This is a genomic window from Acinetobacter sp. 243_ASPC (assembly GCF_001054715.1).
In the GTDB taxonomy this organism is placed as follows: Bacteria; Pseudomonadota; Gammaproteobacteria; order Pseudomonadales; family Moraxellaceae; genus Acinetobacter; species Acinetobacter soli.
In genome coordinates this window covers 1-57671 of the sequence record NZ_JVOR01000010.1, presented here as the reverse complement: position 1 = coordinate 57671, position 57671 = coordinate 1, and the positions used below count along the sequence as shown (strand labels likewise).

Annotated in this window: 57 protein-coding genes (1 of these 57 running past the window's edge); 28 read left to right on the top strand and 29 right to left on the bottom strand. The window is 42.0% G+C overall.

The window, feature by feature from the left end:
- The 5 genes in view from ADA42_RS01400 to tviB are tightly spaced (at most 30 nt apart) and all read right to left on the bottom strand, a layout consistent with a single transcriptional unit that may run on beyond the window.
- Positions 1 to 578, bottom strand: partial view of a glycosyltransferase gene (locus ADA42_RS01400; protein ID WP_048763194.1) — the 5' portion only. 505 nt of this gene lie to the left of the window's left edge; 578 of the gene's 1083 nt are visible here — the first part of the coding sequence; the start codon lies at positions 576 to 578; its stop codon lies off the left edge, out of view.
- 12 nt (positions 579 to 590) lie between these two features.
- Positions 591 to 1691: a glycosyltransferase gene (locus ADA42_RS01395; protein WP_048763192.1), complete on the bottom strand. Its 1101-nt coding sequence runs from the start codon at positions 1689 to 1691 to the stop codon at positions 591 to 593.
- Positions 1688 to 2983 (bottom strand): lipid II flippase MurJ, encoded by a 1296-nt coding sequence (locus ADA42_RS01390; RefSeq protein ID WP_048763190.1) that lies wholly within the window; start codon positions 2981 to 2983, stop codon positions 1688 to 1690. Before ADA42_RS01390 ends, ADA42_RS01395 begins: the two co-directional genes overlap by 4 nt.
- A 5-nt stretch (positions 2984 to 2988) precedes the next feature.
- Complete coding sequence (locus ADA42_RS01385) at positions 2989 to 4014, bottom strand: NAD-dependent epimerase/dehydratase family protein (RefSeq protein WP_048763188.1); 1026 nt, start codon at positions 4012 to 4014, stop codon at positions 2989 to 2991.
- A gap of 30 nt (positions 4015 to 4044) precedes the next feature.
- Positions 4045 to 5325: a Vi polysaccharide biosynthesis UDP-N-acetylglucosamine C-6 dehydrogenase TviB gene (gene tviB, locus ADA42_RS01380; protein ID WP_048763186.1), complete on the bottom strand. Its 1281-nt coding sequence runs from the start codon at positions 5323 to 5325 to the stop codon at positions 4045 to 4047.
- A gap of 276 nt (positions 5326 to 5601) precedes the next feature.
- On the opposite strand from tviB, the gene ADA42_RS01375 reads away from it, so the two are divergent.
- Together ADA42_RS01375 and ADA42_RS01370 are read left to right on the top strand one after the other, a co-directional pair.
- Positions 5602 to 5985 (top strand): HEAT repeat domain-containing protein, encoded by a 384-nt coding sequence (locus ADA42_RS01375; RefSeq protein WP_048763185.1) that lies wholly within the window; start codon positions 5602 to 5604, stop codon positions 5983 to 5985.
- A gap of 160 nt (positions 5986 to 6145) precedes the next feature.
- Positions 6146 to 7564, top strand: coding sequence for a mannose-1-phosphate guanylyltransferase/mannose-6-phosphate isomerase (locus ADA42_RS01370; protein WP_048763184.1), 1419 nt, complete (start codon positions 6146 to 6148; stop codon positions 7562 to 7564).
- Positions 7565 to 7618: 54 nt separating this feature from the next.
- Here the strand turns inward: ADA42_RS01370 and ADA42_RS01365 are convergent, their stop codons facing one another.
- On the bottom strand, positions 7619 to 8764 hold the full coding sequence (locus ADA42_RS01365) for a glycosyltransferase family 4 protein (protein ID WP_048763182.1): 1146 nt from the start codon (positions 8762 to 8764) through the stop codon (positions 7619 to 7621).
- A gap of 130 nt (positions 8765 to 8894) precedes the next feature.
- Here ADA42_RS01365 and ADA42_RS01360 point away from each other — a divergent pair, with 130 nt between their 5' ends.
- Together ADA42_RS01360 and ADA42_RS18320 are read left to right on the top strand one after the other, a co-directional pair.
- Entirely contained in the window at positions 8895 to 9905 is a 1011-nt protein-coding gene (locus tag ADA42_RS01360; protein ID WP_048763180.1) for a glycosyltransferase family 4 protein, read from the top strand.
- A 2-nt stretch (positions 9906 to 9907) separates the two neighbouring features.
- Positions 9908 to 11167, top strand: a complete 1260-nt coding sequence (locus ADA42_RS18320; protein ID WP_151676198.1) for an O-antigen ligase family protein — start codon at positions 9908 to 9910, stop codon at positions 11165 to 11167.
- Between the two features lie 657 nt (positions 11168 to 11824).
- On the opposite strand, the gene ADA42_RS01340 is transcribed toward ADA42_RS18320, so the two are convergent.
- From ADA42_RS01340 to rfbB, 8 genes are all read right to left on the bottom strand, one after another.
- Positions 11825 to 12685 carry a glycosyl transferase gene (locus tag ADA42_RS01340; RefSeq protein ID WP_151676197.1) on the bottom strand — a complete coding sequence of 287 codons (861 nt, stop codon included), beginning with the start codon at positions 12683 to 12685 and terminating at the stop codon, positions 11825 to 11827.
- Positions 12686 to 12697: 12 nt separating this feature from the next.
- The gene (locus ADA42_RS01335; RefSeq protein ID WP_048763172.1) at positions 12698 to 13771 is read right to left on the bottom strand and encodes a glycosyltransferase; all 1074 of its coding nucleotides are present in this window, start codon (positions 13769 to 13771) and stop codon (positions 12698 to 12700) included.
- The gene (locus tag ADA42_RS01330) at positions 13772 to 14695 is read right to left on the bottom strand and encodes a capsular polysaccharide synthesis protein (RefSeq protein ID WP_151676196.1); all 924 of its coding nucleotides are present in this window, start codon (positions 14693 to 14695) and stop codon (positions 13772 to 13774) included.
- On the bottom strand, positions 14695 to 15984 hold the full coding sequence (locus ADA42_RS01325) for a flippase (protein ID WP_081407801.1): 1290 nt from the start codon (positions 15982 to 15984) through the stop codon (positions 14695 to 14697). Before ADA42_RS01325 ends, ADA42_RS01330 begins: the two co-directional genes overlap by 1 nt.
- A 3-nt stretch (positions 15985 to 15987) precedes the next feature.
- A complete protein-coding gene (gene rfbC / locus ADA42_RS01320) occupies positions 15988 to 16554 on the bottom strand; it encodes a dTDP-4-dehydrorhamnose 3,5-epimerase (RefSeq protein WP_048763168.1) in 567 nt (188 codons plus the stop codon).
- Positions 16555 to 16621: 67 nt separating this feature from the next.
- Entirely contained in the window at positions 16622 to 17512 is an 891-nt protein-coding gene (gene rfbA, locus ADA42_RS01315) for a glucose-1-phosphate thymidylyltransferase RfbA (RefSeq protein ID WP_004941783.1), read from the bottom strand.
- Positions 17509 to 18417, bottom strand: a complete 909-nt coding sequence (gene rfbD, locus ADA42_RS01310) for a dTDP-4-dehydrorhamnose reductase (protein ID WP_048763167.1) — start codon at positions 18415 to 18417, stop codon at positions 17509 to 17511. The genes rfbA and rfbD overlap by 4 nt, the downstream gene beginning before the upstream one ends.
- Positions 18418 to 18430: 13 nt before the next feature.
- Positions 18431 to 19513, bottom strand: a complete 1083-nt coding sequence (gene rfbB, locus ADA42_RS01305; protein ID WP_048763165.1) for a dTDP-glucose 4,6-dehydratase — start codon at positions 19511 to 19513, stop codon at positions 18431 to 18433.
- A 465-nt stretch (positions 19514 to 19978) separates the two neighbouring features.
- Between rfbB and ADA42_RS01300 the strand changes: the two genes are divergently transcribed.
- The 5 genes from ADA42_RS01300 (at position 19979) to ADA42_RS01280 (ending at position 25374) form a co-directional block, all read left to right on the top strand.
- Positions 19979 to 21082, top strand: coding sequence for a polysaccharide biosynthesis/export family protein (locus ADA42_RS01300; protein WP_048763164.1), 1104 nt, complete (start codon positions 19979 to 19981; stop codon positions 21080 to 21082).
- Between the two features lies 1 nt (position 21083).
- Complete coding sequence (locus tag ADA42_RS01295) at positions 21084 to 21512, top strand: low molecular weight protein-tyrosine-phosphatase (protein ID WP_048763162.1); 429 nt, start codon at positions 21084 to 21086, stop codon at positions 21510 to 21512.
- Between the two features lie 23 nt (positions 21513 to 21535).
- Positions 21536 to 23728 carry a polysaccharide biosynthesis tyrosine autokinase gene (locus ADA42_RS01290; protein WP_048763160.1) on the top strand — a complete coding sequence of 731 codons (2193 nt, stop codon included), beginning with the start codon at positions 21536 to 21538 and terminating at the stop codon, positions 23726 to 23728.
- Positions 23729 to 23909: 181 nt separating this feature from the next.
- Complete coding sequence (locus ADA42_RS01285) at positions 23910 to 24617, top strand: FKBP-type peptidyl-prolyl cis-trans isomerase (RefSeq protein WP_004941793.1); 708 nt, start codon at positions 23910 to 23912, stop codon at positions 24615 to 24617.
- 64 nt (positions 24618 to 24681) lie between these two features.
- Positions 24682 to 25374, top strand: coding sequence for an FKBP-type peptidyl-prolyl cis-trans isomerase (locus ADA42_RS01280; RefSeq protein ID WP_048763157.1), 693 nt, complete (start codon positions 24682 to 24684; stop codon positions 25372 to 25374).
- 100 nt (positions 25375 to 25474) lie between these two features.
- On the opposite strand, the gene murJ is transcribed toward ADA42_RS01280, so the two are convergent.
- Entirely contained in the window at positions 25475 to 27022 is a 1548-nt protein-coding gene (gene murJ / locus ADA42_RS01275) for a murein biosynthesis integral membrane protein MurJ (RefSeq protein ID WP_048763155.1), read from the bottom strand.
- Between the two features lie 52 nt (positions 27023 to 27074).
- Positions 27075 to 27665: a 1,6-anhydro-N-acetylmuramyl-L-alanine amidase AmpD gene (ampD, locus tag ADA42_RS01270; protein ID WP_048763153.1), complete on the bottom strand. Its 591-nt coding sequence runs from the start codon at positions 27663 to 27665 to the stop codon at positions 27075 to 27077.
- A gap of 177 nt (positions 27666 to 27842) precedes the next feature.
- Here ampD and nadC point away from each other — a divergent pair, with 177 nt between their 5' ends.
- The gene (nadC, locus tag ADA42_RS01265) at positions 27843 to 28688 is read left to right on the top strand and encodes a carboxylating nicotinate-nucleotide diphosphorylase (RefSeq protein ID WP_048763152.1); all 846 of its coding nucleotides are present in this window, start codon (positions 27843 to 27845) and stop codon (positions 28686 to 28688) included.
- Here nadC and ADA42_RS01260 read toward each other — a convergent pair.
- From ADA42_RS01260 to ADA42_RS01245, 4 genes are all read right to left on the bottom strand, one after another.
- Positions 28685 to 28867 (bottom strand): hypothetical protein, encoded by a 183-nt coding sequence (locus tag ADA42_RS01260; RefSeq protein WP_004941799.1) that lies wholly within the window; start codon positions 28865 to 28867, stop codon positions 28685 to 28687. The two genes, nadC and ADA42_RS01260, sit on opposite strands and share 4 nt — an antisense overlap.
- 244 nt (positions 28868 to 29111) lie before the next feature.
- On the bottom strand, positions 29112 to 29828 hold the full coding sequence (rph, locus tag ADA42_RS01255) for a ribonuclease PH (protein WP_004941812.1): 717 nt from the start codon (positions 29826 to 29828) through the stop codon (positions 29112 to 29114).
- A gap of 111 nt (positions 29829 to 29939) precedes the next feature.
- On the bottom strand, positions 29940 to 31094 hold the full coding sequence (locus ADA42_RS01250; protein ID WP_048763150.1) for a fatty acid desaturase family protein: 1155 nt from the start codon (positions 31092 to 31094) through the stop codon (positions 29940 to 29942).
- Between the two features lie 32 nt (positions 31095 to 31126).
- Positions 31127 to 32149, bottom strand: a complete 1023-nt coding sequence (locus ADA42_RS01245; RefSeq protein WP_048763148.1) for a flavin reductase family protein — start codon at positions 32147 to 32149, stop codon at positions 31127 to 31129.
- Positions 32150 to 32340: 191 nt separating this feature from the next.
- Between ADA42_RS01245 and ADA42_RS01240 the strand changes: the two genes are divergently transcribed.
- Together ADA42_RS01240 and ADA42_RS01235 are read left to right on the top strand one after the other, a co-directional pair.
- The gene (locus ADA42_RS01240; protein WP_004941819.1) at positions 32341 to 32976 is read left to right on the top strand and encodes a TetR family transcriptional regulator; all 636 of its coding nucleotides are present in this window, start codon (positions 32341 to 32343) and stop codon (positions 32974 to 32976) included.
- A gap of 129 nt (positions 32977 to 33105) precedes the next feature.
- Positions 33106 to 33741 carry a TetR/AcrR family transcriptional regulator gene (locus ADA42_RS01235; protein ID WP_048763146.1) on the top strand — a complete coding sequence of 212 codons (636 nt, stop codon included), beginning with the start codon at positions 33106 to 33108 and terminating at the stop codon, positions 33739 to 33741.
- A gap of 79 nt (positions 33742 to 33820) precedes the next feature.
- On the opposite strand, the gene ADA42_RS01230 is transcribed toward ADA42_RS01235, so the two are convergent.
- Positions 33821 to 34441: a thiol:disulfide interchange protein DsbA/DsbL gene (locus ADA42_RS01230; protein ID WP_004941825.1), complete on the bottom strand. Its 621-nt coding sequence runs from the start codon at positions 34439 to 34441 to the stop codon at positions 33821 to 33823.
- A 179-nt stretch (positions 34442 to 34620) separates the two neighbouring features.
- Between ADA42_RS01230 and ubiG the strand changes: the two genes are divergently transcribed.
- The 11 genes from ubiG to ADA42_RS01175 all read left to right on the top strand — a co-directional run bounded on the left by ubiG (position 34621) and on the right by ADA42_RS01175 (position 44684).
- Positions 34621 to 35331 carry a bifunctional 2-polyprenyl-6-hydroxyphenol methylase/3-demethylubiquinol 3-O-methyltransferase UbiG gene (gene ubiG / locus ADA42_RS01225; protein WP_004941828.1) on the top strand — a complete coding sequence of 237 codons (711 nt, stop codon included), beginning with the start codon at positions 34621 to 34623 and terminating at the stop codon, positions 35329 to 35331.
- Positions 35331 to 36041: an HAD family hydrolase gene (locus ADA42_RS01220; RefSeq protein WP_171249901.1), complete on the top strand. Its 711-nt coding sequence runs from the start codon at positions 35331 to 35333 to the stop codon at positions 36039 to 36041. Before ubiG ends, ADA42_RS01220 begins: the two co-directional genes overlap by 1 nt.
- Before the next feature lie 31 nt (positions 36042 to 36072).
- The gene (locus ADA42_RS01215; protein ID WP_004941833.1) at positions 36073 to 36819 is read left to right on the top strand and encodes a YciK family oxidoreductase; all 747 of its coding nucleotides are present in this window, start codon (positions 36073 to 36075) and stop codon (positions 36817 to 36819) included.
- Positions 36820 to 37127: 308 nt separating this feature from the next.
- Positions 37128 to 37529: an RcnB family protein gene (locus tag ADA42_RS01210; protein WP_004944447.1), complete on the top strand. Its 402-nt coding sequence runs from the start codon at positions 37128 to 37130 to the stop codon at positions 37527 to 37529.
- Between the two features lie 182 nt (positions 37530 to 37711).
- Positions 37712 to 38017 carry an RcnB family protein gene (locus ADA42_RS01205; protein WP_048763144.1) on the top strand — a complete coding sequence of 102 codons (306 nt, stop codon included), beginning with the start codon at positions 37712 to 37714 and terminating at the stop codon, positions 38015 to 38017.
- A gap of 109 nt (positions 38018 to 38126) precedes the next feature.
- Positions 38127 to 39479, top strand: a complete 1353-nt coding sequence (gene argA, locus ADA42_RS01200; protein WP_048763142.1) for an amino-acid N-acetyltransferase — start codon at positions 38127 to 38129, stop codon at positions 39477 to 39479.
- 401 nt (positions 39480 to 39880) lie between these two features.
- Complete coding sequence (locus ADA42_RS01195) at positions 39881 to 40855, top strand: sulfonate ABC transporter substrate-binding protein (RefSeq protein WP_048763141.1); 975 nt, start codon at positions 39881 to 39883, stop codon at positions 40853 to 40855.
- A gap of 17 nt (positions 40856 to 40872) precedes the next feature.
- Positions 40873 to 41868 (top strand): aliphatic sulfonate ABC transporter substrate-binding protein, encoded by a 996-nt coding sequence (locus tag ADA42_RS01190; protein ID WP_048763139.1) that lies wholly within the window; start codon positions 40873 to 40875, stop codon positions 41866 to 41868.
- A gap of 27 nt (positions 41869 to 41895) precedes the next feature.
- Entirely contained in the window at positions 41896 to 43080 is a 1185-nt protein-coding gene (ssuD, locus tag ADA42_RS01185) for an FMNH2-dependent alkanesulfonate monooxygenase (RefSeq protein WP_048763138.1), read from the top strand.
- Positions 43077 to 43877: an aliphatic sulfonate ABC transporter permease SsuC gene (gene ssuC / locus ADA42_RS01180; RefSeq protein WP_004941853.1), complete on the top strand. Its 801-nt coding sequence runs from the start codon at positions 43077 to 43079 to the stop codon at positions 43875 to 43877. The genes ssuD and ssuC overlap by 4 nt, the downstream gene beginning before the upstream one ends.
- 12 nt (positions 43878 to 43889) lie before the next feature.
- Positions 43890 to 44684 carry an ABC transporter ATP-binding protein gene (locus ADA42_RS01175; protein WP_048763136.1) on the top strand — a complete coding sequence of 265 codons (795 nt, stop codon included), beginning with the start codon at positions 43890 to 43892 and terminating at the stop codon, positions 44682 to 44684.
- A gap of 62 nt (positions 44685 to 44746) precedes the next feature.
- Here ADA42_RS01175 and rutG read toward each other — a convergent pair whose 3' ends face one another.
- The 5 genes from rutG to rutA form a co-directional block, all read right to left on the bottom strand.
- The gene (gene rutG, locus ADA42_RS01170; RefSeq protein WP_004944467.1) at positions 44747 to 46111 is read right to left on the bottom strand and encodes a pyrimidine utilization transport protein G; all 1365 of its coding nucleotides are present in this window, start codon (positions 46109 to 46111) and stop codon (positions 44747 to 44749) included.
- A gap of 27 nt (positions 46112 to 46138) precedes the next feature.
- Complete coding sequence (gene rutF, locus ADA42_RS01165) at positions 46139 to 46705, bottom strand: NADH-dependent FMN reductase RutF (RefSeq protein ID WP_048763135.1); 567 nt, start codon at positions 46703 to 46705, stop codon at positions 46139 to 46141.
- A gap of 69 nt (positions 46706 to 46774) precedes the next feature.
- Positions 46775 to 47161, bottom strand: coding sequence for a pyrimidine utilization protein C (gene rutC, locus ADA42_RS01160; RefSeq protein WP_004944472.1), 387 nt, complete (start codon positions 47159 to 47161; stop codon positions 46775 to 46777).
- Positions 47162 to 47172: 11 nt separating this feature from the next.
- Positions 47173 to 47907: a pyrimidine utilization protein B gene (gene rutB, locus ADA42_RS01155; protein WP_004944474.1), complete on the bottom strand. Its 735-nt coding sequence runs from the start codon at positions 47905 to 47907 to the stop codon at positions 47173 to 47175.
- Positions 47904 to 49013, bottom strand: a complete 1110-nt coding sequence (gene rutA, locus ADA42_RS01150; protein WP_048763133.1) for a pyrimidine utilization protein A — start codon at positions 49011 to 49013, stop codon at positions 47904 to 47906. Before rutA ends, rutB begins: the two co-directional genes overlap by 4 nt.
- A 449-nt stretch (positions 49014 to 49462) precedes the next feature.
- Here rutA and ADA42_RS01145 point away from each other — a divergent pair, with 449 nt between their 5' ends.
- Positions 49463 to 50077, top strand: coding sequence for a TetR/AcrR family transcriptional regulator (locus ADA42_RS01145; protein ID WP_004941873.1), 615 nt, complete (start codon positions 49463 to 49465; stop codon positions 50075 to 50077).
- 1 nt (position 50078) lies between these two features.
- Here the strand turns inward: ADA42_RS01145 and rutD are convergent, their stop codons facing one another.
- Positions 50079 to 50894, bottom strand: a complete 816-nt coding sequence (gene rutD, locus ADA42_RS01140) for a pyrimidine utilization protein D (RefSeq protein WP_048763132.1) — start codon at positions 50892 to 50894, stop codon at positions 50079 to 50081.
- Positions 50895 to 51311: 417 nt separating this feature from the next.
- Here rutD and ribF point away from each other — a divergent pair, with 417 nt between their 5' ends.
- The 4 genes from ribF (at position 51312) to ADA42_RS01120 (ending at position 56222) form a co-directional block, all read left to right on the top strand.
- A complete protein-coding gene (gene ribF / locus ADA42_RS01135) occupies positions 51312 to 52313 on the top strand; it encodes a riboflavin biosynthesis protein RibF (protein ID WP_048763131.1) in 1002 nt (333 codons plus the stop codon).
- A gap of 64 nt (positions 52314 to 52377) precedes the next feature.
- On the top strand, positions 52378 to 55215 hold the full coding sequence (gene ileS / locus ADA42_RS01130) for an isoleucine--tRNA ligase (protein ID WP_048763129.1): 2838 nt from the start codon (positions 52378 to 52380) through the stop codon (positions 55213 to 55215).
- Positions 55208 to 55747, top strand: a complete 540-nt coding sequence (gene lspA / locus ADA42_RS01125; protein ID WP_004941885.1) for a signal peptidase II — start codon at positions 55208 to 55210, stop codon at positions 55745 to 55747. The genes ileS and lspA overlap by 8 nt, the downstream gene beginning before the upstream one ends.
- The gene (locus tag ADA42_RS01120; RefSeq protein WP_004941888.1) at positions 55740 to 56222 is read left to right on the top strand and encodes an FKBP-type peptidyl-prolyl cis-trans isomerase; all 483 of its coding nucleotides are present in this window, start codon (positions 55740 to 55742) and stop codon (positions 56220 to 56222) included. The genes lspA and ADA42_RS01120 overlap by 8 nt, the downstream gene beginning before the upstream one ends.
- A 255-nt stretch (positions 56223 to 56477) precedes the next feature.
- Here ADA42_RS01120 and ADA42_RS01115 read toward each other — a convergent pair whose 3' ends face one another.
- Positions 56478 to 56789, bottom strand: a complete 312-nt coding sequence (locus ADA42_RS01115; RefSeq protein ID WP_048763127.1) for an ankyrin repeat domain-containing protein — start codon at positions 56787 to 56789, stop codon at positions 56478 to 56480.
- Between the two features lie 33 nt (positions 56790 to 56822).
- Entirely contained in the window at positions 56823 to 57497 is a 675-nt protein-coding gene (locus ADA42_RS01110; RefSeq protein ID WP_048763125.1) for a hypothetical protein, read from the bottom strand.
- Positions 57498 to 57671: the final 174 nt, after the last annotated feature.

Sequence of the window (57671 nt, the reverse complement as noted above, 5' to 3'; positions counted from 1 at the left end):
TAGCGTCCGGCAAATCCAATCACCATCGGCGTGTGGCGCTCGGCTTGAGTATGAAAGTCTTGCAGTGTAACTCCGTTGGGAATCACACAGCCGCGCGCCGAGTGAAACCCAAATTGTTGATGCTGCTGAGCCGCAGCATGCGCACAATATACAATGGCCTCTGGCCGAGCCGAAAGACGACGACTCAGCAGTAAAGCCAGTTTGGTGCTGCGTGACTCATCTTTGAGCGCAGCCAAGGAGTGATGAATTCCCCATACAACGGGGGGATGCGACGCCCCACCCAAACAGACCAGCGAAACCAGCACATTGGCATGATACATCCAGCACTGGATCACCGCTGGCTGAAGCGCTTTGATCTGCCGGCGCAACTGTAGCAGACAAGACAAAGTATTGATGCCGTTCCAGTGCAATGCCTTCACCGATGCACAACGATCTAGCGCAGCCTGATAAGTATCATTGACCCGCATCAGCGCAATCACATGATGTTCGTGCTCGGGCTGTGCCTGAATCAGACGCGAGAGCATGCTCTCTGCGCCACCCAGCGCAGAAAAGTTTGTAATAACATGCAACACCTTCATGCGCTGCCGCTCCTAAATCAGGGCCAGATAGGCCTGTGTAATGGCATCCAAGCCATAGACCTGTTCTGGATGTTGAGCGCGATCTGTCTGAATATCGCCCTGTAAAACCTTAAATAGTGCATCACTCAGTGCCGCCTGATCCTGATTGGGCACCAAAACACCATAGCGCCCCTGCTCCAGAATTTCACGTGGCCCACTCGGACAATCGGTCGACACAATATTGAGCTTTAAAGCCAATGCCTGAATCAGCGCACCGGGTAATCCTTCCCATTTTGAGCTCATCACATACACATCGGCCTTGGCCATGTATGCAAATGGATTGGCACGAAAGCCCGGCAGTGCCACATATTGTTGAAGCCCTAGCGTATGAATCAGGCTCTCTAACTCAGCGCGCTGCTCACCTTCGCCCAAAATGAAGAGATGTGCCGGCGTGCGCTGGATCAGCTGGGCAAACGCATGCAGCAACAGCGGATAATTTTTGGCTTCGGTTAATCGCCCAGCCGCCACAATCACAGGTATGCTACGCTCGGGCTGAAACCAAGGCTCTTCAACTGCTTCTTGGGCCAGTTGGTATAGCTCCGGCGTAATCACGGGATCGTAAATCACGTGTGTTTTCGGCAAGGCAGTACCCAAATACTGCTGCATATCGTCGGCTACGCCTTGCGATACAGGAACCAAAACATCACAGCGCTGATACACCCATCGCATCGCGCTTTGTAATAGCCACTTTTTTAGGCCAGTACGATGTTTTAAATTCACACTGGCTGTACTGGTTTCGCGGCAAATCAGGCGAGTTTTGATACCCGATAACTGTTTTGCCCAATACACCATAATATTGGTGTGGGTCATGGTGCTAATCAGCGCATCGGGCTGTACCTGCTTGAGCCATGCCACCAATGGCCGCGTCATGTACTTCACCTGACCACAGGCCAAATCGACCAAATGCACAGCAGGAGACAACTCGGCTTTGAGTTTGGATTTTTCGCCTGCAAGATTGACCGCAATGACGTAAGTTTCCAGTCCGGCATTGACAAAACCATTGGCCAGCAATACTGCGGTACGTTCAGCACCGCCGCCGCCCAAAGTCGGAATGATCAAGGCTACTTTTTTCATTGCGGACGTTTCCTATACAGCACAATGTGCGTGAGTAAATACACAGCCGATACCAGATACACCAGCATCAGGGCCCAGCCTAGGCTTTCTATGCCCTTGCCTAAATACACAATCCAGTAGGCACCCGACAAAAAAAACAAGATGAGTGAAATGAGATTGCCGAGCACAAAAATACGCGAAATCCGTAACGATACCACAAGCCTCGACAGCAACACACACGGCACATAAAACGGAATATACAGCAGCAAATACTTTAAAATATAGGCCACCTGTACCGTGCTTTCGGCATTAAAGCGACCACGCTCGAACACCAGCGCGACAATAGGCTCTACAAAAAAATACAGCGGCAACAGCAACAGCGCAAACACCACAAAGCTCAAAGCCGCCAGCTTCAATCCTTCGCGAATTCCGTGGGCAGAGTCTTTTACAATCTGCTCCGCAATATGCGGGAACAACACCGAATTGATGATAATGCCGACCAGCATCAGGCCCGTAGACACCAGTTTGGTGGCATAGTTCAAACTTGCCACCTGCCCATCGCCTAAATAACCCGCCAGATAATTTGAAATGACCGGTAATAAGCCCAAAATTGCCGATGAAAACACAATCCAGAAAAAATCTTGAATCAATGGTCGATGCTTGTAAAAAAGTGCGCTACGCGGGCGCTGCCACTGAAATGCGATCTGCCGCCGTAAGGTCAGATACTGCCCCGTCAAACGTAGCCCAAAGCCCAAATACCAGCCGCAGGTGAGCAACAGTGCCGCAGGAATCTGCTGAATGCTGAGTAGCACAATGGTGCCCAAAGGAATAAATAGCGAAAATAGATTGTTGATCAGGCTGCGTTTTTCGGCATTTAGAATGCTGTCAAAATAAGAGGTCAGACCTTGTACCACAATCATAGGCGCAAGCAGCAGGCCTATGGTGATGATTTGCTGATTTTTTTCGGGTGTGGCATGCAAAAAAAATGGCTGTAACAGCACACTATATGCCACGCACACCCCGCTGAGCAACACTAAAAACAGCAGGTTCATCCCCATCATTTCGGAGAAGAACAGCGCTTGTGCCTGCTCAGCCTTGGCCTGTAAATAGGCAGGCATAATGGTGGCATTAATGGATGAACCGTATAAACTGACCAGATACAGCGGAACGCTTAAGGCCAGATAAAACACGTCAATCTGACTGGATACCCCAAAGTGATAGGCCACCAGCATTTCTTTGACAAAGCCTAATGCACTAACAGCCAGACCAATTAAAAGTACCAGTGCAGACGACGACAGAAGCTTTTTATACATTGAAATCAGGTTAAATCCTGCACATACCACTGCATGGCCTGTTCGATACCCTGTGCAAATTTATGTGTCGGTACATAACCCAGTAAGTGACTAATTTTGGAGATATCCGCTTGAGAGTGCCTTACATCTCCTGCACGGAACTCCCGATGTACCGCATCTTTTGCGTATTGCACCTGATTACTCGCAAGTGCATTACGAATTGCCTCAAACAACTGATTGAGCGTGGTACGGTCACCAACTGCCACGTTGTACACCTGATTCTTGGCCGCTTCTGATGAGGTAGTTGCAGCCAACAGATTGGCTTGTACCGTATTTTCAATAAAGCAGAAATCGCGACTGGTTTCGCCATCACCGTTGATAAATACGTCTTGGCCCTGAATCATGGCTGCAGTCCATTTTGGAATAACCGCCGCATAGGCACCATTTGGATCTTGGCGCTGACCAAAGACGTTAAAATAACGTAGGCCGATACACTGAAAACCATAACTACGTGCAAAGACATCGGCATAGATTTCATTGACATACTTGGTAACCGCATAGGGTGAAAGCGGCTTGCCAATATTGTCTTCAACTTTAGGTAATGCGGGGTGATCACCGTAGGTAGAGCTACTGGCAGCATAGGTAAAGCTTTTCACCTGCGCATCTCGAGCCGCGACCAGCATATTTAAAAAGCCGCCAATATTGACACTATTGGTGGTAATCGGATCGTCTAATGAACGTGGTACAGAACCGAGTGCAGCCTGATGCAACACGTAATCGACGCCCGCACATGCCGCATGACAGGTGTGCAGATCGCAAATATCACCTTCAATAAAATGAAAATTCGCCCATTGTTCAGCGCTGACCAAGCCTTGAACTTCATCTAAATTGTGCTGATGCCCTGTGGCAAAGTTATCTAGCCCCACCACACGCTGATTTAATTTCAGCAAGGTTTCGAGCAGATTTGAACCAATAAAACCTGCAACCCCTGTCACCAACCATGTGCTGGGTGTCGCTTTGAGCGACGTACACAGATCTTGATAAGCCGTCATGATGATCTCTCCACTTAACCGCACTACAACTTACAAACGGATATCCGACTGCGCGTGATCCAGTACATATTTTAAATCGTAGACCACATGATTGGCGCGTCCTAATGCATGAATCGCTTCACTGCCCATCGCTTTAAACTGATCATGGGCGACCGCTAAAATAATCGCATCGTAACGACCTTGCTCAGGCTGGGCCACCAGATCAATCGCGTATTCATGACGCGTTTCTTCAGCATCTGCCCACGGGTCGTAAATATCGACCTGCATATTGAAGTCTTTTAGTTCTGTCACGATATCGACAATTTTGGTATTACGAATATCGGGACAGTTTTCTTTAAAGGTCAGGCCTAAAATCAGTACCTTGGCATCTTCAATCTGGATGCGCTTTTTGTTCATTGTTTTGATGAGCTGATTGGCCACATACATGCTCATGTTGTCGTTTAAACGACGGCCTGCCAGTATAATTTCAGGGTGATACCCAATGGCCTGTGCCTTGTGGGTCAGGTAATACGGATCGACCCCGATACAGTGGCCCCCAACCAAGCCCGGACGAAACGGTAAAAAGTTCCATTTGGTGCCCGCGGCCTTAAGTACCGCTTCGGTGTCGATGCCCATTTTATTAAAAATAATCGCTAATTCATTAATCAGGGCAATATTGACATCACGCTGGGTATTTTCAATGACCTTGGCTGCCTCAGCCACCTTGATACTTGGTGCCTTATGGGTGCCAGCTTCAATAATCAACTGATACACCGCATCGACATAATCTGCAATTTCAGGGGTAGAACCCGCCGTGATTTTTAAAATATTGGTCACACGGTGCGCTTTATCGCCAGGATTGATACGCTCGGGGCTATAACCCGCAAAAAAATCCTGATTAAAGCTTAAACCCGACACTTGCTCTAAAATCGGCACGCAGACCTCTTCGGTTGCGCCTGGAAATACCGTCGACTCATACACCACCACATCGCCTTTTTTAAGTGCGCGACCAATGGTCTGTGACGCTTTGATGAGCGGTGTGAGATCTGGTTGTTTAAACTGGTCAATCGGGGTGGGTACAGTCACAATAAAGAAATTGCAATCTTGCAAATCTGAGACATCACACGAATAGTGCAAATGCTTGGCCTGTTGCAGCTCGTCTGCACTGACCTCAAGCGTATGGTCTTGCCCCTGCTGTAGCTCGCTGATGCGTTTTTGATGGATATCAAACCCGACTACAGCAACATGCTTGCCAAACTCGACGGCCAGCGGTAAGCCCACATAGCCCAAACCAATGATAGCAATACGAAGATTTTGAAGATCTAGAGGCATGCAAGACGACATAAACGTTGATTATTCTGTGAATAGATGCAGTTATTCTACAACATTCTCCATGCCGGAATGTGTCATTTTTTTCGTTATACTTTTATTAGAGATTTTTAATAATAACAAGAAATATAAAGCAGAATTTACAATTGCGAAGCAAAGCACTTTTTTGTAAATCTACGTAAATTTAATCACAATTAACATCAAAATATTTTTAAAAATTAATATCTTAACAATGTTAATATATGTAAAATAAAAATCAATAAAGTATAGGATTACTTTATGATTATAGAGGGTTTCGCATTGAAAGCTGAATTTGAGTTTTTGGTAAAATTGACACAGTCCAATTCTCTGGATGTGAGATTAGCTGCAATCGGTGCAATAGCCAAAACCACCGAGCATAAAGCATTTGTAATTAGTACCTTATCTAACATCATCAAATTTGGTAGTGCAAAAGAAAAATGCGCAGCAATTCAGGCACTCGGTGAACTAGGAAGCCAAGATGCGATACGCATTTTGGTGGATGAAATACAAACCCCAAATAACCACTCTATTAAAAAATTAGCTATAACTGCTTTGGGTGAGGCGATAAAAAAGATGGAGTTAAATGAATTACAAGAGGACAAAACAGGCCATGAACAAAAACTAAGATTAAGGGTTATGTAGGTATTACTTGCCTAATCAATTGTAAGATCAGAGTAAGTATTACTTACGACAAACCACTAAGTGGTACCTCATATTATTAGAATAATAAGATTCCTAAACAGCAATAATTCGTGTATATGTATGCGTGTATTTAGGTACATATATCAATTATAGGTTTAACATGACAACTAAAATCTTACCTGTCATTATGGCAGGTGGTAGCGGCACCCGCTTATGGCCTTTGTCACGCGCACAATATCCGAAACAATTTTTAAAACTTTCTCCAGATGGCTACACGTTATTACAAGCCACCCTTTTACGTTTAAAAAATCTTGATTGTGCAGACCCAATTCTGATCTGTAACGAAGAGCATCGCTTCTTGGCCGCAGAGCAAATGCGCGAAATTGGCATAACCGCCAAAATTATTTTGGAGCCTGAAGGTAAAAATACAGCGCCCGCGATTACGCTGGCAGCACTCTACCAGACCCAACAAGCAAAAGACTCAGATACCATCATGCTGGTGTTGGCAGCAGATCATGTAATTACCGAGCAAGCGCAATTTGAGCACAGTATTATGCAAGCAATAGAACTTGCAGAACATGACAAACTGGTTACCTTTGGTATTGTGCCTACACATGCCGAGACCGGTTATGGCTATATCGAAAAAGGGAATGCAGCGCTCAATGGCTTTCAGGTACAGCGCTTTGTAGAGAAGCCCGATGCAGCCACAGCCGAGCAATACTTAGAAAGCCAGAAATTTCTCTGGAACAGCGGCATGTTTATGTTTAAAGCCGATGTTTATTTAAACGAACTGCAAAAGTATGCGCAAGATATCTACAACTCGTGCGTTGTTTCTATACAAGACACCAAAGCAGATCTAGATTTTATCCGGATTGATAAAGACGCCTTTAAACAGTGTCGTTCTGAATCGATTGACTATGCTGTGATGGAGCAAACCCAAGATGCAGTGGTGGTGCCACTCGATGCCAACTGGAACGATGTCGGCTCTTGGTCTGCGCTTTGGGATATTCAAAATAAAGACGATCAAGGTAATGTGATTCAGGGTGATGTAATTACTGTAAAAAGCCAAAATAACTATGTCTTTAGCGAAAGCCGTTTGGTGAGCTTACTTGGCGTTGACAATCTGGTCGTGATTGAAACCAAAGATGCCATACTGGTTGCAGACAAATCTAAAGTACAAGACATTAAAAAGATTGTTGAAACTATTAAAGAACAAGGGCGTACCGAGCATTTCTGTCACCGTGAAGTGTACAGACCATGGGGCAAATACGACAGTATCGACCATGCAGAACGCTATCAGGTAAAAAGAATTACAGTGAAACCTGGCCAGAAACTTTCGATCCAGATGCACCATCATCGCTCTGAACATTGGATTGTGGTGAATGGCACCGCTAAAATTCATAAAGGAAAAGAGTCATTTCTACTCACAGAAAATCAGTCGACTTATATCCCTTTAGGCGAGATTCACGCGCTTGAAAATCCAGGTAAAGTTCAGCTTGAACTAATTGAAGTGCAATCGGGTTCTTATTTGGGCGAAGACGATATTGTAAGATTTGAAGATCTTTACGGTCGTTGTTAAACAACAGTTAACCTATTCAAGCCGCGCGAAATGCTCGGCTTGAATAATTTTAAACTATTGCATCGATTCTTTTTTGGCAACCCATTTCTGCTGAACATACTGCTCAATTTCAGTGTGAAAGCGCTGATTGGAAAACTTTAAAGCCTGATTACGGCAGTTTTCTGGCAAAAATAAATCACAATTCCGCTCAAAATCTTCAACTGCCGTAATCACACTTGAGACTTCCTGCTTATCAAAAAAAGCGCCCGTTGGATTTGCAGAGTGAATCGAATTGATGGTTTCTAATGCCCCACCTTTACCAAAAGCAATCACGGGTGTGCCGCATGCTTGAGACTCAACAGGTGTAATACCAAAATCTTCTTCCGCTGCAAATACAAAGGCTTTAGCACGCTGCATGTGATCTTGCATCACGCTGTTCGGTTGATACCCTAAAATTTCGATATTAGATGTCGCTTTAGACTTGATTTTTTGCATATCTGGGCCATCCCCAATCACGACCAATCTTTTATTTGGCATATGGGAAAAAGCTTCAACAATTAGATCAATTTTTTTATAAGGCACCATACGTGAAGCGGTAAAGTAAAAATCATCTTTGTTTTCACGTAGTGTAAAGCGATCTGTATCTACAGGTGGATAAATCACATCTGCTTCGCGGCCATATACCTTATGAATACGACGCGCAATAAATTTAGAGTTTGCAACAAAGTGATCTACCCCATTGGCGGTGCGGTAGTCCCACATCCGAATTTTGTGTAATAACCAACGTACAATAATGGCTTTTATGCCCTTGGTGAGCCCCAACTCACGTAAATACTGATGCTGTAAGTCCCATGCATAGCGTATAGGCGAGTGAACATAGCTAATGTGCAGTTGGTCTGGCCCCGTAAGCACACCTTTGGCTACTGCATGGCTACTCGATAAAATCACATCGTAGGCAGAGACATCTAACTGCTCAATGGCTAAAGGCATAAATGGAAGATAATTGCGGTATTTTGTTTCAGCTTTAGGAAATTTTTGAATAAATGTTGTTTGGGCGTGTTTACCTAAAAAATGCTGTCGACTTTCATCGCTTAAAAAATCAATCACAGCAAATAGGTCTGATTTTGGGAAAACTTTTAATATTTCAGTCATTACGCGCTCAGCACCCGCATAGGTGACAAGCCAATCTGCAACTAAAGCTGTTTTTGGTTCTGTTATCATAGGAAGCTCTTACTCATCCATAATTTTGTAAAAAAATTGAATTTTTGAAGTTAGCAAGTATATACCATTTATATTCCGATAGGATTTCATTATAATTCGAGGTAATTAAAATCTCGTTTAATAAAATTGTATGTTAAATCAACAAAATAAAGTAATTTTCGATACACGTTGGTTTGGAGAGCATGGTATCGGGCGTTTTGCGACAGAAGTTTATGACGAAGATTTCTTTCAGCCAATAAAATTAAAAGGCAACCCTGTATCAATTTTTGATGTTATTAAGCTTACTATATATTTGTTTTTTAATAAAAATTTCTTTTTTTCACCAGGTTTTAATGCACCTTTTTTCTTTTTACATCGAACAGCAATTACTATCCATGATCTCAACCATATAGATGTAGATGCCAATACATCCTTTTTAAAGAAACTCTATTACAACATTGTTCTTAAACGGGCATGTAGAAAAGCTGCACTGATATTTACCGTCTCTGAGTTTTCAAAAGGCAGAATTGTAGACTGGTCGGGTATCAATCCAGATAAGGTGAAAGTGGTATATAACGGTGTATCGAGTGCTTTTCATCAAGATGTGCAGCCCTACCTACCGGGTTTTCCGTATATTTTTATAGTGGGTAATCGAAAGCTACATAAAAATGAAGACCGAGCTTTAAGAGCTTTTGCACAGGCAGATATAGATAAAAATATCCATGTATTATTTTCGGGTAAACCTTCTGATCAATTAGTAAATACAGCGAAAGAGCTTCAAATTGAAGATCGAGTTAAGTTTCTCGGGCGATTAAGTGAAGATGAGCTGGCATCTACCTACAAAGGCGCACTCTGCCTACTTTTTCCATCACTTTATGAAGGTTTTGGGCTTCCTGTAATTGAAGCGATGGCATGTGGAACACCTGTGATTACGTCGAATACAACTTCTTTGGTAGAAATTTCGGGTGATTTATGTGAATTAGTAAATCCAAATGATTACCATCAGATTAGTATTTCCTTAAATAATTTATTAGAGAATCAAGTTTCTAAAAAAATTCATAAAGAGAATATCAATAATCATCTAAGATTATTTACTTGGAATAAAACCAGAAAAGATATAAAAGAATCTATTCAAGAAAAATTATCAGAGAAAGGGTTGTAATTTTGAGTAGTCTTCAGAAAAGTGACATTTTGTTAAGTAAATATATCTTATTAATTATATCTTTTTATTTGATTTTTGGTAATTTTGGAAGAATTGGTGTTAACTTCAATATCACTGAGATTATCATTTTCTTTATAGCCCCATTATTCTTTTTATTTAAAAAGATACCAACAAAAATGTTTTTCTCTGCATTAACTTTATCTACATTTTTGATAATCTCTCTAATAATAGGAGTTTTTAAATCAGATATTATAATTGAATATATCCAGTATAATATTAGACTCATATTTCAAATAATTACTGGTTTTTGTTTTGGTGTATCTTTATGGCTATATGAACTAAAAAATAATAGTTTCGAAAAGCTTATTACTTACTATATCAATATATACATAATATTATGTATTATATCATTATTTATACTGTTGATATTTCCAGATTCGGTAGTCTTGTGGAATTTATTACTAGGAATTGGATATAATTTAACCAGTCCTGATCCGCACTATATGAGAGTTGTTTCTACATATTTCGATCCAAACTTTTTTGGAAATATAATTTTACTTCCTTTTATATTATCATTTGTAAATATAATTAATAACTTTTCAAGAAGCAACCTAATTAAATTCGGTATATTATTTTTATCAATTCTATTAACATTTTCAAGATCATCAATTGCAGCAACTTTATTATGCTTGCTGACAATGATTTTACTATATTTATTTATATCAATGAAAAATAGAAGAATATATAAATCCACGTTTATTATTTTTATAGCTTTTATATGCTCAACAATTAGTATTTTATCATCAGATTTTGTTATAAATCGATTAGCTGATCGTATTTCAAGTACATCAGTTAGTGATGGATCAACCTTGGCACGATTAGAATCCTTCTCAATTGGTCAAGAACTTTTTTTAAGAGAGCCATTATTAGGATATGGGTATAATTTTTCAATAGATTTACAAAAACAATTGCGAGGAAATATCGCATTAGATTCAAGCTTACAAGTGATATTAATAAGTTTTGGGTTGATTGGATCAATGATATTATTTATATTATTTATTACATATATAATAAATCTAATAGTGAAATATAAAAATGCCTTTCAATATGAAAAACTAATTACTTTTTCATTTGTACTTTATTTAATTATTTCCATACTTTTTTTATCAAATTTCAATCAACTAATCTTTTACCCATTCTGGATAATTCCAGTAATAGGAGTTGGAACTTTCCTATCAATTAGACATGTAAACAAGAAATAGTTTAAATTTAAACCAAATAGTATTAGCTATTTAAGAGCTTATTTGAGTTGATTTTTGTATCGTGGAATATGTATAGATCCAAAAATATTTAGTTTAGATTTTTATTATTAGTTAAAATATTTTTCGATACGATTCCAAAGTTCAGATGCAATTAATAATTAATTTTACCTTAAACGCTTAGATAAATTTAGTTATTATTGCATCTATTTTATCTTATAATTTTAGTAGATACGCTCTAATTGATGTGAATGGAATAAGGTGTTAATTTGATATTTTTCTTTGTAGATAAGATACATATAGTTTAAATTATAAATTTTACTAAAGTCAGTATAAAAAAATCTTGTTAAGCTCAATTGTTTTTATTGCAATTTATATAACAATCTAAGAACAAAAAAATTTATTTTTTTAAGTGATTAAATTACAACATCTTAAAGATCAAATTTTGTTCTATGTAAGATGAAGAAAAAGTTACTGACTATTATTACATGTTACTAGAAATTAATATCTATCAAATCAAATAATATCAAAAATTATTTACTATCTTCATCATAATTTACAAATAATAACACTAAAAACTCTACTAAAGATTTGATGTAATCAATGAAAAATTAATATAACACTGAGTTAAAACAATTAAAAAGAGAAATTCAATAAATCTTATTGATTACTTTTAGGATGACAACCTTTAATAAAAATTTTTGTAGAAATTAAGATATTTTTAAATTTAAATTTAAATAAATTTTTCAACAAATACTTAAAAAATCTAGCAAACAAGATAAAATAATTTTCAGAGTAATGTCTAATCATTAATATATCTGCATAAAGCATTTCTTTTTTCTTCCATTCTGAAAAGTTAGCTTCATGTTCCGATAAGGAATGATTTAAAAGCGATACCACTCTAATTTCAAAAATCACACCATGTTTCTTTTTCAAAAACATAATTCTTCTAAAAATTGATACATCAACACCATAAAACACAAAACGTTCATCAAAAATTTTTAAATCGTACTTTTTAAAAATATCAACTAAACTCTTATATATAACTAAGCCTGAACCAATGCTATGAAATTCATTATAAACTGAAATATTCTTTAATAAAATTCCATCATCAATAATTTTATTATTAACTCTCGGATAATAGATTTTATTATCAGAAATATTTTTAATTAAAGGAAGATGTAGATTGATACTTTCTTCAAAATTACTATTGAGATCATCTATAAATGTATTTGGTATTTGTGTATCATCATCCAATAATATATAGCGATCATAATTTGGATTCTTATTGATTACATCATTATACAAATTAGATAATGGCTTATTCCATAAATACTCAAGAAGATGAGTAGATCCATCTATTTTTATGCCATGATCTTTAAAATCATTCAATATTGATGATGGACCATTATTTATTATAACTAAATCAAAGGTATTATTTTCTAAGCAATTTAACGATTTTAAAGTAAACGACTCGCCAATGGTTTTATTGTATAAAACAACCGAAACTAATGTTTTCATATCAAGACCCATCTATTTCACTAATTCACAAATTTCTTTTGCAATAATATTAACTTGATATTTTTTTTCAGCAATTTCTCTACCCTTAAAACCTAAGTTTAGTCTTAAATTCTCATCTTTAATTAATAAGCTTAAAGCCTTAGATAAACCTAAAATATCTTTTTCTTTGATAAGCAGTCCACTTACATTATTTTCAATAATATATGATGGACCACCACAATCAAATGCAACAACAGCTTTTGAAAAATTCCAAGCTTCGATGATTGTTCTCCCAAACGTTTCAGGACCACCAAAGTCTGAAATAGACGTTATTGTAACTATGTCTGCTTTTTCAAAATATTGATTAATATCATTAGTGTATGATATAAATTCTATATTATCAGCTAAATTTAAGTTTTGAACTAATTTTTTTAATTCATTAAGATATTCCAAATCAGCACTATCACCGATTATTTTCACAACATAATTTTTAGCATCAATCAGAGCACAAGCTTCTATTAAATATTCGATTCCTTTCCATCTAGATATCATAGCAACAGATATGATTTCTATTTTTTTATCCTTATGATTTTTAAGTACTTCTTTTTTTGGAACCAAATCTATAGGATCAGCTATTACAACTTGATTTGAGTTAAAGTAAGAAGCATATTCACTCACGGCTTTACTAGGTATGCATAACCTTGCATCAAATAAAATTTTCTTGATTAGCCATTTAAATTTCCAACTATAATCTCTTACAAAAAAAGCTTTCTTTGTCTTTTTTGAGAAAAATCTAATAAAAGATCCTAAAATCCCTAGATAGAATGCAGCCTTATTGGTATTAGCTACTATTAAATCAGGCTTATGAAAGTAAATTTCTTTTATTAATTTAATAAAATTAGAAACAAGGAAAAATAAATTCTTATCATCCTTTAACAAAATAATATGGAAATTTGATGATTTTAATACAAGATTTTCATAATGTTTTTTATTTTCAACAAATATTATTAACTTGTTATGGTTTGCAATATCTACAGATAATAATTCTACACTACGCTCGCTACCACCATAACCAGAGGCATTTGATAATATAAAGATTGTGGCCACTTAATATACTCCAGAATCATGATCTTTGAAATTTTTAAGCAAAACACTTTTAGAGTTAAATATTCTATATTTCAGAAAAAAATCAACTGGCTTTCTAGTATCTGATGTAAATTTTATTAGCTTAGGAGTAAATACAAACTTATAATTTTTAAATAACAAACATGTAGCAATAGCGTAACCATTCCAATTATAATTATAATTATAATAATGACCAACAGAACCAGATGAAGCATATAATATGTTATATTTTCTAGATCTCAAACATACTATAGCAGATATATAACACAATAGATATTCAGGTCGCGATAGATTTTGTACAATCTCTACATTAAACATTATATTTGAATAATATTTTTTTGGATTTTTACTGGTTATACATTTCCTGAATTCATCTCTCCAATCTTTAATAAATCTGCTTTGTAATGGTGCAACAATCAGCCAATTTTCTGAAATTGGATTTTTTATATCTAAAGTACATTCATCAGAATAAAAAAGAAAAGCGTCATGACTAGTAAGTTTCGATAATATCCAGTCTAAGTTTTCAGTAAGAAAAATACTAGCATCCATCCAAACGCCACCATAATTTGTTAGAAGCTCCAACCTAATCAAATCTGCTTTTTGTGCAGGCAAAACATCCTCGTTCAATAACGGTAAATCTATGTATTGATTGATGTTACTTGAATTCAAAATATTAACTTCATAATCAAAACAATGAGTTTTGACACTTTTAATGCATAATTTTACTATATTAGGTATATTATCTGTGTCCCAGTACATCCAAATAATTTTAGGTACAGTTAATTCAACTTTTTCAACGTTCAAATCTTTATTAATTTCAATAAAATTAACAGGTATCTTATTGTATTGTCGCTTAAGAAGGACTTGCAATATAATAAAAAAAGTTTTAATAAATTTAAATATCATTATTTCCCCACTATATACTTAAAAGAATCTTTCAAATGAGTTAATTTAAAATGATTAAAATAAAATATCTGAATATTATTTCTTTTTAATACCCACAGCTGATATACTGATATCAATATCTCACTTAATGTCCATATCAAAGCAATTGTTACAGCCCCACCAAAAGGAAGAATAATCAAGCTTGCTGAAACACTAAGTATTGAAACAATGAATTGAATTTTTACAAAATCTTTATCTAACCCAATATTTAACATTACTTGACCACCTATCAAGATACCATAAAATACAGCAGCTAGACCAAAGGATAAAATTACAAGAATTTTATAAGAATCTAAAAACTCATTACCAAATAATATTAGTATTAAAAAATACCCTGTCAAAATTAGCCCACATAGCACAATAAGAGTAATGATATTAAAGATAGGAAGAATTTTTTTTACAGCCTCAACTCCAATTATTTGGCTTTCACCGAATTTTCTAGCCAAAATAGGAAATACAACTTGGTAAATTGGCATTGCTACTACATTTTTTGCCAGCTCTATAATTTTTTGTGCTGCTCCATAGTAACCTACTTCGACTTTGGTCGATAATGCTCCCAAAATAACTATGCCAGTCGTTGTATATAGATTAGTTACAATACTAGAAAGAAAAAGATATTTATCCTCTATTAAGTATTTAATCACCTCTTTAAACTTGACAAATTTTAAATAAATATTAAATTTCTTACAAATATAATAAAATCCAATAATTGCTATAACTAAATTTGAAAAATTTAACAAGATTGCATATTTTATAACATCATCTTTAGATTTTATTAAAATTACAACTCCAATTGTTACAGCCAATTTAGCAACAAAATTAAAAATTGCAATTTGCTTAAACATATTTTTAGCTTGTAGAAACCACATATTGGTAAATATTGGAACTAAACAAGATAAAAAGAAAATACTAAGCAATAAATAATTTTCTCTTAAATCATTAATAAGAAATAATGAGATAGAAAACAAAATAATACTAACTAAAAACAAATAACATCTTGCTGTTAAGATTGTATTAAACACCTTAACCGGATCAAGCTCATCTTTGGAAATTCTTCTTACACCTGTAAAATTAAAAGAATAATCAATTAATAATACAAAATATGCTGTAATTGCTGTAATATAGGTTATTAAACCTAAATTTTCAGGGCCAAATGCTCTGGCAAGAATAGGGATATTTATTAATGGTAAAAGATAATTTGCTACTTGAACCATTAGCATATAAGACAAGTTTTTTATATTATTGTTCATTAGCTACTTAAACTTATCAGCATTGATAAAAGTTGATGCTGTTCGATCTTTATCAGTCAATTTTAATTCAGTCCCTTCTTCAACAGGCCAATCAATCGCAAGATCTGGATCATTCCATACAATACTTCTTTCACATTCCTTAGAGTAGTAATTCGTGGTCTTATATAAAAACTGAGTATTATCTTCGAGTGCTATGAATCCATGTGCAAAACCAGCAGGAATCCAAAACTGTTTGTGGTTTTCACCTGTAAGCTCAAGCCCTACCCACTCCCCAAATGTTGGTGAGTTTTCACGAATATCTACTGCCACATCCCACGCTCGGCCCTGTACCACACGTACCAGTTTACCTTGCGCATGCGGATTAAGCTGATAATGCAAACCGCGCAATACGCCTTTTTGTGAAAACGAGTGATTATCTTGTACAAATTGTGGCACATCTAAATCACGCTCAGTAAGCGCCTGCTCAAAGTTTTTTTGGTTAAAACTTTCCATAAACCAGCCACGGTCATCACCAAATACACGCGGCTCTAAAATGAGTAAACCATTGATTTTAGTTTCAATAATATTCATTACGACAATATCCAGTGTAGTTTATATGCAAGGCATCATGTTGATTTAGATAATGACTTGATTACATTTATTTTGAATGTTCTTGATGCAATTTTAACAAGTACTGACCATATCCAGTTTTCTTAAAAAATTCACCACGTGCTTTAAGTTGGTTTAAATCGATCCAGCCATTGTTAAAAGAAATCTCTTCTAAACTGGCAACTTTTAAACCCTGACGATGCTCAATGGTTTGTACAAACTGACTCGCTTCAATCAGTGAATCATGTGTACCTGTATCTAGCCATGCAAAACCTCGGCCAAGTACTTCTACATTTAGCGCTTGTTGCTGTAAATAAATATTATTTACGTCGGTAATTTCAAGCTCCCCGCGATGTGATGGTTTAATATTTTTGGCAATCTCAACCACCGAATTGTCGTAAAAATATAAACCCGTCACTGCATAATTCGATTTTGGCTGCTCTGGTTTTTCTTCAATACTTAAAGCTTTACCCGATGCATCAAAATCGACCACACCAAAACGCTCTGGATCACTCACATAGTAGCCAAATACTGTTGCACCCGTCTGTTGCTCGGCTGCACGCTTGAGCTGCTGCCCAAAACTTTGACCGTAAAAAATATTGTCACCCAAAATTAGAGTGACATTATCTTGACCAATAAACTCTTCGCCCAAAATAAATGCTTGAGCAAGCCCATCAGGAGATGGTTGAACTTTGTAAGAGAGTTTGATTCCAAGCTCTTCACCTGTTCCTAAAAGTTTTTCAAAGTTTGGTAAGTCTTCTGGGGTAGATATAATTAAAATTTCACTAATCCCTGCCAGCATAAGCACAGACAGTGGATAATAAATCATGGGTTTGTCATAAATTGGAAGTAGCTGTTTTGATGTACCCATGGTAATTGGATACAAGCGTGTGCCAGAGCCGCCCGCTAAAATAATCCCTTTACGGTTTGTTTGTGTCATGGGAGAAGCTCCTCTAATACTTGTGTTACACCTTGCTGCCAGTGAGGAAGATGCAATTTAAAATTTTGTTCTAGCTTGTTGGTGTTTAAACGTGAATTCAGCGGGCGTTTTGCCGGTGTTGGGTATGCCGATGTTTCAATTGGATTTACTTTATTTAAAGCTAAAACTTGCCCTGTATGTCGTGCATGTGCAAAAACAAATTGAGCGTAATCATGCCATGTAGTTTCACCTTTTGGCGCCAAATGATAATGACCATGCAGATTTTGTTTTTCAGTTTCAGATTGTAAGGTGTAATAGCGAATCGCTTGAGCCGTAACATCAGCAATCAGTGCTGCGCCTGTAGGCACCCCAACCTGATCATGAATGATACTCAGCTCTTCTTTGGCCTGAGCCAGTTTGAGCATGGTTTTTATAAAGTTATTGCCTCGTGCGGCATATACCCAGCAGGTACGAAAGTTTAAAAACCGAACATTGCTCTGTTCAAGTGCTAACTCGCCTTCACGTTTGGTGAGGCCATAGTAATTCACTGGTGAGGTTAGATCATCTTCATTCCATGGAGCAATACCATCTCCACTAAAAACATAGTCAGTCGAGTAATGAATCAACAGTGCATGATGCTTTTTGCACTCACTAGCCAAATGCTTCACTGCTTGCGCATTGATAAGCTGTGCCTGTTGCTGATCAGATTCGGCTTTATCAACTGCAGTATATGCGGTGGCATTCACGACGATATCTGGATTAATTTTATCAAACACATCAGAAATGGCAGCAAAGTCTGCAACATTGCCACTGAAACCCTCAGATGACCTATTGCGATCAAGTGCAACCACTTCGCCAAGCGGTTGGAGTGCGCGTTGCAACTCCCACCCAACTTGACCATTTTTTCCAAGCAACAGTATTTTCATAGTTTCACGCAACTTAATTCATCTTTTCGGTGGTTGTATACTGTTGCTGAATCCAGTTTTGATATTCACCACTTTGAATATGCTGTACCCAGTCTTGATTGTTTAAGTACCACTGCACTGTTTTTCTAAGGCCTGTCTCAAAGCTTTCTTGCGGCACCCAGCCTAAATCTTGCTGGATTTTACTTGCATCAATCGCATAGCGCAAATCATGTCCCGGACGATCTGTCACATAAGTGATCAGGTCCTGATAACGTGCTAAACCTTCAGGTTTGTTTGGAGCAAGCTCTTCTAAAAGTTCGCAAATTGCTTTGACCACATCAATATTTTTTTGCTCGTTGTGACCGCCAATGTTGTAAGTTTCACCCACTGCTGCTTCTGTGACTACTTTATAAAGTGCGCGGGCATGATCTTCTACATACAACCAGTCACGAATTTGTGTACCATTTCCATATACAGGTAGTGGCTTACCCGCCAGTGCATTTAAAATCACCAGCGGAATGAGTTTTTCAGGGAAATGGAACGGCCCATAGTTGTTTGAACAATTGGTGAGTACAACTGGTAAGCCGTACGTACGGTACCATGCTCTAACCAAGTGATCCGAACTGGCTTTACTGGCAGAGTAAGGTGAACTTGGAGCATAAGGTGTTGTTTCTAAAAACAGATCTTCTGTACCTTCTAAATCGCCATACACTTCATCTGTTGAAATATGATGAAATCGAAATGCTTGTTTTTTATTTTGATCTAGTTGATTCCAGTAATGGCGTGCTGCCTCAAGTAGTTGGTAGGTACCAATAATATTGGTTTCAATAAACGCCGCAGGGCCAGTAATTGAACGGTCGACATGCGATTCAGCAGCTAAATGCATCACGGCATCGGGTTGAAAATTTTCAAATAATTTATCTAAAGCAGCGCGATCACAGATGTCAGTTTGAGAAAATGTGTATCGCGGATTTTTAGCAATACGTGCTAAAGATTCTAAATTTCCTGCATAAGTCAATTTATCTACGTTAAGTACTTCATTTTCTGTATTTTCAATAACATGACGAACAACGGCTGAACCAATAAAACCCGCGCCACCTGTAATTAATATTTTCATATATTTCCTGTAATACGACTTAAATGCTTGATCTATCAGTTGGTTGATTCATCTTATGGAAGAAATCGTCTTTATCTATGTTTAAAATAGAATATGTTTATGACATATTTGATAAAAACCGTTATCTGGTCTTTATCTCTTTAAAAGATTTAATTTACAACTCAAATTCATATTTAACTTAGCCGCAAATAATAGCTTCGATTTCAAGGTTTTTAAATAGAAAACTTCAAGCATTTAAAGCAATTTTCTCAAGCATGGGCACTATCGTTGTAAAAAAGTAAAAAATGACGAGAGAAGATCATTTTGCCAATAGTGTGAAGGCTTTTTCGTTCAGACTCATTTTTTCGCTAAACATACAAACTTAAGTTGAAAACGCTATAACTCTCATAAATTATGGTCTAGAATGTCGCGTTATAACGACATTTTAAAATATCACGCTAAAGCTTACAATCTAAGGGTTTCAATGTGAAGTATAAAAGCACTTTACTTTTTTTATCGTCCTGTTTTATAGGTTTATCAGGTTGTGCCGTTACTTCAGGTTTGCAAACACACGACATACCTGAACAAGGCACTTATGTAACCGATCAAGGCGCTCAGGTTTCAATTGTACAGCTCAACCAAACCAATTTGCCTAAACTACAGCCCGCTGAAAATATTCGCTATCAATCGGATATTGCAGCTTTATTTAGAGCATCACACCAGTTATACCGCTTAAGAGCAGGTGATGTTTTATCTATACAGCTTTGGGCCTATCCTGAAATTACACCTCCTCTTCAAGATGGAAATAACATTAAAGGCATTGGTTACCCTATTGATAGTAATGGGAATATCTACTTACCTTTAATTGGAAAAGTACAAGCACAGGGTAAAAGTGTTTCTGAGCTGACTCAGCACCTCCGCGCCAGATTTGCTCAGTACTTAAAAGCGCCGGATGTCGTGGTTCGTGTACTCTCTTATGAAGGTAGCCGTTACTTTGTAAATGGCCAAGTCATGAAAAGCGGACAATATACCTTAAATGACCAGCCGATTAGTATTTACACGGCGCTCAGTATGGCCGGTGGCGTAAATACCGAAACAGGTGACAATACCTCTATTCAGCTCATTCGAAATGGTAAAACCTTCGATTTAAATGCAATAAGCCTAGAAAAACAGGGTTATTCTTTACACAATTTATTGATTCAACCCAACGATACGATTTTTGTAAATACCAAACAAAATCAGAAACTTTACGTGATGGGTGAGTCGAATAAAAGTCAAGCACTTGCTTTACGCGATCAGGGCATGACTTTAAGTGATGTATTGGGTGAAAGCGAAGGGATTAACCCATATTCGGCTAGTGCTGCCCGAATTTACGTGATGCGTACGAACTTACAAGATCGTACATCAAAGCTGTATCATTTAGATTTGTCTAACCTCGGCAACTTGGCTTTGGCCAATCAGTTCCAGATGCAAAAAAATGATATTGTGTATATCGATGCAACGGGCCTGACTCGCTGGCAACGTGTGATTGGGCAAATCGTTCCATTCGCAAGCGCAATTTATTCATTTAAGATTCTTGGAAATAACTAAAATGCAAATCCAAAATGTTTTGGTCATTTGTGTGGGTAATATTTGCCGCAGCCCGATGGCCGAATATCTGCTAAAACAAGAGCATCCTGAGTTACATATAGAATCGGCCGGTATTTCTGGTTTGACTGGCCATAGTGCAGATGATAAAGCCATTAAATGTATGGATGCCTTAAATATTGATATACGCAACCATGTGGCACGTAAGTTGAATGCAGAGATGATCAAGAAAGCCGATCTTGTGCTGGTCATGAGCAATAATCAGCAAAAACATATTGAGCAGACTTGGCCATTTGCTAAAGGTAAAACCTTTCGATTAGGTCATTGGCAGGGGCAAAATGTACCCGACCCATATCAGCATGATCAGGCCTTTTTTGACCAAACTTGTATCAACATTCAGTCGTATGTCGCGGACTGGGCATCACATCTATAATTTGAAGAAGTAACATCGACACTATGAGCCAAAATTCAAATACCAATGAAGACACAATCGATTTAAAAGAGTTGCTCTTCTCCTTAATTGCACAATGGAAATTGATTGCCGTCTGCACCTTATTCTGTCTTATTTGCGCCCTTCTTTATCTGCGGGTTTCTCCAAGTATTTATGCGACAGATGCCATGATACAAGTTGAAGACAGTAAAAGCGCTGCATCTCAAGCACTTTTAGGTGAGCTTGGAAACATCGCTGGTGGTGCAGGTCAAAAATCCCCAGCAGACGCTGAGATTGAAATTTTAAAGTCCAGATTAGTGCTTGGTAATGTTATTCAAAATTTAAATTTAAATATTCAAATAACGGATACCCAAGATACACTTCTTCACCGACTGTTTAATCGTGATAATACTCAAATCGATTACTCACACAAAGGCGTAGAATATAAAGATCCAACTCATGCTTTCTTTATTCAACGTTTAGATGTACCTGAGTACTATCTTGATAAACCCTTAAACTTAGAATTTAAACCTCAAACGCAGCAATTTAGTTTGAGCTATAAGGATATGCCTGTTTTTGAAGGCACGTTAAACAAAGAGAATATTCTTAAAGATGCTAAAGGCACATGGCAGGTACGAATCGACAGTCAAGTACCTTTTAATCGTACTTTTATACTTCGTCGTTTATCTGTCCCGACAGCAGTGAAAGAACTCACTCAAAACTACGCAGTGGCCGAAAAAGGCAAACTCACTGGTGTGGTGGGGCTCACTTACCAAGGCCAAGATCCTGTACATATTACGCAAGTACTGAATAATATTTTAACGGTATATCACGCGCAAAATATCGAGCGTAAATCGTTAGAAGCACAGCAAACGCTAAGCTTTCTAGACAAACAATTACCAGAACTTAAAAAGCAGCTTGAAGAGTCTGAGCTTAAGTTCAATAAATTTCGTGAACAATACAATACAGTTGATGTCACACAGGAATCTGAGCTGTTCTTGAAGCAAAATATTGCACTCGAAACGACAAAAATCGAGCTCAAACAAAAACAAGCCGAACTCGCAGCAAAATATACTAGTGATCATCCACTCATGGCTGAAATCAATGCTCAGCTCGATGCTGTGAATAAAAAGTCTGCCGAGTTAAATGCCACGATTAAAAGACTACCAGAGTTACAGCGCCAGTATCTGCAATATTATCGTGATGTAAAGGTCAATACGGAACTCTATACCAATTTACTCAATAACTATCAGCAGCTTAAAGTTGCGAATGCAGGTGAGATTGGCAATGTACGAGTGATCGATACCGCAATCGAACCTGTGAAACCAATTAAACCTAAGAAATTAATTGTGTTAATTTTATCTCTTTTTGTGGGAGGTTTTATTGGTGTACTGATTGCATTGATGCGTAAAATGCTCCGTACAGGCATTAAAGACTCTGCACAAATCGAAAATGAACTCGACCTACCAGTGTATGCTACAGTACCACGCTCGCCTATTCAGGAAAGTCGAATCAAATTGCTTAAAAAGAATAAAAGTATTCCAATTTTGTCGATTAAAAATAGCGACGATATTGCAATTGAAAGCTTGCGTAGTATGCGTACCGCCATTCACTTTGCTTTGGCAAATGCAAAAAACAATCTGATTATGATTGCAGGCCCAGCGCCTGAGGTAGGTAAGTCGTTTATTTCGGTGAACTTGGCCACGATTTTGGCGCAAAGTAATAAACGTGTACTTCTTATTGATGCAGACTTACGTCGTGGATACCTAAACAAATATTTCAATGTCGAGATTAAACCTGGCTTATCGGAATATTTAAGTGATCAGGCGAGCTTCGATTCGATCATCCATCATTCTGAAGTAACTGGCTTAGACATGATTACCCGAGGTAAAAGCCCTGCGAATCCGTCTGAAATGCTCGGTTCTGCTAAATTCAAAGCTTTTCTTGATGAAATCATGCAGCATTATGATCATGTCTTGATTGATACGCCGCCAGTACTTGCAGTGACTGACAGTATTATCATTTCGCAATATGCAGGGGTAAACCTGATTACTGCGCGTCATAATAAAACACAAATGAAAGAGCTTGAATTGACCGTAAGCCGCTTCGAACAGGCAGGCGTGAAAGTGAATGGCTTTATCTTAAATGACATTCAAAAGTCGAGCGGTGGTTATGGATATAACTATGCCTATAACTACGCTGCAGCAAAAGATGATTAATCATCTAATCTAATAAACTCAAAAAAGCCGAATCATCTGATTCGGCTTTTTCGTTTAAACAACGCAAACAGTATAAAAATCCACTCGTTTTTTTTTACAAACATTATATGCTAAACAGATGCATGCTAAGATCACATGTATTTTTAACATGATCAAATAAACATCTTTTTTGGAACATTGTATGAGTAAAGCCTTACCCGTTGCTGTCGCTATCATTTTAGGCGGTGCTGCACTTATTCCTGTTTATTACGCGACTCAGCATCCTGCAACAAATGTAGGCAGCAAGGCTGACCAAAATGCGTCTCCGGTGCAAAAAATCAGCTATGCGCTCGGTTATGAAGTTGCCAACCAAACACCTGCAGAGCTTGATGTTAATGCATTTGTACAGGGTATTCGTGATGGCCATGCTCATACACCTGCAGCCTACACACAAGAGCAGCTTCAAGCCGCCTATACTGCTTATCAGCAAGAAGCGCAGCAAAAAGAGCTTGAGCACGCCAAAAAGTCTGAATCGAGTAGCAATGACTTCTTAGCCGAAAATGCCAAAAAAGAAGGCGTTAAAACCACAGCATCAGGCTTGCAATACAAAATTATTACCGAGGGTACAGGTAAACGCCCAACAGCCACGTCTGTGGTCAAAGTTCACTACAAAGGTCAGCTCACCGATGGTAAGGTCTTCGATAGCTCGTATGATCGCGGCGAGCCGGTTGAATTCCCGCTCAATAAAGTGATTCCGGGCTGGACCGAAGGTTTGCAACTGCTCAAAGAAGGCGGCAAAGCGACTTTTTATATTCCGGCAAAACTCGGTTATGGCGAACAAGGTGTTCCAGGCATGATTCCGGCCAACAGCACCCTAATTTTTGATGTTGAGCTTCTCGAAGTAAAATAATCGCTCAAAGGAGAGTCATGTACTCTCCTTGTTTTTTATATGACATATAATTTGGATAAAAATGATGAAAAAAACTGTGCTCGGTTTGGTTTTAACCAGTCTGTCTGTTTCAGGCTTTGCAGCAATTACCAAGAATAGCCCGCAAAAAGATCAATTAGGCTATAGCTATGGATACGTGATGGGTCGTACCAATGCCGATACCCTAAAAGATCTCAACATTGAAGCTTTTGTGCAGGGCCTTAAAGAAGGTGCACAAGGCAAAGATGCCGCTTTGACGGATGAAGACATGGCCAAGGTGCTTAGTCAGTATAAAAAGCAAATGGAAGCCAAACAACTGTATGCTTATCAGCAACTGGCTCAGCAAAATCTGAAAAGTGGCGATGCATTCTTGGCAGAAAATGCGAAGAAATCAGGTGTGATCACCACTAAATCTGGTCTTCAATATCAAGTTTTGAGTGCAGGTAAAGGTAAATCACCTAAAGCCACATCACGAGTAAAAGTAAATTATGAAGGCCGCTTACTCGATGGCACCGTATTCGATAGTTCGATTGCGCGTAATCATCCGGTCGAGTTTCAACTCAGCCAAGTGATTCCGGGCTGGACAGAAGGCTTGCAACTGATGAAAGAAGGTGAAAAAGCACGTTTATTTGTGCCTGCCAAACTGGCCTACGGCGAAGTCGGCAGTGGTGATGCAATTGGGCCAAACAGTACGCTGATTTTTGATATTGAATTACTCGAAGTATTACCAGCCAAATAATTAAAAAAACCGCTGTCATCACAGCGGTTTTTTTAACGCTTCGCTTGTCTTGCGACACAAAATAAAGCGCAATTCATGTATTGCCACGCGCTGCTTTATTTTATGTCTCATGCTTTAGGTGGCGAGGTCTGAAGCCCGTTGCAAACAGTGCAATTGCATAGGCAGCCACACCCACTACACAAAAAACAATCACTTCGATGATGCGCATCAGCTGAGAAGACTGCCCATCGTACCAATGCAGTGCGCCCCATAGCGCCCCAATCATGGCTAAATTAGCGACAGTATACTGGAGTGCGAGTTTTTTCCAGTGTCCGCCAAAACGGAAAATATTACGCTTGTGCAGATAAAAATACAGCATTCCGGCATTCACCAAAGCCGAACCCGATGAGGCCAGCGCCAATGCCATATGTTCGGCTTTCCAGTCGATCAGCTTAAATAGCCCAATAAATATCACGTTTAAAAGCGCATTTGTGGCAACAGCAATCAAGCCCACTCGAACAGGAGTTTTGGTATCTTGCTGGGCGTAAAAACCCGGTGCAAATACCTTAATTAACATAAAGGCAATCACGCCACCACTCATGCATTGCAGGGCCAGTGCTGTCATTTTGGTGTCTTCCCAAGTAAACTCACCGCGCTGAAACAGCGCCTGAATAATCGGTGTCGACAGCATAAACAGTGCAATACTGGCAGGTAAACCCACCAATACAATCACGCGTGCAGCCCAGTCCAGCATCCCGCGAAACTTCTCCTGATTTTGCTCAGCATGACGGGCAGATAAAGAAGGCAAAATCACTGTCCCAATGGCAACACCGATGAGTCCGAGCGGTAGCTCGGTCATACGCTCGGCACTATAGAGCCACGAAACTGAACCATCCTGCATAAAAGATGCCCAAATAGTGTTGAGCAACAGGTTAATCTGAGTAACCGAAACACCAAACAAGGCCGGTAACATCAGTTTCATGATGCGCTCGACCCCTTCATGCTTGAAGTCAATTTTTGGTGGAATCAGGAGTTTTTTACGCCAAAGCTCTGGAATCTGGATCGCAAGCTGCAAAATACCCGCCCCAAGTACGGCCCAGCCCAGCGACATAATCGGCTGCTGCATATACGGCGTGAGCCACCATGCCCCTGCAATCATGGCCACGTTAAGCAAAACGGGAGAAAAAGCGGGTGAAGCAAACGAGCCATAACTGTTGAGAATACTGCTGGCAAATGCAGTCAGCGACATAAACATCAAGTAAGGAATGGTCAGACGAAACATTCCGACAGCCAGATCAAACTTTTCTGGATCATTGTGAAAACCGGGGGCATAGGCATAAATAATCACCGGTGCAATGATCATGGCCACTAAGGTAAGTAAGCTCATCACCATCAGCAGGCAACCAAACACCCGACTAATCAGAATTTGTACTTCAGCATGAGCACGACCCGTTTTATATTCGGTCAAAATAGGAATAAAGGCTTGTGAAAATGCACCCTCGGCAAACAAGCGCCTAAAAAAGTTTGGAATCCGAAACGCCACCACAAAGGTATCAAAATCTTTTCCTGCCCCAAACACATTGAGCAGGACCATATCGCGGACCAAACCCAATATGCGAGATAACATCGTCATTGCACTGACAATAAACGTCGATCGCCACAATGCCATCGCCTCTACCCACGCCTAAACACAAAGTCGTTATTGTAATGAAACTTGGATATTATTTCGTTGCGAAATCATGTCTAGCAGCAGTTTTTTTTGCATGAAGTTTTGCGCGAAAATGAGGCCAGTTAAAAAAAGGCCCCGGATCGGTTTTTCTGACGGGTGCGATATCGGAGTGCCCCGCAATATGTGTCTGGATTTTAGGATACGCACGCTGCAAACAACATGTGACATCGGCCAGTGTTTCGTACTGTTCTGGCTCAAAGGGCTGATCGTCACTGCCCTCCAGCTCAATGCCAATCGAATAATCGTTACACTCGACCTGACCAAGATACTGTGAGCGACCGGCATGCCATGCACGATCGTTAAAGTTTACAAACTGAATCACCTCACCGCTACGCAAAATCAGCAAATGTGCCGAAACGCACATACCTTCAATTTCTTTAAAATAAGGATGCAACGACCAGTCTAACTGGTTTTGAAAAAACTGCTGAATGTAATCGCCACCAAATTGTGAAGGCGGTAAACTGATATTGTGAATCACCAGCAAACACATCTCGGTCTGTGGCGGACGCTGATTAAAATTTGGCGAAGGCAACTGCTTTGCCCCGATTAACTGACCATCTTTGACTTCAAAACGCGGCATCATCTGAAACAACTCTCTTTTTTCGCCATAGCATTCGCAACATCATCCATCACGTATCGACAGATTGAAACTGCCGAGCGGTATCTGCATTTTAGGAATATTGTGCCAAGAATACTTATTTTTTAAAACGACAATGCTAATATATCGCTCAATTTTCTGGGTTACATCTTGGACGTACTTATGAGCATTCCACAATCATTGCTTGAACAATCGATTCAACTCAATATCCAACAGGCGTTGCACGAAGATATTGGTGATGGCGATATTACGGCATTGCTCACCCCAGAACACGAACAAGCAACTGCGACCATTATTACACGTGAAAACATGATCTTAGCCGGTCGTCCGTGGGTTGATGCGCTTATTCAACACTATGATCATCGAGTCAAAGTGGAGTGGCTCAAAGCCGAAGGTGAACACATTCAGGCGGGTGAAGCTTTTTTAAAATTGGCAGGTTCGGCACGTAGCCTTCTAACGGTCGAGCGCCCTGCATTGAATTTTATTCAAACTTTATCGGCAGTGGCGACCAAAGCTGCATTTTATGTGAAACAACTCGATGGCTTGCACACCAAACTGCTTGATACACGTAAAACCCTACCTGGTTTACGTATCGCACAAAAATATGCAGTAGCAATTGGTGGCGGACAAAATCATCGCCTCGGTTTATTCGATGCCTTTTTAATTAAAGAAAATCATATTATGGCAGCCGGTGGAATTGCACAGGCCATCGCGCAGGCGCGTCAAATTGCACCGAACAAGCCTGTCGAAGTAGAAGTAGAAACTTGGAATGAGCTGGAACAGGCCTTAGAGGCGGGTGCCGATATTGTAATGCTCGATAATTTTTCTCAACAGCAAATGATTGATGCGGTAAAGCATGTAGCAGGTCGCTGCAAACTTGAAGCCTCAGGTAATATTACGCTAGATAACTTGCGCGAAGTGGCAACAACGGGTGTCGACTATATTTCGATGGGTGTTTTAACCAAAGACGTCACTGCCATCGATTTATCGATGCGTTTTAATGCTTAAGCATCTTCATGCGCTGAGTTATTCGGCTGCTCAATAATTTTTTGAGTGGCCTGTGATGGTTTCGACTGATCCGGTTTTTGCCATGCAGAAGCCGATTGCTGATCTTGGCTCGGGCGCGGATCGGCTGCCATCACGGTAAACGTAATCACCGCACAAATCACAATAAATATTTGTAGCATAGTTGGCTCCCCTATTTCTCAATTTCAATGCTGAACAACTTTAATGAGTAAGCATGATCAGGATGGGCAGAGAGTGTAGGTGCTTCAATACAAAAGGTTACGCTTTGTGAAACAATTTGAAATCTTGTAACGAAGTTTCTGTTTTCACTATTTTTTTAGACCAGAAAGTGACGCCTAATCTGCATCATATTGTAAATAGACATAAAAAAACGCATCCTAAGATGCGTTTTTTATTGAAACTATTTTACCAGCCTAGTGCATCTTGCTGCTTTTTAATGAGCTGCTGAATTCCTTTTTCAGCCATTTCCAACATGGCATCGGCTTGTGTACGGGTAAACGGCTTGTCTTCTGCTGTACCCTGAATTTCAATAAATTCGCCCGACTGAGTCATGACGACGTTTAGATCAGTCTGACAGTTTGAATCTTCTTCATAGCACAAATCGAGCAAGACTTCGTCTTGATACATGCCTACAGAAATTGCAGCCACTAAGCCTTTAAGTGGATCATGCTTGATTTTTTTCTTTTCCAGTAACACGTTCATCGCATCGACCAACGCCACAGCAGCACCCGTAATGGCAGCAGTACGCGTTCCACCGTCAGCTTGGATCACATCGCAGTCGATAGTGATGGTATTTTCACCCAGCTTTTTCAAATCGACCATGGCACGCAGGCTTCGACCAATCAGACGTTGAATTTCCTGTGTACGTCCACTTTGCTTGCCACGCGCCGCTTCACGGTCACTACGTGTATGCGTTGAGCGCGGCAACATACCGTATTCGGCGGTTACCCAGCCCTGGCCTTGGCCTTTTAGAAAACGCGGCACGGAATGATCGATACTGGCAGTACATAAGACCTTGGTATGACCAAATTCAACCAATACGGAACCTTCTGCATAACGCGTATAATTGCGCGTAATTTTTACATCACGTAATTGATCGAGAGCACGTTGGTCAATACGCATAACTTATCCTTAATAGCCACTATTCAAATTGCTGCATAGTATAGCAAACCTGACTTTGAAGATTGGACAAATTTTCAGCGCCTCTTACAACTGTACAAAACAGCAACTGACTCAGGTGTACCCACCCAACAAGCGCTGTTTGATTTTCTGCCAGCGTCCAATCACTTTGATCGATACATCATTGGGTAACGAACATTTAGCAAGGCGAACCCATACACTCCAAAACTGTTGGGTAAAATTGGCTTCGTTGTAATGTACGCCATACGCTTCGCATAAGGCTTTTACTTTTGGTGCAACCTCGGCATAACGGTTGGCCGGCATGTCTGGAAACAAGTGATGCTCAATCTGATGGCTCAAGTTACCGCTTAAAATGTGTAACCATTCAGCACCACTAAAGTTGCTCGATCCGCGAATTTGGCGTAAGTACCACTGCGCGCGTGTTTCGGTAGCCGTATGGTCTTCTTCAAAGGTTTCAGCATCTTCGGTAAAGTGACCATTAAAAATCACCGCAGAAGACCATAAATTACGAATCACATTTGCGACAGCATTGCCCATAAAGACAGGAATCGCATTTGGGCCGGCAATGAGTGGAAAAAATACATAGTCTTTGCCCACCTGACGCACCACTTTTTTGCGCAGTTTGGCAGAGTCCAGCCAGACCTGTTTCCAGCTTCTGGTTTTATACACCAAGGCATCTTCCAGGTGCAGATTTTGTACACCGACATACCATTCAAAAAACAGCATCAGCTGCGCTGCCATCGGGATATTAAAAAGAAAGCGCGGTTCCCATTTTTGCTGCTCACTCACGCGTAGTAAGCCATAACCGACATCGTGATCTTTACCGAGGATATTGGTGTAAGTGTGGTGCACATAGTTATGCGTGTGTTTCCAGTCGTCGCCTGTAGCAATGGTGTCCCAGTCGTAATTGGCGCCGTTCAAACTCGGATCATTGAGCCAGTCAAACTGACCGTGCATGACGTTGTGTCCGAGTTCCATGTTTTCTACAATTTTAGAGACACCCAATAGCCCTGTTCCAAGAAGCCATACAGGTGGAATCCAGCCGCCAAACATCAGCATGCCACGTGAAGCAATTTCGCTGTAGCGGACAAAGTTGCGAATTTTATAGATATACAGTGCATCGGCTTCGCCTAAGTGATCCATCACCTCACGGCGAATCGTTTCAATCTCTTGGCCAAAGGCCTCGATTTGTTCAGGGCTTAAATAGCTCGATTTACTGTGTTCAGGAAATTTAACCGACATATTCATTGTTTTTCTCCGAATCCTGATCTTGTAACGTTTTATAGGTTAATCACGACAGGACTGACCGCCTGACTAACGCAAAGTTTGATCTGGGTATTGCTGCCATGATCAATTTCACCGGTCAGTATATTTTTGGTGCTTCCGCTGACTTTGGTGCATGTGCAGGTATTGCAAATTCCCATACGACAGCCATGCGCAGGGCGTAGTCCAGCCTGCTCGGCACTTTCAAGCAAGTTACCTCGGGCCTCAAATTGCTGCTGTGCGCGCATAAAAGTCACTGGCTGTGCCTCAAGCGACTCATCCACTTGGGTCTGGAAATACTCCATATGCAATTTGTCGCGGCACCCTAACTGGGTAAAAATGTCATCTGCTGCATGCATCATCGCCGAGGCACCACAGGCATAAACCTGACACTGTGCAAGATCGGATATGCGTTGATTTAAAAAATCCAAACTCAGATGCTGTGGCTGCTGTGCAGTATTAATGTGATGATAGCGGACTGTTTCGTGCTGATCGGCCACCTGCTGCAACATGGCATGAAAGGCATCGTCGCGAGTGAAGTAAACCACATCGATTTGCTCAGATTGCTGACGAAGCGCTTGTTGTAGCAAGGCATAAATGGCCGTAATGCCGCTGCCAGAGGCAATGAGTAATACACGATTCGCTACGGGCGCCAAAATAAAATCACCTTGCGGCTGCGAAATCTCAATCACCTGCCCCACATTAAGCTGGCTCATTGCGCCAGACACCTTGCCTTGTACCTTAACGCCTAAATCAATCTGACCATTGGGGTGGCTACGCATAATCGAATAACTGCGCTGCTGATGAACACCCTCAAGCACCAGCGTGACCAAGAGGCTTTGTCCGGCACGGATCTGCTGTGTATTAAAATGAGTATTCGGTAATAAAGACACTTGATAAAAATCAGGCGCTACGGCTTCAACCGCAACCACCTGTGCTTTGGCTTTCTTCCACGACCACATTGGGTTGACCTGTTCGAGTACAAAATCGACAAAGTCTTCACGAATCCATTGCGGCTGGTAGCGGGCTAACATGTTCATACGTTCCTCGTTTGTATCTGGCTATTTATATGAGTGAACAAATGTGCTTTTAGTGAACACTTGTACACAATAGGCGTTTTTTTTATTTCAGTCAACAGGTGTTCACTGATTTTTTGATTGCTTATTTTTACTTTTTTGAAATACCGATGCTTTTTGATAGACTCGTGGCAGGTTTTTATTAGGTCATGGGCATGTCGATCCGGGATGAACGTAAACAGCAAAGTCGTCAGGCATTACTCGATGCCGCGTTACAACTGAGTACAGGGGGTCGTTCATTTAGCAGTATCAGTCTGCGCGAAGTGGCCCGCGAGGTCGGTTTGGTTCCCACCGCGTTTTACCGGCATTTTCAAGATATGGATGCATTAGGACAAGAACTGGTCGATCAAGTTGCGCTTCATATTAAAAGTCTGATTCATCAGCTCGGTCAAAGTTATCTGCAACAAGCCAATTCACATCCGCAAACCAGTATTGAGCTGTTTTTTCAAGCCATCAACCGCAGCCCTCTAGAATGGCAATTTATGATTGCTGAGCGTTGGGGCGGCTCTGCGGCAGTACGTCAGGCCATTGCACGCGAAATCGACGATTTGATTGAAGATCTGGCCAGCGACCTGCGCAAACTGCCGATGTTTGAACATATTCAGCATTCTCAAGATTTAAAAGTGCTTTCCGATATTTTGATTAATATGTCTTTTACCTGGGCCATGACATGGCTAAGCCTGCCACGTCAATTACAAGAGCCTATGTTGTCTGATCAGCAACACAACTTTGTTGAAAATGCCACAACTCAAGTGCGCTTATTGTTCAGAGGCGTTGCAAACTGGGAATAGCGTGGCTTTTTTTGTTGATGACAGGTGATGCAACATGCTATAGATGGGAGGTATCACCAAAGACAACAGATAATTTCGCCCAAAGCAAATGGATGCTGGCGTGTGATCAAAACAGTGACAGGAATACTCATGAATCCAGATCGCCATCAACAATTTTTAATCCGTAAAGAACGCATCTTAAGTGTCGCCGAAAAGCTGTTATTGGAAAACAATCAGGAAATTACCCTAGACGAGCTGGTGGCAGAGCTTGATATCGCCAAAGGCACCCTCTACAAACATTTTAAAAGTAAAAATGAACTACTTTTAGAGCTGGTGATTCAAAATGAAAAGCGTTTGCTGGAGATTTCCCAACAGCACAATCGTGATTTCAAGGAATATGCACCAACCTACATGTTGCACCATTTGACGGCGCCTGCACGTACCATCTTGCTGCATCAGCTTGAAGAAAATCTGACCATGACCGAATCGAAGCTGAATCACCTATTCGAAGCGCTCTACGAGATTCGTCAGGCACGTATTCTGGCCATTAAGGACATCACCGAGGCCTATTTGAAATCGGTCAATTACGATATGTCGATTCGTGATTACCTGTCATACATTTGGTCACTGACGTATGGTGCGGCACTGTTGCTCAATTCGAGCTATTATCAGCGTTCGATTGGCTCACGACAAAAACTGATCAACTTGTATATCAATCAGGCGCTTTCTTTACCTGCGCAGTCGATCAATCTGGATGCATTCGAGATTGAACCCAAAGATGCCTAACCTTGCAAAAGCAGCATGTACAAAAAAGGTTTCTGATGTTCAGAAACCTTTTTATTAGAGCTGGTATCGATTTTGTGGGTTATTTTTTCGCAGCGCGCTCTTTTTGCACCAGATAGTTCACCACCTGAACCACTTTACCATCTTCACCCTGTACCACGTATTTGCCGTTCACCACCACAGCCGGCACGCCCGTTAATTGATACTGCTGCGCCAGTTTGTTCGATTCAGCAATTTTGGCCGTAATCGGGAAAGAGTTAAACATGCTGTTGAACTTTTGCTCTGGCACGCCATAGTTCACATAAAACTTGGCCAAAGATGCCTGATCAAAAATTTGCTGGTTTTGGGCATGGATCGCATGGAACAACGGGAGATGCGTTTTTTGACGTACACCCAGCGCTTCAGACACATAATAGGCACGAGCACCCTGCTCCCAGACTTTATTCATGGCAGCCGGCGTGCGCAAGAAATTCACGTCTTTTGGCAGTTGCTTTAACCATGTTTGCATGTATGGCTCAAGCTTATAACAGTGCGGACAGCCGTACCAGAAAAACTCACGTACTTCAATTTTGCCCGGTACCGCGACTTTACCCGGGTTTGCAATCACGGTGTAGTCCTTGCCTGCCACAAAATCGGCTGCCATCGTGGTGCCCGAAAAGGCCATTATTGCAGCAGAAAGTCCGCCCAAAACAAATTTTTTCATTGTCCGTATTATCCTCTGAATCGTTATGCTGAGTGTATGCGCTAAATATAAAACAAATATTCAATTTTCGTTTCGTTGTGTGAAGATTTTTTCTGAATTTATCGCTTTTTCTAGAATTATCGCTACACTAAACAATATATCAAAATCATGACAATCCATTTTAATCTGAGGTCACCCGCATGTCACAGTTGAATGTTGATCCACAAGAAATTGCAAAATTTGAAGCACTTGCGGCCCAATGGTGGGATCAGGATTCTGAATTTCGACCATTGCATCAGATCAATCCATTGCGTCTGAACTGGATTGACGAGCATGCAGGCGGTTTGGCGGGTAAAAAGGTGCTCGATGTCGGTTGTGGGGGCGGTATTTTAGCCGAAAGCATGGCACGCCGTGGTGCAGACGTACTCGGGATCGATATGGGTGAGGCGCCGCTGAATGTGGGTCGTTTGCATGCCCAGCAAGAAAACGTCAGCAACATCGAATACCGTCAGGTACTGGTGGAAGACTTGGCCAAAGAACAAGCCGGTCAGTACGATGTCGTGACCTGTATGGAAATGATGGAACACGTACCAGATCCTGCATCGATTATTCGTGCTTGTCAGGCTTTGGTTAAACCGGGTGGACATGTCTTTTTCTCCACCATTAACCGTAATCCAAAGTCTTATGTATTTGCCATTTTAGGTGCCGAATACATCTTGCGTTTGCTGCCAAAGGGCACGCATGACTATCACAAATTTATCCGACCGTCCGAAATGGCGCAAGACATTCGCCATGCGGGGCTCACGCTCAAAAATATGATCGGTCTGCATTATAATCCGCTGACCAAGCGTTACTGGCTCGCGCCAAATGTCGATGTTAACTACATGGTTCATACGGTAAAACAAGGATAATCATGAGCGCTGTTCTTTTTGATCTTGATGGTACCCTGATTGACACAGCGGCTGACTTTATTCGCATCATTCAGGCCATGTGCCGTGAAGAACAGCGTGATGTAGTCGATGCCGACTTGATTCGCACTCAAGTGTCTGAAGGCGCTCGTGCCATGGTGAAGTTGGTCTATCCAGAACTGGCCGTCGATGATGCGACCTTTCTCGCGCATCGTCAGCGCTTTCTCGATTTGTATGAGCAAGATATTGTCGTAGACACCGACCTGTTTAGCGGGATGACATCTTTACTCGAACAGTTAGAGGCGCAGCAGATTCCGTGGGGTATTGTCACCAATAAACCACGTTATCTGACCGAATTGCTATTAAAGCGACTTGATCTGACCGAGCGCTGTGCGGTGTTGGTATGCCCAGAAGATGTCAAACATGCCAAACCTGATCCAGAACCCATGTTTCTGGCGGCCGAGCAGCTTCAGGTTCCAGCCGAGCAAATTATTTATGTGGGTGATCATCCGCGTGATATCGATGCAGGACGCGCAGCCAACATGTATACGATTCTGGCCGCTTATGGTTACCTACCGCTGGCCTACAAAGACGATCTGGCGGCCTGGCAAGCCGATGCGATTGTGCACACAGTTACAGAACTGGAAACAAAAATTTTGCAGCAGCTGGGTTTAAAATCAAATCCAGCTGAACAGATGCAACAGCATGCTTGATAACAACACTCAATTTTAAGGAGGTTCCACAATGAAATATTCAGAATATCAACCTCGTACTGATTTACTCAAAGACCGCATTATTTTAATCACGGGTGCTGGCGATGGCATTGGGCGTGCAGCAGCACTAAGTTATGCCTTGCACGGCGCTACAGTGGTATTGCATGGCCGTACCCTAAACAAACTTGAAGTCATTTATGATGAAATTGAGAGTCTGGGTGCACCGCAACCGGCCATTTTGCCGTTACAGCTTTCAAGTGCTTCAGATCGTGATTACGAATTGCTGTTTAATACTCTTGAAGACCAGTTTGGTCGCCTAGACGGTATTTTGCACAATGCGGGCATCTTGGGTGAACGTGTTCCGCTGGCGCATTATCCTGCCGACGTATGGGATGATGTCATGGCGGTAAATCTGCGCGCACCGTTTGTATTAACGCAGGCACTATTGCCCTTGCTTGAAAAATCGCAAAATGCATCGGTAGTGTTTGCCAGCTCTGGTGTGGGTCGTGAAGCGCGCGCATTATGGGGTGCTTATTCGGTTTCAAAAGTTGCCATTGAAGCTGTCAGCAAAATTTTTGCCAGCGAACATACTTATCCGAATATTCGCTTTAACTGCATTAACCCGGGGGCAACACGTACTGCCATGCGTGCCAAAGCCTATCCTGAAGAAGATCCACTGTCTTTACCAACATCCGAATCGATCATGCCCGCCTATCTGTACTTGATGGGTGATGATAGTCTCGATTTAAACGGCGTCAGTATCGATGCACAGGATTAACGGATAAAGCGAATCTTGAACAGCATGTGTTCGGTCACTTACACATTGGTCTAGGTCTGGTTGCGTATGCAATCAGATCCATTTAAAGTTAAGATCATGATCAAATAAAAATATTGCATCTTATGATATACAAGCCGGATCTAAGCCGAAAAAATTCAGCACCTTAGCCTGATAAACAAAAAAGATATCTCCATATTTTTAATAGAATTATTGAATGATCTTCACAGTTTCTCTGCATTTTTTTTGTACATTAAAGGCTCGTACAAATACCCATTCACAGAGAATACTTGTGTCGTCGAGGATGCATCATGAAAAAGATTTTGACAAGCTTAGTCGTATCACTTGCTACGCTCACAAGCACTGTCACGATCGCAGCACCTAATTTTGATCGCGGATCAGATATGGGGGGACCTCCCCGTGATCGCGGTCAAGGTTTTGATCGCTCAAATCGTTTTGATCGCGATCAGGATGACTCGATTCGTTCGGAGCGCCGCTTTCGTCAAGAACAAGGCGTACAGCGCTTAAAACAGCATCGCTGGCAGACAGGTTACATCATGCCGCAGCATTATCGCGGCGATGCCTATAAAGCCGACTATCGCGAGTTTAATCTGCCCCGTCCGAGCCGTGGCCAGCAGTGGTATAAAATTAACAATGATTTTATTTTGGTCAATTCAGACAGCAACGATATCGTTCGCATCATGAATTTTTAATCGATCTCCTCAAAAAGTCAGATTTCGCCTGAACCCACGTTCAGGCTTTTTTTATTTAAGAAATTTTTTGGATCCAATTTTTATCCATGAACTTCACATTTTCACAACGTGTCTTCATCATTCATCTTAAATTATTCATTACATTAGATTTATCAAATCGACAAAGATAAATGAGGAACATCATGCGTAAATTAACTACTGCCATTATTTTAGCAACAGCAGGTATTGTGACCACTTCGGCTATGGCTGCACCACACGATCACAACGACATGCGTCATGAGCATCATGCTACGTATCAGGATAAAAAAGCCGACTGGCGTCCGGGTCAGTTCGCACCAAAACAGTACGTATCCGACCGTTATAAAGTCGATCACCGCGGATATAAAAAGCTTCATAAGCCAGGGCGCGGCCAACACTGGATTAAAGCCAACGGCCATTATCTTTTAATCAACGATCACAACCACAAAATTATTCAAGTCGTTCGCTAATTGAATCCCTCAAAAATGCCCAAGCCATGACGGTTTGGGCATTTTTTTATTGAAGGATTAGCGATTTTGTTTAGAATCCTAACTATGCTTTCCTTATGCTGAGCCTTCTATGTCGCTTCCAGAAAATCATTCTGAACACACTCAAACCCAACAGTATGTCCACTGGTTTCGAAACTCAGCTCCGTATATCAACGCGCATCGAAATAAAACGTTCGTTTTAATGTTTGGTGGTGAAGCCGTTCAACATCATAATTTCCAGCATATTATTCACGATATTGCCCTGCTGCACTCTCTGGGCATCCGTCTGATACTGGTACATGGTGCTCGCCCACAAATTAACCAGAATCTTCAAGAAAAATCATTATATACGCCTATTCACCAGCATCGGCGTGTCACCACACGTGAATCGTTAGCGAGTGTCATGAATGCGGTGGGTTCAATTCGTTTGCAAATTGAAGCGCTGCTTTCTATGGGGCTCGCCAACTCGCCGATGCACGGCGCACGCATTGATGCGGTGTCTGGCAATTTTGTTACCGCCAAGCCTTATGGAATCCGGGATGGTATCGATTTTCAACTGACTGGTGAAGTACGAAGTATTGATACCGATGCGATCAGAGGTCACCTCGATAACCATAATATTGTGGTATTGGGCCCAACGGGATATTCCACCACAGGTGAGGTATTCAACTTAATGGCCGAAGAAGTGGCCACCCGTACGGCCATTGCGCTCAAAGCAGATAAACTAATTTTTCTGGCCGATCAGCAAGGCTTGGTCAACGATGAAGGTAAACTGCTGCGCGAACTGACGCCGCATCAGCTTGATCGCTACATTCAGCAAAAGGCACAAAGGCTTGAGCATGTCATTCCGCTACAAGGTGCCCAAACGGCTTCGCTTTCAGGCGTGCATCGTGTGCATTTAATTCCTTATTTTCATGATGGTGCCTTAATTGAGGAGCTGTTTACCCGTGACGGGATTGGTACGCTTATTACCGATGCACATTATGAAGAGGTGCGTATCGCCAACATTCAAGATGTCGGTGGTTTGATTCATTTGCTGCGCCCACTCGAGCAAGAAGGAATTTTGGTGTACCGCTCACGCGAACGACTGGAGAGCGAGATTGCTCAGTTTGCTGTGATTGAACGTGATGGCATGATTCTGGCGTGTGCAGCGCTGTATCCAATACCAACCGCAAAAGGCGAAATTCGTTCGGCCGAAATTGCCTGTGTAGCGGTCGATCCGGCCTATCGCAAATCCAACCGAGGTAGCCAGATTTTGCACTTTTTAGAAGAAAAAGCGCGCCAAGACGGAATTTTACAGTTATTTGTACTGACCACACGTACAGCGCACTGGTTCTTAGAGCATGGCTTTTCGCATGCCAGCGTGGACGAATTACCCGACGCGCGCCAAGCACTTTACAATTTTCAGCGTAACTCGTTGGTCTTTAAAAAAATCCTGATGTAAACCCATCTGTTGGGCAGTCGCTTGCAAGTCAGAGCCAGACTGCCCTTTGCCTTTCGCTACATGTCAGATTGTGTGAGTCATTTGGCTTTAGCAGAACTTGCTATATCTTTATTCATGCAATCTTTAGTCAAATCAGCGCTATTGCCTGCCTTCACCGCTTTATTCAGTTTTAAGATGACATTATTAATGTATTGAAAATACATAAAATTCAAACACTTAATTTAATAAAATTCATTGCCGTCATAATTTTAAAAATGACAAATACAGATAAGCTTTGCAGTTTTTTATTTATCTATTTTTTACATAAGTAATGTTAAAAATCTTATTTTTTATGCAAAGCAATTGGTTCTAAGGTGTGCCCTCTAGTTCGATCTTTTCACTTTTTCGAGGCAGCACGCATCATGGCCAGTATCGCATCTTCTTCATGGTTTAAGTTTTCAGTGATTGCAGCAGGAATCACCAGCATGATGATGCTTAGCGGCTGTGCCAAAGAACAAAAACAAGCACTCACCACTTTAAATATTGGTTTTCAAAAATACGGTTTATTGCCCATCGTGAAACAACGTGGCGATCTGGATCAGGCCCTGAAAGCACAGGGTATTCAGGTGAAATGGGTCGAGTTTCCGGCGGGTCCGCAACTGCTTGAAGGCTTAAATGTCGGAAGTGTCGTATTTGGTGAGTCGGGCGAGGCACCTCCTATTTTTGCACAAGCTGCCAGCCCTAATCTGGTGTACGTGGCTAATCAGCCTGCTGCACCAAACGCCGAGGCACTGATTGTTCAAAAAAACTCGCCTATTCAAAGTATTCAAGATTTAAAAGGCAAACGCGTGGCGCTGAACAAAGGCTCAAACGTGCATTATCTGCTGCTTAAATTACTCGAGAAAAACCAGCTCACGCTGCAGGATATTCAAGTGGTGTATTTACCACCTGCCGATGCCCGTGCAGCCTTTGAAAAAGGTGCAGTGGATGCATGGGTGATTTGGGATCCATTCTTTGCAGCAGCAGAGCAGCAAATTGGCGCACGTGTACTGGCCACCGGGCAAAATCTGGTCAGTAACCATCAGTTTTATTTAGCCGATCGCAAATTTGCCGAGCAGCATCCAGAAGTACTTAATACCGTAGTGCAACAGCTCAATCAAACCACCGAGTGGGTCAAAACCCATCAGGACGATGCAGCTCGTTTATTAGAAAAACCGACCGCGCTGGATTTCAATATTTTAAAAACGTCCATTTCGCGTATGGGCTTTGGGGTTACACCACTCTCACCTGACGTGATTCAGCAGCAGCAATACGTTGCAGATGCCTTCTATCAACAAAAACTGATTCCACAACCACTCAAAATTCAAGATGCCATTTTAACTGGCCAAATAAAATAATTGGGGCAACATCCATCATGACTCTATTAAAAACATTCGGCGTAATCGGTGCATTGGGGCTTAGCGTGGTGATAACCGCATGTCAAAAGCATGACGCAGGCACAGAAAATAAAGCCCAAACCACGCCCGCAGCCGAAAGCGCAGTGAAAACCCTGACCATTGGCTTTCAAAAATCATCGCTGAATCTCTTGATTGCCAAGCAACAAAAAATTTATGAACAGGAATTTCCGGGCGCCAAAATTGAATGGCGTGAATTTCCTGCAGGGCCACAAATGCTTGAAGCCTTGGCCGTAGGTGCAGTCGATTTTGGCGCTGTGGGCAATACACCGCCTATTTTTGCTCAGGCAGCCGATAAACCGCTGAGCTATGTCGGATATGAAGTAGTTCCTGCCGATTCGCAAGCCATCTTGATTCCAACAAACAGTCGCATTCAGTCCATTGCCGATTTAAAAGGCAAGCGCATTGCCGTTCAAAAAGGATCAAGTGCGCATGAACTACTGGCCAAAGTATTGCAAAAAGCGGGGCTGAGCTGGAGCGATATTCAGCCCATTTGGCTCCCACCTGCCGATGCGCGCGCGGCTTTTGACAAAGGTGCCATTGATGCATGGTCGATCTGGGAACCGTACTTAAGCACTACCGAGCTTAAAGGCCATGCAAAATCACTGATCGATGGCCGTGCGTTTCCAACCACCTATTCATTTTATATCGGTAATCCTCGCTTTATTCAGCAACACCCCGATGCAGCACAGAAAGTTTTAGATGGTTTGAATAAAGCCGATCAATGGTTTGTTCAGCATCAAGATCAAGGTTTAAGTATTTACGCGCAGAGTACGGGTCTAGACACGCAAGTGGCGAAGGCGGTGTTGGATAAGCGTGCCAAACCGTCTCCAATTCAACCCATCAATGCCGAAGTAACGCAAGCGCAGCAGCAGATTGCAGATCTGTTTCAGCAGGTGCAGCTTATTCCCAAAACCATCAACGTGAGCCAGACCATCTGGACTGCGAATCCCTAGATTTAGCAACTTGTAAGGAATGTTAGTATGAATATTTTCTGGTTTATTCCCACTCACGGTGACAGTCGCTACCTCGGAACCAGCAAAGGCGCACGTCAGGTCGACCATGGCTATATGAAGCAAATTGCTGTTGCGGTCGATCAACTGGGTTATACCGGTGTACTGATTCCGACAGGTCGTTCTTGTGAAGACCCATGGATTACGGCCGCCAGCCTCATCGATGCCACAACGCAGCTCAAGTTTTTGGTGGCGCTGCGCCCGGGCATTACCACACCAGCACTAGCGGCGCGGATGGCAGCCACCTTCGACCGACTTTCGAACGGACGTATTTTGCTGAACTTGGTCACCGGTGGCGACGAACAGGAACTCAAAGGCGATGGCTTATATGAAGACCATGACACGCGCTATCAGACGGCCACCGAATACGTCAAAATCTGGCGCGAAATTTTAATCCGTTCGCATACAGGCGAGTCATTGACCTTTCACGGCGAACGGTTAAGTGTCGATGATGCCAAGCTGCTTTATCCGCCTATTCAGCAGCCGTATCCACCACTTTGGTTTGGCGGCTCATCTGAAGCGGCTGCCGAACTGGCTGCCGAACAAGTCGATACTTATCTGACTTGGGGTGAACCTCCAGCGGCAGTGAAAGAAAAAGTAGACGCCATGAAAGCACGTGCACAAGCCAAAGGCCGCACACTCAATTATGGAATTCGCTTGCATGTGATTGTGCGTGAAACCAACGAGCAAGCATGGGCTGCAGCCAATGAACTGATCCAATATTTAGACGATGACACCATTGCCGCTGCACAAAAGAAATTTGCCCAGATGGATTCGGTGGGACAACAGCGTATGGCAGCCTTGCATGGCGGACGCCGCGATAAGCTTGAAGTGTCACCCAACTTGTGGGCAGGGATTGGTTTAGTTCGCGGCGGTGCGGGAACTGCACTGGTCGGTGATCCTGAAACCGTTGCCGCGCGTATTCAAGAATATGCCGACCTTGGTATCGATACCTTTATTTTCTCTGGTTATCCGCATCTAGAAGAATCAATTCGTTTTGCTGAACTGGTGTTTCCACTGCTGCCGCTTAAAACCCGTGAAAAACTGACCCAACCGAATCTGACTGGACCATTTGGCGAGATTATTGCCAATAACTATGTTCCGAACCAGCAAAAGGACGAACCCAAAAATCAGGTCGTCAAGGAGCCCGCATGAGTCGATCGAATACATCGAATGTTTCACGTGGAACCAAAGCACTCGGGCAGCAATTGCTGCCTTGGGTATTCCCGGTGGTGCTGATTGCAGTCTGGCAATTTGCATCGAGCGTGGGCCTGTTGCAAAGCCGTGTTTTACCCGCACCGAGTGCCGTGGTGAGTGCATTTTGGCAGCTTCTGATCAGTGGTGAGCTTTGGCACCATGTCAAGGTGAGTGCTGGTCGTGCACTGATTGGCTTACTAATAGGGGGTGGACTGGGGTTATTTTTGGGGCTGCTCAATGGCTCGTCCAAAATCGCCTCTACCCTACTCGACACCACCTTACAAATGATTCGTAACATTCCTGCACTGGCGCTGATTCCACTGGTAATTTTGTGGTTTGGTATCGATGAATCTGCCAAACTGTTTTTGGTGGCCGTCGGGGTATTTTTTCCAATGTATATCAATACCTATCACGGTATTCGCTCTGTCGATCCTCAGCTGATCGAGATGGGTAAAAGTTACGGTTTGAGTCGCTGGCAGTTATATAAAGAAATTATTTTACCGGGTGCAATGCCATCGATTTTAGTGGGCTTGCGTTTTTCTTTAGGTCTGGTTTGGGTATTGCTGATTGTGGCTGAAACCATCTCTGCACAAGCAGGTATTGGCTATATGACCATGAACGCACGTGAATTTTTGCAGACTGATGTCGTGCTAGTAGGCATTTTACTTTATGCCTTACTGGGCAAACTGGCAGATGTGCTGGCACAAAGCCTAGAACGTTATTTGCTGCGCTGGCATGCAGGCTATCAACAATAAGAGGTCATAATCATGAGCAATTTAAATGTCCCGCTGTATCTAGATCAGTCAAAAACAGCAGCCACTCCAGATGATACAAAAGCGCCTATCGGTGCAGAAATTTTAATCGAACAACTGCATAAATTTTATGGTCAGGTTAAAGTACTCGAAGATCTGGATTTACACATTCAACCCGGCGAGTTTATTGCGATTGTTGGCCGTAGCGGCTGTGGTAAAAGTACCCTGCTACGCCTCATTGCAGGGCTTGAAGACACCAGTTACGGTGAAATCAAATTTAAATCGGCACGCAATTTCCGTGAAGGCATTACATCAGACGACATTCGGGTCATGTTCCAAGATCCACGCCTGTTGCCATGGAAAAGTATTGTGCATAATGTGCAGTTGGGTTTAAAGAAAGAACAGCAGCATCATGCCGTCGCCTTGCTTGAAAAAGTCGGCTTAAAAGACAAAGCAGAACAATGGCCTTCGCAGCTTTCGGGTGGTCAGCGCCAGCGTACAGCCTTGGCACGCGCGCTTTCACATTCCCCACGCATCTTATTGCTAGATGAGCCACTTGGCGCGCTCGACGCCCTGACGCGCCTTGAGATGCAAAGCCTGATTGAACGTTTATGGACTGAGCAAGGCTTTACGGCTATTTTGGTTACACATGATGTCAGTGAGGCGGTGCAACTGGCAGACCGCATCATCCTGCTGGATAAAGGCCATATTGCACAAAGTTTTGAGGTGAAATTGCCGCGTCCGCGCCAGAAAAGTCTAGAGTTTGCCCAGCTTGAGCAACAGGTGCTTGAAGCCGTTTTAGCCACCTAAATACTACTGCCCAAATAAAAAACAGCGTGTCATCTGGCACGCTGTTTTTTTTATTTTTCTTTTTAGGAGGAATGCGGTGTTGCAGGATGAATCGTTTTTTCAGTCGATGCATTCACTGTTGCGACAGGCTGCTGCTGAGTTCGGTTTAAAAGCAAATTCAGTACAATCGCCGCCAGCGTAGCCGTGCCAATACCGCCCAAATCAAATGCACCAATATGCAAACTAAAGTTACCGGCCCCCATAATCAAACTGACCGCCGCGATAATCAGCGTGCTGTTTTGACTAAAATCAACTCGATGATCGATCCAGATTTTGGCTCCGGCCACTGTAATCAGGCCAAATACCACAATCGATGCACCACCCAGCAGTGCCACCGGAATGGTATGAATAATCGCGCCAAATTTTGGAGATAAACCCAGTAAAATCGCAAAGACACCTGCAAATAAAAAGATGGTGGTGGAATAAACCTTGGTCACCGCCATCACACCAATATTTTCTGCATAAGTGGTCATACCGGTGCCGCCTACAGAAGCCGATAAGGTGGTACAGACTCCATCGGCAAAAAAGCCACGCCCCATATACGGCGAAAGGTTACGACCGGTCATGGCCGAAACTGCTTTAAAATGTCCCAGATTTTCAGCCACCAAAATTAAGGCGACAGGTGCAATTAACAAAATGGCATTTGCCTGAAATACAGGCTGATGAAATGTGGGCAAACCTATCCACGCGGCTTGAGCAATTGGCGCAAAATCGATGGCTTTACCCAACCCCATCAAGTTGGCCAAAACAAAGTAAGCCAGATACGCCAAACATAGCCCGACCAGTAACAATAAGCGCCGCAACATGCCTCGCGTAAAGACGGCAACGGCACTGATACACAAAATGGTCAGGACCGCCATCCACGTATCAAAGCCATTAGCAGAGACACTTTTAATGGTGACAGGTGCCAGATTTAATCCAATAATCATCACAATTGCACCCGTGACAATCGGTGGCATCAGTTTTTCAATCCATGCTGTTCCTGTTCGCATCACGATCAGACCAATCGCAGCATAAATCAGACCACATACCACTGTACCACCCAGTGCCAATGCAATATTGGGATTGGCACCCACCCCATTGTATCCTGTGGCAGCAGCAACCGCCGCAATAAAGGCAAAGCTTGAACCTAAATAGCTAGGCATCCGCCCGCCAGTGAGCAGAAAAAATAAGATGGTGCCAAATCCGGTAATCAAGATAGTCAGATTGGGATCAAAACCCATCAACATGGGTGCCAGCACCGTGGCACCAAACATGGCAAAGGCATGCTGCATACCTAAAACCACACTTTTTCCTGCGGGAAGATATTCATCGATTTGAACCGGCTGATGATTCAGGTCGCCTCGATAAGGTTTAAATTTGGTAAACCACGGTTCATGTTGCGACATGACGATTACTCCTGCTCTTTAGCTGCCTTAAGCCACAGCATGTGGTTCACAATAGTGACGATTAAAATACATCAAGGCATTTTTACCCTGACACTGCTGTATGGCACGAACCTCACAAATCAGTACATCATGACTGCCCACCGAAACGCTTTTCACGACTTCACAATCAAACGACACCAGCGCATCTTGCAATACAGGTGATTGCGTGAGCAAACAATCCCACTCCCCCTGCGCAAAGCGATCGCTCATTGGGGTTTTGCCACCAAATAAATTTGACAGATGTGCCTGATGAGCTGCCAGTGTATTTACGCAGAGCACCTTATTTTGCTCAAAGGTTTTAAACACCGATGCCCCCCGATTCAGACATACCAGTAAGGTCGGTGGAGAATCGGTGACGCTACATACGGCCGAAGCTGTAAAGCCGGATTTTCCTGCAATGCCATCGGTGGTAATCACGTGGACGGCGGCACCCAAATTAGACATTCCCTGTCGAAAAACCTGTGAGTCGACGTGTAAAGTGGTCGAACGTTCAAGTGGTGAACTGTGACGAATCAACGTTTCAATATGTTTTGCAGTGTCTTCTAATACGGTCATAAGCTGTCTCCTGCCTCACTGGGCTAAGCGTGGTATCTCATACGCCGGTCGCTTTAAGGTTTTAATACGTTAAGGGGCCACATGAGCCACCGATGCAATTTCGATTAAGGCTTCGGGCTTAACCAAACCCACCTGTACGCAGTAGCGTGCTGGACGCTCATCTGGAAAGAATTCGGCATATACGGCGTTAATCGCCGCATAGTCAGACCAGTCACGTAAAAAAATATGGTTAAAGGTGATGTCTTTGAGCGTTCCTCCAGCATGACTGACAATGCCTTGAATGGTTTCAAGCACATGCCGGGTTTGGGCTGCGGCATCGCCGACATGCACCACATTGTTGTGTGCATCGAGCGGTAAAATACCGGAAACATAGACAATATGATCTGCCTTGGTGGCAGGTACATAAGGTGCCAGTGGGGCTGGTGTTCCAGCGGGTAAAATAATTTCTTTTGGCATACGGCGACTCGCTAGGCAGTTTTGGCTAAATGAGATTGATCGAAAGTTTCGACAAAGGTCTGGGTATCCGATACCCAGCCAAAAAAGGTTTTAATGTTGTACATGCTGGCCTGTTGCATCTCGACTGGCCCGGCCTGATAGCAGGCATCTTCCAGTGCAACACCAAAATATTCTAAAAAGAAGCCGTCTCGCAGGGTCGACTCCACACAAACATTGGTGGCAATACCCACAAAAACCAGATTGCGTATGCCGCGTGCACGTAGCATGCTGTCTAGCGCGGTATTGAAAAAGCCACTATAGCGAGGCTTTTCAATCACGATGTCTTGTGCCAGCGGTGTCAGTTCATCAATCAGCTCAAAATCCCAGCCACCTTTTGCCAGTAATTTGCCTTGAAGTTCGGGTTGTTTGCGCATGGTTTTTAAGGCATTGGATTTATGAAAGTTCGGAGATCCAGCACCCCCTGCCTCAACATAGGCCTTGTCCCAACCGTTTTTAAAATAAATGACTTGTATACCCGCAGCATGCGCAGCCGCGACGGCTTTTTGAATATTCTTGACCACAGGTTTGGTTTTCGAGACATCAAATCCGGCCAAATCCAGATAACCGCCAATCGAGGTATATGCGTTTTGCATATCAATCACAATCAGCGCGGTATGCTCAGGTGCCATTTGGATGGCTTCTGGCTCGGCTTTAAGTACACATCCCGTTCCGGCACGTTCGGTAAAATCAGCAACAACGGTATTCATGCGCTTTTCTCCAATGCGGTGAGTGGACGATATTCAGCAACTGCATCTTGGCGCGACATCATCAGCGGTTGGATGCGCTCGCCAAAATCTTCAACACCTTGGACAAAATCATCAAAGGTGAGCAAGATGCCTTCTGTCCCCTGAATCTGGGCAATTTCATCGAGCATGGCAGCCACACTGGCATACGAGCCCACCAATGTGCCCATATTGATATTGACCGGTGAAACACTCGAAGCCATCTGACGTACATTGGTATCTGCGCCTGAGCGTGTATCTTTACTGCCCTGATTCATCAGCCAGTTAATCGCCTCAACGTCTGCACCGGCATTGTAATGTTGCCACTTGGCCATGGCCTCAGCATCAGTTTCTGCTGCAATCACCATAAACAGCACATAAGTTTGTACATCACGCCCGGTTTGATCGGTAAACTCCTTTAAACGGTCATTAATTGCAGCATAGGCAGTCGGGGTGTTGAGGCCTTTGCCAAACACAAAATTGTAGTCGGCATGTTGTGCCGAAAATGCCAGCCCCGAATCGGATTGACCCGCACAAATAATTTTCATATCGGCTTGCGGCGTAGGGCTCACGCGGCAATCGTCCATCTGGAAGTGTTCCCCTTTAAAATCGGATTGTCCTGTCGCCCAGAGTTCACGCAGGATCTGTACATACTCAGATAAATAGTCATAGCGTTTGGCAAAATACTCATCGCCTGGCCACATTCCCATCTGGCTATATTCAGGTGCTTGCCAGCCCGTCACGACATTAAGTCCAAAACGACCATTCGAAATCGAATCAATGGTTGATGCCATTCGCGCCACAATGGCTGGTGGCATCACCAGTGTTGCAGCAGTGGCATAAATTTTGATTTTACTGGTGACCGCAGCCAACCCTGCCATGAGGGTAAAGCTCTCCATGTTATGATCCCAAAATTCAGTTTTTCCGCCAAAACCACGAAGCTTGATCATAGAGAGCGCAAAATCGAAGCCGTAATGTTCAGCGCGTTGTACAATTTTTTTATTCAGTTCAAATGTCGGCATATATTGAGGCGCATTTTCCGAAAGCAGCCAGCCGTTATTTCCGATAGGACAAAAAACACCAATTTTCATACTACCCATCCTTCTTATGACGGCAATAGGTCACGCTGTGCGTGATCGCCTAGATTAATAATCATGGTACGTAGAATGGCCAATTCTTAATTTTTTATATTGCATACAACGTGCCAACTTTAAATAAATATTATTTTTCATATATTTAATAAAAACATACGGTCAAACAGTTTTTACCATTTAGTAAAATAATGTGGCATTCAGATGCACTGTTTTTGTGTACAGCGATTCAATAGTGTGCAAAAATCGCGCAGCAGAAAATCTGGCTGCGAAATAGCCGACTACAACCCGTTGTATGCAGCATGTGTTTACTTCCTAATCAAACTAGATAATCTCTAAACAGATGAGCGACTTAAGCGGACATAAAGCGAAAGAAAATCGCCAAGAACTGTGCACAAATCATTCGATTTCCCTTACAATGAGCTGACTTTCCCCAGTTTGTTAAATCAATGGAACAAAAAAAGAGTACGCAAAAACGTAATCAGCTTCTCAATGCCGCTCTGGATGTCTTTTCTACGTATGGCTTTAGTGGGGCGAGTCTGGACGAAATTGCGCAATTGGCACAAATGCATAAGTCCAACATCTTTTATTATTATGAAAATAAAGAAGCACTCTACGTTGAGGTGCTGACTACTGTTTTACAAAAATGGCTGGCGCCTTTACAGACGCTTGAAGTTGAGCTGGAGCCGACCGAGGCTTTGGCCCATTATCTGATTCAAAAAATTGAAGTCTCACGTACCCAGCCAAAAGCATCTAAACTGTTTGCGCTTGAGATTATTCAGGGTGCGCCGCATATTCTGGAAATTTTGAAAGGGCCGCTGAAAAAACTATTTAAGCGTAAAGCCAAAGTCATCCAGACTTGGCAGGAACAAGGCAAAATCTCGGCAGAGATCGACCCAGAATTACTGATCTTGAACATTTGGGCCGTTACCCAAAACTATGCCGATTTCAGCACGCAAATGGACATGGTCACCGGCAAAACACTGAAAAATAAAAGTATGCATCAGCGCGCGATCGAACATACCGTGCACATGATGCTCTATGGTGTACTGCCGCGTACCTGATTCAAGCTGATTTGAGCTGAGCATTATCTGTTTGATTCAAAAACTCAATCAGACAAGTATTGACCTGTCCAGCTTGCGTGACCGTGCAGGCATGGCCGCCTTGCGGCAAAATCACCAGCTCTGCATGACTCAGCGCCCGGTACAATTGCAAAGATTGTGTATAGGGCACCAGCATATCGTCCTGATTGCACAACAGTAAAATCGGAAGTGAATCTAGAGCGGTACAGCGCGGTTTATCCAAAACATAGTGCATCAAGGCATTTAGGCGCGCCAGAACGTTGCCATGTGGCGGAAAATCTTGCTGCAACTTGGCTTCTTGTTCAATCAGCATCGCGCTATGACTGGAAATCCAAGTGGGTGGGTATAAAAATAGGGCCTGGGCATGTAAGTAAGCCGCAGCCCCGGCCTGCTCAAGTAAGGTGCGCCGAGTGGTAAAACATCTCCGCGTATGCGCATCGAGAGATTGCCAGGCATTAATCAGACTCAGACTGAGCATCTGGGCGCTGGTTTGCGCAAATCGATATGCCCATTCCACGCCAATAAAACCACCCAAGGCATGACCAATAAAATGAAAGCGTTTGATCTGCAAATGACAGAGTAATTGCTCGACCTGCTCGGCAAGATTAAAAAAAGAATAGTCTTCAGGCAAAGCCGCACTGTCGGCATGACAGCCTTCCTGATCGTAGATCACCACATGAAAGTATGCTTGCAAGGCCTGTATTTGCGGTTGCCAGAAACTGGCGTGACCACCTAAACCCGAGGCCAGCACCACATAATCGGCCTCTTTGGTTATATTTGGATAAACCTGATAGTACATTTTCAACCATTTGGTAAAATCATGATTGAAATGATCAGCAAAATTTATGCCGTTTTACAGCATATGAAAATCTTTTATGAGCAAGCCTAATCGAAATATCAAAAATCGTGCCCTACACTGTTTTATGAAGGATCACCTATCTATCAGATCATAGAAATACGTATTTATCCTTTTTCATCACAAGCAGTATTGGATTATGTATATGCCGATGAGATCGATTCAGATTGACCCGATGCAGTGCGTATATTTATCATCAAAAACAGGAAAACTGATTAATAAATCATAAAAACATTAGAAATACTGATCTATAACAATAAAAAGAGAAAGTTTTCCTTTGCATAAAAACACAACAACAAGACGAATGCGTTAGATTATGGCAATATAAAGCCTCTGCAAAATTCTCAGTATTTAACGCTCATGAAGTTGCTTCGTCTTAACGCATTATCGCCAGATTTTCAGTTAGCTCCAACTGCGGTCACGATCGGCAATTTTGATGGTGTTCACTTGGGACACCAAGCGATGATTTCACAGCTTAAAGCATTGGCTCAGGCTGAGGGATTAAAAACGCTGGTCATGATTTTTGAGCCTCAACCGCTTGAATATTTTAAAGGCTACGATGCTCCGCCACGTATCAGTTCTCTTCGCGAAAAAGTCGAATATTTGACTGAACTGGGTGTCGATTATATTGCGGTTGCTAAATTCGATCAGTTCTTTCGCAGCCTAAATGCCACCGAATTTGCAGATTTGCTCAAATTTAAACTCAATGCCCAGCATCTGGTCTTGGGGGACGATTTTCATTTTGGTAAAAACCGTCAAGGCAATAGCGAGTTTTTACGCGATTACGGCTTTGATGTAACCAACTTAAACACCATCAATTTTGAAGGTGACCGCGTCAGTTCTACCCGTATCCGTCAGGTTCTGGCCGAAGGCGATCTGGCACTGGCTGCGCAGCTTTTGGGGCGTCCTTATAGTATTATTGGTCGGGTTCAATATGGTGACCAGATTGGTCGTACCCTAAACTTTCCGACCATCAATGTTCGTCTTGGGCGCCATAAGCCTTGTTTAAGTGGCATTTATGCCGTAGACGTGGTCTGTGAAACCACCGCCTTAAATGAAAAAGTTCGTGCGCAAAATCCGGAGCAACTCGGCGTAGCTGGTTATCGAAGTGACAGCCTGTTTGGCGCAGGCCATGTGGGTACCCGTCCTGCCATTGCGCAAACTCATCCCGAATGGCGATTGGAAGTACACTTTCCACAAGTTTCTGCTAATCTGTATGGCTTATTGATGCGGGTGACGTTTTTGCACTATTTACATGGTGAACGACCTTACCCTTCGCTTGAAGCACTCAAGGCCGGCATTGACCAAGATGTTGAAGATTTGCTCGAATATCGTGAGCAACATTCACAACACCCTTTTTAATTTCGAATTTTTTGATAGTAAAACACGTCAGCGTTCGAGCTGATTGAACTGGAAGACGACTTGCATGAGCGATAAGCAAACTCCTGAAAATGCAGTGGATTACAAAGCCACGTTAAACCTGCCGGGCACCGAATTTGCAATGAAAGCAAACTTGGCCGTACGCGAAGTAAAATGGTTAGAAGAGTGGTACGCCGACAACATTTATCAGAAGATTCGTGAATCGCGTATTGGCAAGAAAAAATATGTATTACACGATGGCCCTCCGTATGCCAACGGTCAGATTCATTTGGGTCATGCAGTCAACAAGGTACTCAAAGACATCATTATTAAAAGCCGCGTGATGGACGGCTTTGATGCGCCGTATGTACCCGGCTGGGACTGCCACGGCTTGCCAATCGAACTTAAAGTTGAAGAAAAAGTCGGTAAAGTCGGCGTTAAAATCGATGCATCGAGCTTCCGTAAAGCCTGCCGTGACTACGCCATGAGTCAGGTCGACTTACAGCGTAAAGACTTTATCCGGATGGGCGTTTTTGGTGACTGGAATGATCCGTACCTGACCATGAACTTCAAACAAGAAGCTGATATTGTGCGTGCCTTGGGTGAAATTCAAAAAGCAGGCCATATCGAACCTGGTTTAAAACCTGTGAACTGGTGTATCGACTGTGGTTCTGCATTGGCAGAAGCTGAAGTGGAATACGAAGATAAAAAATCCGACGCCATTGACGTTGGTTTTGGCGTGGTCGATCTTCACGATTTAGCACAACGTGTCAATGCAGATGTCACCGCACCAACCGATATTGTGATCTGGACAACTACTCCATGGACATTACCTGCCAATCAGGCGGTTGCACTGAACGCCGAGATTGATTACCAACTGGTACAAGTTCAAGGCGAACGTGGTCTGCAAAACTTTATTCTGGCCAAAGATCTGGTCGAATCGGCGATTGAGCGTTACAAGCTTGAAAATCCAGTCGTGTTGGCAGACTTTAAAGGTGCAGCACTTGAGCATCTCAAGCTGCAACATCCATTACTGGTGGATCGTCAGGTTCCTGTGATCTTGGGCGAACACGTCATTGCCACGAGCGGTACGGGTGCAGTGCATACCGCGCCGGGCCACGGTGCAGACGACTACAAAGTTGGCTTGCAATACAACTTAAAAGTAGATAACCCAGTGGGTGGAAACGGGGTTTATTTACCAAGCGCACCTATTTTTGCCGGTGAGCACATCTACAAAGCCAATCCGCAAATCATTGAGGCATTGGGCAGTGTTGGACGCTTGTGGGCACATCAACCGATCAAACACAGCTATCCACATTGCTGGCGCCACAAAACACCAATCATTTTCCGTGCAACACCGCAATGGTTCATCAGTATGGACCAAAAAGGCTTACGTGACGGTGCAATGAATGCCATCGAAAATGAGATCAGTTTTGTACCTGATTGGGGTAAAAACCGTATTCAATCCATGATTGAAGGTCGTCCAGACTGGTGTATCTCACGTCAGCGTACATGGGGTGTTCCAATTCCATTCTTTGTACATAAAGATACCAATGAATTGCATCCGCGCACCGCTGAACTCATCGAAGAAGTTGCCAAACTGATCGAACAAGAAGGCATCGATGCATGGTACAATCGTGATGCCAAAGACTTCATTGGTGAAGATGCAGCACACTACAATGCAGTCCGAGACACACTAGACGTCTGGTTTGACTCAGGTACAACACACTATGCGGTTTTGCGCCAGCGTGAAGAATTAACCGATCCGGCAGATTTGTACCTTGAAGGGTCTGACCAGCATCGTGGCTGGTTCCAGTCATCTCTGCTCACTTCTGTCGCGATTAATCAGCGTGCACCTTACAAAGGCTTACTGACGCACGGTTTCGTGGTCGATGAAAAAGGCCGTAAGATGTCGAAGTCTTTAGGCAATATCATTACCCCTCAAGACATCATCAAAGACATGGGTGCAGATGGCTTACGTTTCTGGATTGCGTCAAGCGATTACCGTTATGAGATGACCGCAGGTAAAGAAATTTTCAGCCGTGCCTCAGATGGTTATCGTCGTATTCGTAATACCTTGCGTTTCTTGCTGGCCAACCTCAATGGCTTCAAACCGTCTACAGATGCATTGCCTGTCGATAAATTGATTGCACTGGATCAATACATCTTGCAACGTGCTGCTGAGGTTCAAAAAACTATTCAGCAAGCTTACGAAGATATGAACTTCCATATCGTGTGCAGTGCATTGACTAACTTCTGTATCAATGACTTGGGTGGTTTCTATCTTGATATCATCAAAGATCGTCAGTACACCACCAAAGCAGACTCACAAGCGCGTCATTCTGCACAAACCGCTTTGTATCATTTGGTTCAGGCATTTGTACGCTGGATGGCACCAATCTTAAGCTTCACTGCACAAGAAGCATGGCCGTTAATTCCAGAGCAAAGCGAGCAATATGTCTTTACTACCGAGTGGTACGATATTCCTGTCGCAAGCAGTGCAAACTTGGTGTCTGAGGCCGACTGGCAAACATTAATTAACGTAAAATCAGCAATTAATAAGCAGATTGAAGCGGCACGTAACGCTAAGATCGTGGGAAGTAATCTTTCTGCCAAAGTTGAAATTTGGGCCAAAGATGACATTCAAAGCGTTTTAAACCAGTTAGGTGATGAACTCCGTTTTGTACTGATTACATCGCAAGTGCATGTTTATGCCTATGCAGAGCACGGTGAAGCGACAGAGCTTGATGGCCTACGTGTCAAAGTGACTGCGGCTGAAGGTGAAAAATGTGTGCGCTGCTGGCACGTACTTCCAGATGTCAATACACATGTAGATCACCCAGGTTTATGTGGTCGTTGTATTATTAACGTCACGGGCAGTGGCGAAGTGAGAAAATATGCCTAAGCTTCAAGCAAAAAAGGGCTTATTCCAGTTTTATCCTCATAACCTGATTTGGCTCGCACTTTCTGTGCTGGCCATTGTGGTGGATCAGTGGACCAAGTGGATTGCCAGCACCCATCTAAATTATGCAGATCCGGTGCCAGTTTTGCCCTTTTTAAACTGGACCTTACTGCATAATTATGGCGCAGCGTTTAGCTTTCTGTCCGATGCAGGAGGCTGGCAGCACTATCTATTTACAGGTTTAGCAGGCATTGTATCCATCATTTTTGTGTTTTGGCTGATGCGCATGCCTAAACAGACCGTTGTGCTGCCTGCTGCGATTGCATTGATTTTGGGTGGTGCATTGGGCAACTTGATTGATCGTGTGACCTTAGGTTATGTGGTCGATTTTATCCATGTGTTCTATCAAGATCACCACTTTCCCGCGTTTAATATTGCCGACAGTGCGATCACTCTGGGTACTATTTTATTGTTAATCGATACGTTCTTTCTAGAAAAGCAACGTATCCAACGTGCAGAAGCCAAACATGACTGAGATTATCCAACCTAACGAAGAAATTCGTATTGAAGAAGGTGCAAAAGTCGATTTGCACTTTTCAGTGGCCATTGAAAATGGCGTTGAAATTGATAATACCCGCAGTCGTGAAGCGCCTGTTAGCCTTACCATTGGCGATGGCAACTTACTGCCAGGCTTCGAAAAAGCACTGTTTGGATTACGTGCTGGTGACCGCCGTACGGTACATTTACCACCAGAAGACGCTTTTGGTGAATGGAATCCAGAAAACATACAAAAGTTTGATACGGTCAAATTCGAGCAACGACCTATTGTCGGCCATATGATCGAGTTTGAAGATAAAGCGAAAGCCACCTTATTTGGTGTGGTGAAATCGGTCGACGACAGTATTACCGAAATCGACTTTAATCATCCACTTGCAGGAAAAAATATTACCTTTGAAGTTGAAATCTTTAAGGTAACACCTGCTGGCCAGCAAGGCATTAAACTGATGTAAATCAAAAGCACTCTTCTGAGTGCTTTTTTTATCACGTTGTCAGCAAAAGCCTACACGCATCATGGTGAATCACCCATGTCGTGATTAAGAATTTTTAACTAAGATACAAGACATAGAGAGACAGGAAGTCTCATTGAAAATAAAAATACACAGGATGTGGTCGTAAATAGGACATTAACGACACAATAATCGGAATACAAAGAACCCCTGTCAGGATGATAGGGGTTCTTTTTTGGCTGTTATTTTTATATATGGTTATAAATCTTTTAGGTACTGCACAATCTGTGTATTTTGTGCCATTTCTGCCAGTTCCAGTACCGTATATTGGCCTTTAAAACTGATATCGGCACCTTTACTGACCAAAAGCTTTACAACATCCAGATGATCATTTTCAGCAGCAGCCTGAAGGGCGCTGTAACCTTCTTCATCGCTCTGATTCGGATCGATACCGTCTGCGAGTAATTGCCTTACCCGCGCTGTATCACCAAGTGATGCCCAGTACACGAGTTCAGGTAGATTGATTTCGTCATCTTCTTTGGGAATTGGAGAGAAAGAGTTGAGCTTCATTATCATTATCCTAGTATTATAAGTTGAATCAATTTAATTTACAGTAAATGATTTTTCAGTTAAGTTATCATATATAAAAATCTCTTCGAAATTATGTTTAATATTTAAAGCTTTAACTTTTTCTTCTAAGATGCTCCATTCTCTTGAAAAATATATAATATCTAACTCACAACAAATAATTAAAATAGTATTTTTTGGGTAGTTTTTACTGTTTTTCTTATGAATTCTTAGAGCAATTAAATCTATAAAATGTTCAATGAAACTTGAATTATTATAGCTAATACATTCTGATTTTATAACTTTATTAGACTTATCAACTCCATCAGCTGCATAACAATATCCTTGTTTATCTAGTAGTTCTCTCACTAGATATTCCTTAGGATGTACAGCACAAGTTACTTCTAAAAAATAAGTATCCTCAAGTACTTTAATTTCTGCATCAAAACATGCAGTGCGCGATGTCCAGCATACTTGAATGTAATTCCCTAATCTATATTTAGTTTTTATATATACTGAAATTGGAAGAATTTCTTCTATTAATTCCTTTATGTTACGAGGCCTTTTTCTCAATTCATAACCATGTTGGTCATGCTCTTTAACATATTCAAATAGATCATAGGCTATTCTGCAAAAGTCTAATCCATCAACATAGCAATCTTTTATCTTAGCGAAAAATTTAGCCTCATCTTTCCAATCCAATTCTTTCATAGAGATTAAATAATATTAATAAGGAATTAGTATATAAAACTTTAAACCGCTTATCGTTTATATAAAAGTCTAAACTTCAAATCAAGAATACAAAATAAGACAGTTTCTGGATTACAAAGCTAATTTTTATATGCATTTTTCCACTTATTTTAGGCATAAAAAAGCCCCCTTAAC

What these genes read in the sequence shown, in the direction of transcription:
- ADA42_RS01395 (WP_048763192.1), bottom strand. Translation starts at nt 1,691, where the DNA reads ATGAAAAAAGTAGCCTTGATCATTCCGACTTTGGGCGGCGGCGGTGCT.
- ADA42_RS01390 (WP_048763190.1), bottom strand. Translation starts at nt 2,983, where the DNA reads ATGTATAAAAAGCTTCTGTCGTCGTCTGCACTGGTACTTTTAATTGGT.
- ADA42_RS01385 (WP_048763188.1), bottom strand. Translation starts at nt 4,014, where the DNA reads ATGACGGCTTATCAAGATCTGTGTACGTCGCTCAAAGCGACACCCAGC.
- tviB (WP_048763186.1), bottom strand. Translation starts at nt 5,325, where the DNA reads ATGCCTCTAGATCTTCAAAATCTTCGTATTGCTATCATTGGTTTGGGC.
- ADA42_RS01375 (WP_048763185.1), top strand. Translation starts at nt 5,602, where the DNA reads ATGATTATAGAGGGTTTCGCATTGAAAGCTGAATTTGAGTTTTTGGTA.
- ADA42_RS01370 (WP_048763184.1), top strand. Translation starts at nt 6,146, where the DNA reads ATGACAACTAAAATCTTACCTGTCATTATGGCAGGTGGTAGCGGCACC.
- ADA42_RS01365 (WP_048763182.1), bottom strand. Translation starts at nt 8,764, where the DNA reads ATGATAACAGAACCAAAAACAGCTTTAGTTGCAGATTGGCTTGTCACC.
- ADA42_RS01360 (WP_048763180.1), top strand. Translation starts at nt 8,895, where the DNA reads ATGTTAAATCAACAAAATAAAGTAATTTTCGATACACGTTGGTTTGGA.
- ADA42_RS01340 (WP_151676197.1), bottom strand. Translation starts at nt 12,685, where the DNA reads ATGAAAACATTAGTTTCGGTTGTTTTATACAATAAAACCATTGGCGAG.
- ADA42_RS01330 (WP_151676196.1), bottom strand. Translation starts at nt 14,695, where the DNA reads ATGATATTTAAATTTATTAAAACTTTTTTTATTATATTGCAAGTCCTT.
- ADA42_RS01325 (WP_081407801.1), bottom strand. Translation starts at nt 15,984, where the DNA reads ATGAACAATAATATAAAAAACTTGTCTTATATGCTAATGGTTCAAGTA.
- rfbC (WP_048763168.1), bottom strand. Translation starts at nt 16,554, where the DNA reads ATGAATATTATTGAAACTAAAATCAATGGTTTACTCATTTTAGAGCCG.
- rfbA (WP_004941783.1), bottom strand. Translation starts at nt 17,512, where the DNA reads ATGACACAAACAAACCGTAAAGGGATTATTTTAGCGGGCGGCTCTGGC.
- rfbD (WP_048763167.1), bottom strand. Translation starts at nt 18,417, where the DNA reads ATGAAAATACTGTTGCTTGGAAAAAATGGTCAAGTTGGGTGGGAGTTG.
- rfbB (WP_048763165.1), bottom strand. Translation starts at nt 19,513, where the DNA reads ATGAAAATATTAATTACAGGTGGCGCGGGTTTTATTGGTTCAGCCGTT.
- ADA42_RS01295 (WP_048763162.1), top strand. Translation starts at nt 21,084, where the DNA reads ATGCAAATCCAAAATGTTTTGGTCATTTGTGTGGGTAATATTTGCCGC.
- ADA42_RS01290 (WP_048763160.1), top strand. Translation starts at nt 21,536, where the DNA reads ATGAGCCAAAATTCAAATACCAATGAAGACACAATCGATTTAAAAGAG.
- ADA42_RS01285 (WP_004941793.1), top strand. Translation starts at nt 23,910, where the DNA reads ATGAGTAAAGCCTTACCCGTTGCTGTCGCTATCATTTTAGGCGGTGCT.
- ADA42_RS01280 (WP_048763157.1), top strand. Translation starts at nt 24,682, where the DNA reads ATGAAAAAAACTGTGCTCGGTTTGGTTTTAACCAGTCTGTCTGTTTCA.
- murJ (WP_048763155.1), bottom strand. Translation starts at nt 27,022, where the DNA reads ATGGCATTGTGGCGATCGACGTTTATTGTCAGTGCAATGACGATGTTA.
- ampD (WP_048763153.1), bottom strand. Translation starts at nt 27,665, where the DNA reads ATGATGCCGCGTTTTGAAGTCAAAGATGGTCAGTTAATCGGGGCAAAG.
- nadC (WP_048763152.1), top strand. Translation starts at nt 27,843, where the DNA reads ATGAGCATTCCACAATCATTGCTTGAACAATCGATTCAACTCAATATC.
- ADA42_RS01260 (WP_004941799.1), bottom strand. Translation starts at nt 28,867, where the DNA reads ATGCTACAAATATTTATTGTGATTTGTGCGGTGATTACGTTTACCGTG.
- rph (WP_004941812.1), bottom strand. Translation starts at nt 29,828, where the DNA reads ATGCGTATTGACCAACGTGCTCTCGATCAATTACGTGATGTAAAAATT.
- ADA42_RS01250 (WP_048763150.1), bottom strand. Translation starts at nt 31,094, where the DNA reads ATGAATATGTCGGTTAAATTTCCTGAACACAGTAAATCGAGCTATTTA.
- ADA42_RS01245 (WP_048763148.1), bottom strand. Translation starts at nt 32,149, where the DNA reads ATGAACATGTTAGCCCGCTACCAGCCGCAATGGATTCGTGAAGACTTT.
- ADA42_RS01240 (WP_004941819.1), top strand. Translation starts at nt 32,341, where the DNA reads ATGTCGATCCGGGATGAACGTAAACAGCAAAGTCGTCAGGCATTACTC.
- ADA42_RS01235 (WP_048763146.1), top strand. Translation starts at nt 33,106, where the DNA reads ATGAATCCAGATCGCCATCAACAATTTTTAATCCGTAAAGAACGCATC.
- ADA42_RS01230 (WP_004941825.1), bottom strand. Translation starts at nt 34,441, where the DNA reads ATGAAAAAATTTGTTTTGGGCGGACTTTCTGCTGCAATAATGGCCTTT.
- ubiG (WP_004941828.1), top strand. Translation starts at nt 34,621, where the DNA reads ATGTCACAGTTGAATGTTGATCCACAAGAAATTGCAAAATTTGAAGCA.
- ADA42_RS01215 (WP_004941833.1), top strand. Translation starts at nt 36,073, where the DNA reads ATGAAATATTCAGAATATCAACCTCGTACTGATTTACTCAAAGACCGC.
- ADA42_RS01210 (WP_004944447.1), top strand. Translation starts at nt 37,128, where the DNA reads ATGAAAAAGATTTTGACAAGCTTAGTCGTATCACTTGCTACGCTCACA.
- ADA42_RS01205 (WP_048763144.1), top strand. Translation starts at nt 37,712, where the DNA reads ATGCGTAAATTAACTACTGCCATTATTTTAGCAACAGCAGGTATTGTG.
- argA (WP_048763142.1), top strand. Translation starts at nt 38,127, where the DNA reads ATGTCGCTTCCAGAAAATCATTCTGAACACACTCAAACCCAACAGTAT.
- ADA42_RS01195 (WP_048763141.1), top strand. Translation starts at nt 39,881, where the DNA reads ATGGCCAGTATCGCATCTTCTTCATGGTTTAAGTTTTCAGTGATTGCA.
- ADA42_RS01190 (WP_048763139.1), top strand. Translation starts at nt 40,873, where the DNA reads ATGACTCTATTAAAAACATTCGGCGTAATCGGTGCATTGGGGCTTAGC.
- ssuD (WP_048763138.1), top strand. Translation starts at nt 41,896, where the DNA reads ATGAATATTTTCTGGTTTATTCCCACTCACGGTGACAGTCGCTACCTC.
- ssuC (WP_004941853.1), top strand. Translation starts at nt 43,077, where the DNA reads ATGAGTCGATCGAATACATCGAATGTTTCACGTGGAACCAAAGCACTC.
- ADA42_RS01175 (WP_048763136.1), top strand. Translation starts at nt 43,890, where the DNA reads ATGAGCAATTTAAATGTCCCGCTGTATCTAGATCAGTCAAAAACAGCA.
- rutG (WP_004944467.1), bottom strand. Translation starts at nt 46,111, where the DNA reads ATGTCGCAACATGAACCGTGGTTTACCAAATTTAAACCTTATCGAGGC.
- rutF (WP_048763135.1), bottom strand. Translation starts at nt 46,705, where the DNA reads ATGACCGTATTAGAAGACACTGCAAAACATATTGAAACGTTGATTCGT.
- rutC (WP_004944472.1), bottom strand. Translation starts at nt 47,161, where the DNA reads ATGCCAAAAGAAATTATTTTACCCGCTGGAACACCAGCCCCACTGGCA.
- rutB (WP_004944474.1), bottom strand. Translation starts at nt 47,907, where the DNA reads ATGAATACCGTTGTTGCTGATTTTACCGAACGTGCCGGAACGGGATGT.
- rutA (WP_048763133.1), bottom strand. Translation starts at nt 49,013, where the DNA reads ATGAAAATTGGTGTTTTTTGTCCTATCGGAAATAACGGCTGGCTGCTT.
- ADA42_RS01145 (WP_004941873.1), top strand. Translation starts at nt 49,463, where the DNA reads ATGGAACAAAAAAAGAGTACGCAAAAACGTAATCAGCTTCTCAATGCC.
- rutD (WP_048763132.1), bottom strand. Translation starts at nt 50,894, where the DNA reads ATGTACTATCAGGTTTATCCAAATATAACCAAAGAGGCCGATTATGTG.
- ribF (WP_048763131.1), top strand. Translation starts at nt 51,312, where the DNA reads ATGAAGTTGCTTCGTCTTAACGCATTATCGCCAGATTTTCAGTTAGCT.
- ileS (WP_048763129.1), top strand. Translation starts at nt 52,378, where the DNA reads ATGAGCGATAAGCAAACTCCTGAAAATGCAGTGGATTACAAAGCCACG.
- lspA (WP_004941885.1), top strand. Translation starts at nt 55,208, where the DNA reads ATGCCTAAGCTTCAAGCAAAAAAGGGCTTATTCCAGTTTTATCCTCAT.
- ADA42_RS01120 (WP_004941888.1), top strand. Translation starts at nt 55,740, where the DNA reads ATGACTGAGATTATCCAACCTAACGAAGAAATTCGTATTGAAGAAGGT.
- ADA42_RS01115 (WP_048763127.1), bottom strand. Translation starts at nt 56,789, where the DNA reads ATGAAGCTCAACTCTTTCTCTCCAATTCCCAAAGAAGATGACGAAATC.
- ADA42_RS01110 (WP_048763125.1), bottom strand. Translation starts at nt 57,497, where the DNA reads ATGAAAGAATTGGATTGGAAAGATGAGGCTAAATTTTTCGCTAAGATA.